46 protein-coding genes and 2 pseudogenes (1 of these 48 cut by a window edge) are annotated in these 51,374 nt (G+C 61.7%); 31 read left to right on the forward strand and 17 right to left on the reverse strand.

The features are described 5' to 3' along the window. Positions 1-141 carry the start of a type VI secretion system protein TssA gene (gene tssA / locus FHX03_RS15185; protein WP_183854363.1) on the reverse strand. Its footprint begins 924 nt before the window's first position, so only the first 141 of its 1,065 coding nucleotides appear in the window; its start codon is at positions 139-141; its stop codon lies beyond the left edge, outside the window. 231 nt (positions 142-372) lie between these two features. Between tssA and tssH the strand changes: the two genes are divergently transcribed. From tssH to FHX03_RS15255, 16 genes and pseudogenes are all read left to right on the forward strand, one after another. Next, a complete protein-coding gene (gene tssH, locus FHX03_RS15190) occupies positions 373-3,135 on the forward strand; it encodes a type VI secretion system ATPase TssH (protein WP_183854365.1) in 2,763 nt (920 codons plus the stop codon). Between the two features lie 41 nt (positions 3,136-3,176). Further along, entirely contained in the window at positions 3,177-3,653 is a 477-nt protein-coding gene (locus FHX03_RS15195) for an Hcp family type VI secretion system effector (RefSeq protein WP_009990920.1), read from the forward strand. A gap of 75 nt (positions 3,654-3,728) precedes the next feature. Then, positions 3,729-4,322, forward strand: coding sequence for a hypothetical protein (locus FHX03_RS15200; protein ID WP_183854366.1), 594 nt, complete (start codon positions 3,729-3,731; stop codon positions 4,320-4,322). Positions 4,323-4,335: 13 nt separating this feature from the next. Then, complete coding sequence (tssI, locus tag FHX03_RS15205) at positions 4,336-6,807, forward strand: type VI secretion system tip protein TssI/VgrG (protein ID WP_183781407.1); 2,472 nt, start codon at positions 4,336-4,338, stop codon at positions 6,805-6,807. A gap of 2 nt (positions 6,808-6,809) precedes the next feature. Beyond that, positions 6,810-7,769, forward strand: coding sequence for a DUF4123 domain-containing protein (locus tag FHX03_RS15210; RefSeq protein ID WP_246699243.1), 960 nt, complete (start codon positions 6,810-6,812; stop codon positions 7,767-7,769). After that, positions 7,766-8,623 carry a polymorphic toxin type 15 domain-containing protein gene (locus tag FHX03_RS15215; protein WP_183854368.1) on the forward strand — a complete coding sequence of 286 codons (858 nt, stop codon included), beginning with the start codon at positions 7,766-7,768 and terminating at the stop codon, positions 8,621-8,623. Before FHX03_RS15210 ends, FHX03_RS15215 begins: the two co-directional genes overlap by 4 nt. A 50-nt stretch (positions 8,624-8,673) precedes the next feature. Beyond that, positions 8,674-9,339, forward strand: coding sequence for a GAD-like domain-containing protein (locus FHX03_RS15220; protein ID WP_183854369.1), 666 nt, complete (start codon positions 8,674-8,676; stop codon positions 9,337-9,339). 101 nt (positions 9,340-9,440) lie between these two features. Then, complete coding sequence (locus FHX03_RS15225) at positions 9,441-9,743, forward strand: PAAR domain-containing protein (RefSeq protein ID WP_183781393.1); 303 nt, start codon at positions 9,441-9,443, stop codon at positions 9,741-9,743. A gap of 176 nt (positions 9,744-9,919) precedes the next feature. Next, complete coding sequence (locus FHX03_RS15230; RefSeq protein ID WP_183781390.1) at positions 9,920-10,594, forward strand: GAD-like domain-containing protein; 675 nt, start codon at positions 9,920-9,922, stop codon at positions 10,592-10,594. A gap of 224 nt (positions 10,595-10,818) precedes the next feature. Continuing rightward, positions 10,819-11,073, forward strand: a complete 255-nt coding sequence (locus FHX03_RS34465) for a hypothetical protein (RefSeq protein ID WP_246699244.1) — start codon at positions 10,819-10,821, stop codon at positions 11,071-11,073. A 12-nt stretch (positions 11,074-11,085) separates the two neighbouring features. Next, the gene (locus FHX03_RS15235) at positions 11,086-11,883 is read left to right on the forward strand and encodes an ABC transporter substrate-binding protein (RefSeq protein WP_246699245.1); all 798 of its coding nucleotides are present in this window, start codon (positions 11,086-11,088) and stop codon (positions 11,881-11,883) included. Beyond that, complete coding sequence (locus FHX03_RS15240; protein ID WP_246699246.1) at positions 11,864-12,988, forward strand: FecCD family ABC transporter permease; 1,125 nt, start codon at positions 11,864-11,866, stop codon at positions 12,986-12,988. Before FHX03_RS15235 ends, FHX03_RS15240 begins: the two co-directional genes overlap by 20 nt. After that, positions 12,960-13,109, forward strand: a pseudogene (locus FHX03_RS34470) (ATP-binding cassette domain-containing protein); the annotation flags it as partial. The gene FHX03_RS15240 and the pseudogene FHX03_RS34470, both read left to right, overlap by 29 nt. Before the next feature lie 265 nt (positions 13,110-13,374). Then, complete coding sequence (locus FHX03_RS34475) at positions 13,375-13,734, forward strand: ABC transporter ATP-binding protein (protein WP_246699247.1); 360 nt, start codon at positions 13,375-13,377, stop codon at positions 13,732-13,734. Further along, positions 13,727-15,025 (forward strand): hypothetical protein, encoded by a 1,299-nt coding sequence (locus FHX03_RS15250; RefSeq protein WP_183854370.1) that lies wholly within the window; start codon positions 13,727-13,729, stop codon positions 15,023-15,025. Before FHX03_RS34475 ends, FHX03_RS15250 begins: the two co-directional genes overlap by 8 nt. A 360-nt stretch (positions 15,026-15,385) precedes the next feature. Further along, positions 15,386-15,871, forward strand: coding sequence for a chemotaxis protein (locus FHX03_RS15255; protein ID WP_210298554.1), 486 nt, complete (start codon positions 15,386-15,388; stop codon positions 15,869-15,871). A 102-nt stretch (positions 15,872-15,973) separates the two neighbouring features. Here FHX03_RS15255 and FHX03_RS15260 read toward each other — a convergent pair whose 3' ends face one another. From FHX03_RS15260 to FHX03_RS15295, 8 genes are all read right to left on the reverse strand, one after another. Then, on the reverse strand, positions 15,974-17,419 hold the full coding sequence (locus FHX03_RS15260) for an aldehyde dehydrogenase (RefSeq protein WP_183854371.1): 1,446 nt from the start codon (positions 17,417-17,419) through the stop codon (positions 15,974-15,976). Positions 17,420-17,439: 20 nt separating this feature from the next. Then, a complete protein-coding gene (locus FHX03_RS15265; RefSeq protein WP_097629925.1) occupies positions 17,440-18,225 on the reverse strand; it encodes a coniferyl-alcohol dehydrogenase in 786 nt (261 codons plus the stop codon). Between the two features lie 38 nt (positions 18,226-18,263). Next, positions 18,264-19,289 (reverse strand): branched-chain amino acid ABC transporter permease, encoded by a 1,026-nt coding sequence (locus FHX03_RS15270; protein ID WP_183854372.1) that lies wholly within the window; start codon positions 19,287-19,289, stop codon positions 18,264-18,266. Beyond that, the gene (locus FHX03_RS15275) at positions 19,286-20,200 is read right to left on the reverse strand and encodes a branched-chain amino acid ABC transporter permease (RefSeq protein ID WP_183854374.1); all 915 of its coding nucleotides are present in this window, start codon (positions 20,198-20,200) and stop codon (positions 19,286-19,288) included. The genes FHX03_RS15270 and FHX03_RS15275 overlap by 4 nt, the downstream gene beginning before the upstream one ends. Further along, positions 20,197-20,925, reverse strand: coding sequence for an ABC transporter ATP-binding protein (locus FHX03_RS15280; protein WP_097629922.1), 729 nt, complete (start codon positions 20,923-20,925; stop codon positions 20,197-20,199). The genes FHX03_RS15275 and FHX03_RS15280 overlap by 4 nt, the downstream gene beginning before the upstream one ends. Further along, positions 20,922-21,674, reverse strand: a complete 753-nt coding sequence (locus FHX03_RS15285; protein WP_097629920.1) for an ABC transporter ATP-binding protein — start codon at positions 21,672-21,674, stop codon at positions 20,922-20,924. Before FHX03_RS15285 ends, FHX03_RS15280 begins: the two co-directional genes overlap by 4 nt. Before the next feature lie 6 nt (positions 21,675-21,680). Then, positions 21,681-22,982, reverse strand: coding sequence for an ABC transporter substrate-binding protein (locus tag FHX03_RS15290; RefSeq protein WP_183854376.1), 1,302 nt, complete (start codon positions 22,980-22,982; stop codon positions 21,681-21,683). 68 nt (positions 22,983-23,050) lie between these two features. Continuing rightward, a complete protein-coding gene (locus FHX03_RS15295) occupies positions 23,051-24,517 on the reverse strand; it encodes an aldehyde dehydrogenase (protein ID WP_183781369.1) in 1,467 nt (488 codons plus the stop codon). Between the two features lie 200 nt (positions 24,518-24,717). Here FHX03_RS15295 and FHX03_RS15300 point away from each other — a divergent pair, with 200 nt between their 5' ends. The 4 genes from FHX03_RS15300 to FHX03_RS15315 all read left to right on the forward strand — a co-directional run bounded on the left by FHX03_RS15300 (position 24,718) and on the right by FHX03_RS15315 (position 28,011). Further along, the gene (locus FHX03_RS15300; RefSeq protein WP_183854413.1) at positions 24,718-25,617 is read left to right on the forward strand and encodes a helix-turn-helix transcriptional regulator; all 900 of its coding nucleotides are present in this window, start codon (positions 24,718-24,720) and stop codon (positions 25,615-25,617) included. A 738-nt stretch (positions 25,618-26,355) separates the two neighbouring features. After that, positions 26,356-26,865, forward strand: a complete 510-nt coding sequence (locus FHX03_RS15305) for a nucleoside kinase (RefSeq protein ID WP_097629916.1) — start codon at positions 26,356-26,358, stop codon at positions 26,863-26,865. A 302-nt stretch (positions 26,866-27,167) separates the two neighbouring features. Next, a complete protein-coding gene (locus tag FHX03_RS15310) occupies positions 27,168-27,515 on the forward strand; it encodes an ArsR/SmtB family transcription factor (protein WP_183781365.1) in 348 nt (115 codons plus the stop codon). Further along, complete coding sequence (locus tag FHX03_RS15315; RefSeq protein WP_097629913.1) at positions 27,508-28,011, forward strand: SRPBCC family protein; 504 nt, start codon at positions 27,508-27,510, stop codon at positions 28,009-28,011. Before FHX03_RS15310 ends, FHX03_RS15315 begins: the two co-directional genes overlap by 8 nt. 175 nt (positions 28,012-28,186) lie before the next feature. Here the strand turns inward: FHX03_RS15315 and FHX03_RS15320 are convergent, their stop codons facing one another. Both FHX03_RS15320 and FHX03_RS15325 read right to left on the reverse strand, forming a co-directional pair. Then, positions 28,187-29,593, reverse strand: coding sequence for an adenylate/guanylate cyclase domain-containing protein (locus FHX03_RS15320; protein ID WP_183854378.1), 1,407 nt, complete (start codon positions 29,591-29,593; stop codon positions 28,187-28,189). Positions 29,594-29,715: 122 nt separating this feature from the next. After that, positions 29,716-30,201 carry a MarR family winged helix-turn-helix transcriptional regulator gene (locus FHX03_RS15325; protein ID WP_097629934.1) on the reverse strand — a complete coding sequence of 162 codons (486 nt, stop codon included), beginning with the start codon at positions 30,199-30,201 and terminating at the stop codon, positions 29,716-29,718. 216 nt (positions 30,202-30,417) lie between these two features. On the opposite strand from FHX03_RS15325, the gene FHX03_RS15330 reads away from it, so the two are divergent. The 7 genes from FHX03_RS15330 (at position 30,418) to FHX03_RS15360 (ending at position 40,373) form a co-directional block, all read left to right on the forward strand. Next, positions 30,418-32,001, forward strand: coding sequence for an AMP-binding protein (locus FHX03_RS15330; RefSeq protein WP_183781357.1), 1,584 nt, complete (start codon positions 30,418-30,420; stop codon positions 31,999-32,001). Positions 32,002-32,045: 44 nt separating this feature from the next. Continuing rightward, positions 32,046-32,870, forward strand: a complete 825-nt coding sequence (locus FHX03_RS15335; protein WP_064844721.1) for a p-hydroxycinnamoyl CoA hydratase/lyase — start codon at positions 32,046-32,048, stop codon at positions 32,868-32,870. A 55-nt stretch (positions 32,871-32,925) separates the two neighbouring features. Further along, a complete protein-coding gene (locus tag FHX03_RS15340) occupies positions 32,926-34,032 on the forward strand; it encodes an NAD(P)-dependent alcohol dehydrogenase (protein ID WP_183854380.1) in 1,107 nt (368 codons plus the stop codon). A 21-nt stretch (positions 34,033-34,053) separates the two neighbouring features. Continuing rightward, positions 34,054-35,493 (forward strand): coniferyl aldehyde dehydrogenase, encoded by a 1,440-nt coding sequence (locus FHX03_RS15345; RefSeq protein WP_097629909.1) that lies wholly within the window; start codon positions 34,054-34,056, stop codon positions 35,491-35,493. 286 nt (positions 35,494-35,779) lie between these two features. Beyond that, the gene (locus FHX03_RS15350) at positions 35,780-37,708 is read left to right on the forward strand and encodes a diguanylate cyclase (protein WP_183854382.1); all 1,929 of its coding nucleotides are present in this window, start codon (positions 35,780-35,782) and stop codon (positions 37,706-37,708) included. Between the two features lie 86 nt (positions 37,709-37,794). Continuing rightward, entirely contained in the window at positions 37,795-40,092 is a 2,298-nt protein-coding gene (locus tag FHX03_RS15355) for an FdhF/YdeP family oxidoreductase (protein WP_183854384.1), read from the forward strand. Then, positions 40,089-40,373 (forward strand): hypothetical protein, encoded by a 285-nt coding sequence (locus tag FHX03_RS15360; RefSeq protein WP_183854386.1) that lies wholly within the window; start codon positions 40,089-40,091, stop codon positions 40,371-40,373. The genes FHX03_RS15355 and FHX03_RS15360 overlap by 4 nt, the downstream gene beginning before the upstream one ends. Positions 40,374-40,475: 102 nt before the next feature. On the opposite strand, the gene FHX03_RS15365 is transcribed toward FHX03_RS15360, so the two are convergent. From FHX03_RS15365 to FHX03_RS15390, 6 genes are all read right to left on the reverse strand, one after another. Then, complete coding sequence (locus FHX03_RS15365) at positions 40,476-41,474, reverse strand: AraC family transcriptional regulator (RefSeq protein WP_183854388.1); 999 nt, start codon at positions 41,472-41,474, stop codon at positions 40,476-40,478. A gap of 1,191 nt (positions 41,475-42,665) precedes the next feature. After that, entirely contained in the window at positions 42,666-43,745 is a 1,080-nt protein-coding gene (locus tag FHX03_RS15370) for a glycine betaine/L-proline ABC transporter ATP-binding protein (protein WP_097629904.1), read from the reverse strand. Then, complete coding sequence (locus FHX03_RS15375) at positions 43,738-44,625, reverse strand: ABC transporter permease (RefSeq protein WP_003592380.1); 888 nt, start codon at positions 44,623-44,625, stop codon at positions 43,738-43,740. The genes FHX03_RS15370 and FHX03_RS15375 overlap by 8 nt, the downstream gene beginning before the upstream one ends. 95 nt (positions 44,626-44,720) lie before the next feature. Then, positions 44,721-45,722, reverse strand: coding sequence for an ABC transporter substrate-binding protein (locus FHX03_RS15380; RefSeq protein ID WP_054183824.1), 1,002 nt, complete (start codon positions 45,720-45,722; stop codon positions 44,721-44,723). Between the two features lie 67 nt (positions 45,723-45,789). Further along, positions 45,790-46,584 carry a pyrroline-5-carboxylate reductase family protein gene (locus FHX03_RS15385; protein WP_183854390.1) on the reverse strand — a complete coding sequence of 265 codons (795 nt, stop codon included), beginning with the start codon at positions 46,582-46,584 and terminating at the stop codon, positions 45,790-45,792. An 11-nt stretch (positions 46,585-46,595) separates the two neighbouring features. Next, on the reverse strand, positions 46,596-47,225 hold the full coding sequence (locus FHX03_RS15390; protein ID WP_097629902.1) for a TetR/AcrR family transcriptional regulator: 630 nt from the start codon (positions 47,223-47,225) through the stop codon (positions 46,596-46,598). Between the two features lie 146 nt (positions 47,226-47,371). On the opposite strand from FHX03_RS15390, the gene FHX03_RS15395 reads away from it, so the two are divergent. The 4 genes and pseudogenes from FHX03_RS15395 to FHX03_RS15410 all read left to right on the forward strand — a co-directional run. Beyond that, positions 47,372-49,408, forward strand: coding sequence for an NADH:flavin oxidoreductase (locus FHX03_RS15395; RefSeq protein WP_097629901.1), 2,037 nt, complete (start codon positions 47,372-47,374; stop codon positions 49,406-49,408). 44 nt (positions 49,409-49,452) lie between these two features. Then, positions 49,453-50,058, forward strand: a complete 606-nt coding sequence (locus tag FHX03_RS15400; RefSeq protein ID WP_097629900.1) for a dimethylsulfoniopropionate lyase — start codon at positions 49,453-49,455, stop codon at positions 50,056-50,058. A 34-nt stretch (positions 50,059-50,092) separates the two neighbouring features. Beyond that, a complete protein-coding gene (locus FHX03_RS15405) occupies positions 50,093-50,842 on the forward strand; it encodes an electron transfer flavoprotein subunit beta/FixA family protein (RefSeq protein ID WP_183854391.1) in 750 nt (249 codons plus the stop codon). A gap of 23 nt (positions 50,843-50,865) precedes the next feature. Beyond that, positions 50,866-51,374 (forward strand): annotated as a pseudogene (locus FHX03_RS15410) (electron transfer flavoprotein subunit alpha/FixB family protein); the annotation flags it as partial.

Raw genomic sequence — 51,374 nt, forward strand, 5'->3', positions numbered from 1 at the left:
AATACTACGTTCGGCTGTACGTGCGGCGTTTCTGGCATCTTTAATTCTATAGTATATTTCACGTGACGCAGTATTAGTCCGCACGTTTTCTCCGCACGGATAATTTTGTTCAAGTGGATCTATGATTTCTCGGACATTCACGCTGTTAAATACCTCAAAAATCTAAAAATACCGCGGCGGATCGGCATTTTGTGCGGCTTGTATTGGGTTGTCAACCATCTCCAGGTGATGACGGATTTATGACAACTTCAAGATATGCTCATTTTGGAAAATAGAGTCGTTTTTCTTCTGGACAAGGGTTTATGAGCGCCCTAGTTGTTGCTTCGCATCAAGAGGACGCACTGAATTTCGTCGAATAAACGGGACTTGCGGATGTCGAATATCGATCTCAATCGTCTGATAAGAACGCTTGAGCCCAATTTACGTGTCGGTCTTGAGACAGCGGCTTCGCTCGCTGTGCGCCATCAGCACGCCGTCGTGGATGTCGCGCATTGGCTTCGCTCCCTTCTTGATATTGCGGCGTTTTCCGCCGTTTTCGAAGAGCTCAAGCTCTCCTCGGAAATGCTGAGAACGGAGCTCGACGCGGCGATCGCCGACATTTCGCGGGAGGCCGGCGCGGCGCTGGCGCTCTCCCCCAACCTGCTCGCCCTTGGCCGGGAATCATTCCTGGTTGCATCGCTGCAGTGCGGCCGTAATGTCGTGCTGCTGGCCGACCTGCTCGCCGCCCTGACCGGCGATTCGGCATTACGGGTGGTTGTGCGCGGCATCGCCCCCTCGATCCGCAATCTCGACCGGGCAATGCTCGACAAATTGCTGGAGAAGGCGGCCCCTGGCCCGTCGGACCAGCTTTCTGTGCCGGCCGCGACATCGGCGGGCAATGAATTTTTGCGGCTCTACACCCACGACATGACGGCCGACGCCCGCGCGGGCCGCATCGATCCCGTCATCGGCCGCGACGGTGAGTTGCGGCAGCTGATCGATATTCTGACGCGCCGTCGGCAGAACAATCCGATCCTCGTCGGCGAGGCGGGTGTCGGCAAGACCGCGGTGGCGGAAGCGCTGGCATTGGAGATCGCCGCCGGCAATGTCCCGGCCCGGCTGAAGGATGTGAAGCTGCTGCTGCTGGACCTCAGCCTGCTGCAGGCCGGTGCCGGCGTCAAAGGCGAGTTCGAACGGCGCCTGCACGGCGTGGTCGACGCGGTAAAGACATCGCCGGAGCCGATCATTCTGTTCATCGACGAGGCGCACGGGCTGATCGGCGCCGGCGGACAGGCAGGGCAAGGCGATGCCGCCAATATCCTGAAGCCGGCTTTGGCGCGGGGAGAACTCAGGACGATCGCGGCAACGACATGGAGCGAATACAAGCGCTTCATCGAGAAGGATGCTGCCCTTACCCGCCGCTTCCAGACCGTGCATGTCCGCGAGCCGGACGAAGAGGCCGCAATCCGGATGCTGCGCGGCGTGGCGCAGAGCCTGAAAATCCATCACAAGGTGCGCATCCGCGACGAGGCGATCGTCGCCGCCGTCCGCCTTTCGGCACGATACCTGCCGGACCGGCAGCTTCCTGACAAGGCGATCAGCCTGATCGACACGGCTGCCGCCGCCGTGGCGCTGGCCCGGCAGACTAGGCCGGAGGCTTTGAAACAGCTTACCGACGAGCGCGATCTCCTGGAAACCGAGGCGAACTGGCTTGCGCGAGAACCCGAGACACCGGAAAAGGCCGCCCGGCTTGGCGAAATCGCCGGCAAGCAGCAAGAGATCGTTGCGCAGATCGAAGCGCTCCGGTCGCAATTCGAGGAAGAAAACCGGCTCGTCCGCGAGGCCGACCGGCTGGAGGAGTTCTTCTCGCCGGACGACGCCATCGTCCCGTTGGCGCCGGCGGACAGTGCCGGCGACGGCACGAATGTCGCGCCTTTCCCGCCGCAGGCCATGACCGCGGAAGCCGCGCGCGCCGCCTTTGCCGTGACGGAACGGACACTCGCGGCAGTGGCCGATCAAACGGCCCTGCTGCCGCGCGTTGTCGACAAGGAAGTCGTTGCCGCCATCGTGGCCCGCTGGACCGGAATTCCTGTCGGCAAGCTGCTGGCGGACCAGATCGAAACCGTCAAGACGCTCGACGCGCGCCTGAAGGAGAAGGTGCTCGGCCAGGACGCGGCGATCGAACGCATTGCTTCGGCCATGCGGGCCTCGCGCGCCGGACTTTCCGATCCGCGCCGGCCGCCGGCCGTCTTTCTGCTCGTCGGCATGTCCGGCACCGGCAAGACCGAAACGGCGCTGTCGCTGGCCGACATGCTCTATGGCGGCAGCCGCTATCTGACGACCATCAATATGTCCGAGTTCAAGGAGGAGCATAAGATTTCCATGCTCCTCGGCTCGCCGCCCGGCTATGTCGGTTATGGCGAAGGCGGTGTGCTGACCGAGGCGGTGCTGCGCAGACCCTACGGCGTGCTGCTGCTCGACGAGATCGACAAGGCCCATCCCGGCGTTCAGGAAATTTTCTATCAGGTGTTCGACAAGGGAACGCTGCGTGACGGCGAAGGCCGCGACATCGATTTCAAGAACACCACGATCGTCATGACCGCCAACACCGGTTCGGAAATGATCGCCGCACTTGCCGCCGATCCCGAGACGATGCCGGAGGCGGAAGCGCTGGAAGCGCTGCTGCTGCCGGAATTGCAGAAGCATTTCAAGCCGGCCTTCCTCGGCCGCACGACGGTGCTGCCCTTCATGCCGCTCGGGCCCGAGACGCTGTCGGGCATCGTCGACATCCAGATCGGCCGCATCCGCGAGCGGGTGGGTACGAGCTACGGCACGGCGCTGTCACTATCGGCGGAGGCACGGCAAGCGCTGATTTCGCGCGCCCGCATGAGCGAGATGGGCGCTCGCGCGATCGAGGTGATGATCGCGCGCGACCTCCTGCCCATTCTATCGACGTTTTTCCTCGATGCCGTTGCGGCCGGGAAAAAGATCCAAGGGATCGCCATCAATTATGACGGCCATCGCTTCGGCCTCGATGCCGAGCAGGCCGCCCCGCAGGAATTCGGCACGCCGGGGGAAAACCGGTTGTCGGATGAAGTAACCCCGAGCCGCAAGCGCACTCGGGGAGCAGCGAGAAGAAAGGCAACTACGCCTTAGACGCAACTAGGCACTCAACCGCCAATAGGAGAGCTTACAGCATGCCGATTTATCTTCAGATCGACGGGATCCAGGGTGATGCGACCCACGAGCAGCATCGCAAGTGGATGGATATCGAAGCCATCCACTGGAACGTTTCCCGCAACATGAACACCTCCGCTGGTTCGGCGGCCAACCGTGAAGCTTCCGAGCCGACCGTTTCGGAAGTGATCCTCACCAAGGTCAGCGATTCGTCGTCGACCAAGCTCTTCCAGGAGGCCTGCTCCGGCCGCACCGGCAAGCGCTCCGTCATCCATCTCGTCACCACGGGCAATCCCGGCGACACCTATATCGAGTATTCGCTCGAGAATACGCTGATCGCCAGCTACTCGATCGATTCCAACGGTGACCGCCCGGTCGAGACGATCAAGCTGAACTTCACCAAGATGGAAGTGAAGTACACGCCTTACGACGACAAGCACTCGCCGCAGTCGCCGATGATCGCTTCTTACGATCTCGCGACCACCAAGGCCGCCTGATATCCGCCTGGAACGGGCGCCGATCGTGGCGCCCGTTCACTCCATCCTCGTCGCGAGCTGAAGGAAGTCTTTCCCATGGGCGGATTGGCCATCGATAATGTGAAACTGACGAACTACCATCTCATCGTCGAGGAAGTATTCGACGAAAGCGTTTTCGGCATGGTCGCGCCCAGCTTCAAGATCAAGGGCGTCAAAGGGATAGGAACCAGCCATCTTCAGGTGATGCGCAGCGTTTATACCCTCGCCATCGGCGAAGACGTTTATTTCAAAGGCCGCAAGCTGCAGGGCTCGCCGGGGGCGCGGGAGTTGCTTTCGGAATTCTTCGAATCCGGAACGCAGCTGACGACCCGTCCAAATGGCCGCACGACGGTCATGCACCGCTATCTTGGCAAGAAGAATATGTTCACCGCCAAGGCGCTTGAGCATCAGAAGGCCTCCGTCACGCTGAATTTCTTTCCCATCTACGGCGAGGATCCGGCGCCGACCCGTCTGCTTTACGGCAATCCGGCGGTCACCTTCATCCAGAAGGCCGACGAGCGGCCGATGGCAGCCGCCTATTTCAACGGCAATAACAACCGCCTGGAACTTCTTCACTATTTCGATCGGCGCACCCTTGTCGACGGCTTTCTGAAACGCTTCTCGGAAGCATCTGCTGCGGCCGCAGGCTGAGAGGTCCCTATCGATGAACGACATGTCGTCCGCCGCGGACTTCATCCAGGCGAGCCGAATCCTCAGGATCGTCTCGCCGCTCGGCGAGGACCAGCTTCTGCCGGAGCGGGTGACGATCGAGGAAGGGATTTCGTCACTGTTCGAGATCAAGCTATCGGCCCGCGCCAAGAAGCCGTCGGTCAAGCCGGAGGAACTGATCGGCCGGCTGATGGATGTTTCGGTCGAGGTCCAGCAGGGCGACGGCGAAGGCGGCGTGCGCCGGCCGTTCAACGGCCTGGTGACCGAACTCAACGAGGGGCCGCCGATCACCCGCGGCCTCAGATCCTATTCCATGGTGCTCAGGCCGCAGATGTGGCTGCTGTCGCGCCGCTCCGACTGCCGCATATGGATGGACAAGACCGCGGTCGATATCGTCGAGACGCTGTTTTCCGAACACGGCATCCCGGCGCCCGATACCTCGGGCGTGATCACACCACCACCGCCGCAGCATTATTCGGTGCAGTGGAACGAAACCGATCTCGCCTATCTCACCCGCCGCTTTGAAGAGGATGGCCTGTTCTACTGGTTCTCGCACGAGGAAGGCAAACACAAGCTGCATGTGGCCGACAGCGCCCAATCCTGGCTCGGCCCGTCGCCTTCGGCGCAGGGCGAGGGGCGGGTCCGCCTTGCGCAGGGCTCGGCCGACCGCAACCACATCACCGAGTGGAGCCGGCGTTATTCCTATGTGCCGGGGCAGCGGGCCGGTGCCGACTGGAACTTCGAGACGCCGCGCATGGTGCCGGGCACGATGACACCATCGCTGGTGCAGATGCCGGAAGCGGCCAAGCGCGAGCTCTACGAATATCCGGCGCGCATTTCCTCCGTCGCCGAGGCGGAGCGGGCGGAAAAACTGAGGATGCAGGCTTCCGAAGCCGATCATGACCGGGTCTTCGGCGGCTCCACATCGCGCATCATCGAGGCGGGACGCCGCTTCACCCCCTACGAGGTCGCCCACCCCGACCACGTCTATGAGGAGCATGTGGTGGTGAAGACGACCCATACCGTCGTCGACCGCTCCTACGAGACCAACAGCAACGAGCCGGAATATACCAACACCTTCGAAGCCGTGCCGTCGCGGGTGCCGATGACGCCGCACCGCGAGACCAAGCGGCCGCGCATCGAAGGCACGCAGGTGGCGATCGTCGCCGGCCCTTCCGGCGAGGAGATCCATCCCGACCAGTACGGCCGCATCAAGCTGTGGTTCCCTTGGGACCGCAAGGCCAAGAAGGACGGCTCCGACACCTGCTGGGTGCGCGTCAGCCAGGTCTGGGGCGGCGGCACCTGGGGCGCGCAGGTCATTCCGCGCATCGGCATGGAAGTGATGGTCGCCTTCGTCGACGGCGACCCCGACCGGCCGCTGGTGACAGGCGTGGTGCCGAATCCGAGCAACACGGTCCCCTACGACCTGCCGGCCAACAAGACGCGCATGGTCATGCGCTCCAACACCCATAAGGGCACCGGCTTCAACGAAATGACCTTCGAAGACGAGGCCGGCCAGGAGAACATGTTCTTCCATGCCCAGAAGGACCAGACCACGCGGGTGCTGAACGACCGCACCAAACGTATCGACCGCCACGAAGTCTCGGCGATCGGCGCCAACCGCACGGTCGAAGTGGGCGGCAACCAGAAACACGAGGTCGGCGGCTCGATGAATACGGTCGTCGGCGGCACGGGGCCGATGGCGATGGCGCTGATGGGAGCGGTCCAGGGAATGTCGGGCCAGACGGCGGGCCTGCTTTCACAGGCCGGTCAGATCGCCGGAGGAGGCGGGCCTGGCCTTGCTGCTTTTGCCGGCACACTTGCTTCCTCGGCGCTGGGCTTCCTGAGTATCGGCGGTCTTGGCAGCCGGCAGGGCGTTGTCTCAGGCCCCAGCCCGCGCTCCGATGCGGGCACGGCCCTTGCCAGCTCTGGTACCGGTGTCGGGGAGGACGCGTCCAGCCTCTTTCCCTTGCCAGGGATCATGAACACGATTGTCGGCTCTTTTCAGTCCACCAGCGTCGGTGTCGCGAAGGCCGAACAGATTGGCGTGAGCAAGGTCACCAATATCGGCCAGACGGAGATGATCAACGTCGGCAAGCAGCAGAACCTGGCGGTCGGAAAGATACAGAGCGTCACGATCGGCGAGGAACAGAATACCAACATCGGAAAATCGCAAGGCACGGTCGTCGGCGAGAAGATCACCGTCAATGTCGGCAAGCTCTATGGCCTTGTGGCGGGTGAAAAATACCGCGGCGAATCAAAAGTCTGGGAAGTCTTCGCGGAGGACAAGATCTTCCTTTCCGCTCCCGGCGGCTACATCGAAATCAACAAGACCGGCATCCGCCTCTATGCACTGAAAATCGATATCGAAGGCAATCAGATCAACTTCAAGAAAGGCGGTCCCGGGCAGCAGCCGTCTTGCCTGCGGCAGATGGCGAAGTCGTCCACGCCCTTTGTAAGGATGTGATGATGGAAGCGACCCCAGTAATCGATCTGCCTGATATCGCCGAGTCTGCTCGCATTCTAAGGCATGCCGTCGATGAGATGAGCGGGCCTGTCGTCGTGGTGCTGGACGGGGGTGCCTTTGATGATCTGCCGGATGCACTTGCGTCCGAAGCAATATCTTGCCGCTCGCTGTTCCTGGAGGGGGTACCTCTCGATTTTCGTCGTGCAGGACCATGGATGGCCGAGGTGTTGTCGGCATCGATGCGATCACATGTCGAATGGCTCGATACGCATCACAACTGCGCGGTCTATTGGTCGTGCCCTGCAGGGTCAGATGCACTCTACCGGCATCTTCGGACGCTGAACGAGGTCATGATTCCACGCGAAGGCGTGGGGGGTGAACAGCAGGGCGGGACGGAAAAGCCGCGCTATGAGCGGGTTCTCTTCCGCCACTGGGATCCCAATGTTCTCGGCGCGGTGCTGCCGATCCTGACAAGATCGCAGTTCGCCCGTTTTCTCGGGCCGGCAGATGGCGTCGTTTTCAATGGGCCGGATTATGGGGGTGTTCGGCGGGCGCGTAAGGCCGACAACATGCCGGATGCGACCATCGGTCCGCTCCGGCTGGAACCGGATCAGATGGAGAGGTTGAAGGCAGCCATGCTTCATTCCTCGCGGCTGCGGATCGCGCGGTTCCTCAAAAAGAACACGCCGCCGCATTTTTCGGGCGTGGACGACGATTTCGTGTGGGGTGCCACGCTGGCCAGCGAGCGAACTGCCGATGAACTGGGGATTCGGACCGAACGCGGGCGTGCGCGTTGGGCTTATGTGATGGTGATGTCCGACGGTAAGGCCGCCGATCTTCCGGAAGTGAGAAGCTTCATCCAGGAGAAAGATGCAACGCCGGATGCCCGGGTCAAGGAATTGATCGGGCATACGGTCGATGCGCTACGTTTTGGTAACGCTCTCAACGGTGCCGCGTCATGACGTCAGTGGCGGCTGGAACCGTAGGCCAGATCGGTGGTCAAATCGCGGGCGGCGCTTTAGGCGGAGCCATCGGAGGTGTCTTTGGTGGGCCGGTTGGAGCGTGGATCGGTCGTGCGATCGGATCGAGGGTCGGGGGCATGGCGGGCCGAGCGGCGGCCGAGGCCATTGCAAGTTATATGGAGGGCGCGAACGAGGCTGCCGAGACCCAAACCAAGGAGCAGGAAGCTGCAGAGCCCTGCGTGGACTGTGGAGAGATCGATTGTTTCAATCCACCGGAAGGATCGACCCCCGATCAGATCGAGGAATTCAAGCGCCAGCTCAAGGAGCAGCAGGACGCCATCAACGAGATCCCACCAGACACGCTCCTTAATAATATGGATACTTACGAGAAAATCGGCCGAGGCGCCAACGATGCTATGGATCGGGCGAACGCCCGGGAAGCCTGGATCAAGAACAGAGCTGCAGAAATCTTGAAGCAGGATCCAAGCACGACGGCGAAAGCTGCAAGGAATGCGGCAACGAAGGATATCAAGACGATGGATGTCATTCACACACCGGATTTGTCCGCCGGTGGTACAGGACGGCTTTCGACGGAAAACGGCGGCATGGGCCCGCGGTCTACGAACCGGTCGATCGGTTCGCAGTGGTCCAAAGTAGGTCCCAATTCCGACAAAACCAGATTGCAACAGCTCAATGATCATGCGCAGAAAGCCAAGGACAAAGGCGAGGCTACCAATGTGGACCTCAAGATCTGCGAGGATGGCAAATCGTCGAAATCGGGCAAGTCGGGATCCAAGGGATCGGGAGGCTCGGGCAAGGGGCAGGGTGGCCCGGGCAATATTCCCATGTCATAGTCCATAGCCGCTGGCTTTTCCGCCTATGTCTATTTTCGATTGGAGGTCGCGTGAACAACTATCAAGCAAGGCTCGATTCTATCGTCCAGGACTTCGGCTCCCCAGAAAATGGGATTGCTGGGCCTGATCTTGGCCACTATCAGGGCAAGGTTCCGGAGGCGATGATCGAGTTCTGGCAACAGAATGGCATAGGTGCCGTTCTCGACGGCTATTTCCAGTTCTGCGATCCTAGCCAATATAACGGCATTCTGAAGCTGGTCTTCAGTGGCGACCCTGATATTCATGCTGAGCAGACACATGTTCTGGGCTTCGGCGCGTTCGGAACGATCATCGCATGGAACGAAGTTCATCAAGACGTAGTTGTCGATCTAGTGAAGGGACAGGTATCATGCCCGGCACTACTCAACGGCAAGAAATACGACCCCAACCTTGCCGTCACGAGCCAGTTGATGATGCTCGACGATCCGACCCTCGACGAATATGACACCAACGCTAAGAAGCTTTTCAAGCCAGCGCGTTCGAAACTCGGCAAGCTCGGCGTAGGACATATCTATGGATTTAAGCCGATCCTTGCGCTGGGCGGAAACAGGGCTCTGGCAAATTTGTCGGTCTATGAAGCGCTGCCGCATATGGCGATTCTGGCCCAGGCGAACGAACTGCAATTAATGGACAATGCTGCTTTCCCGCCGAAAGCAGTACGCATCATTGGACGCTGACGTCGACTTACCTTGTTCTTGAGTAAGCCAGCTACCAAAGCTTGCGTCACGAAGCAGATTTGCCAGCGTGGCATCGCCGTGCAAAGACGAGGAGTTCAAGTATGGTCAGCAGTCCGGTCGCTCTCAAAGGCCATATGCATGTTTGCCCCATGGTCGATCCCGGTCCGCGACCACATATCGGCGGGCCGATTTCTTCGACATCTCAGTCCTTTGTCTGTGTTGAAGGCGTACCAATCGCGACAGTGGATGATAGATGCATATGCACAGGCGTGCCGACCACGGCCGGCATCACCGGCGGATCATCAATCGTCAAGATCAATGGCAAGAAGGTCGCCCGCCTCGGCGATCCCTGCGAGCATGGAGGCCGGCTGGTTCAGGGAGTTCCGTGGCTTACGTTTGAATAGAGGCGGCGTCTTGCTCCACCCACACTTCGTCGCGTAGGACCGTGGATGGCCGAAGTTTCGTCGGCATCGATGCGGTCACATGTCGAATGGCTTGATACGCCTCACAACTGCGCGATTTATTGGTTGTGCTCCGCATTTATCGCATGTGTACGCACCCCTCGACAAAGGCAGAAGCGATGACCGACCTTTTCATCACCTATCAAAATGCTTTGAAGGATTTTGGCGAACCGCAGGGCGGATCTCCGTTGCCGTCCAGCACCCTGGACGCTTACCGTGGTCGTATTCCGGATAGTTTTCTTGACTTCATGAGCCTTCATTCCGTGGGCAAATGGTTGCGAGGATATTTCCAGTTCTGCAATCCGAACGAGTATGAGCCCATCATGGCACTGGTTCTTGGCGGCGATCAGGATTTGAAGCCGGAGCGAACGCATGTTCTCGGTTTTTCGGCTTTCGGGGAATTGGTTGCCTGGAACGAAGATTATAAAGTTGTCGAAATCAATATGCTTTATGGACGCGTCAATTGTCCGGAACTGTTTTCGCCCGAGCCTGATATGGATCCCAAAATCACGTTGGGCATCGCGATCGGCAGTGTGAACGCAGATTCATACGACAATCCGGACGAGGACGGAAAGCCGATGTTCAAGCGCCTCATGCTTGCACATGGCGAATTGGAGGTGGGGCAAATCTACGCGTCCAAACTTCATCCGGCTCTCGGCGGACCAATCACCATCGACAATCTGCGCCCGGCAGGTGCGCTTGCGGCCATGACGATTGCGGCTCAAGCAGCGCCATTCACTCTTTATAACACTACCATACCCAGTGTCCCGGCGGTCCGCGAAGTTGGCGCATAATGATGAGCGACAGATCTCGTTGACCTCAAACCGGGCTCGGTTTCGGATCTCGGTGTTTCGCGAGGTGGGGTGCCGGCCGGCGTCCATTACTCGGCACGCGCTCACCGGCCCCAACTTGTGCTGGACAGCGGGAAATAACATGACTAGAGAACTCATGTTATTTCCCTGCTACCGCCGCCGCTCCTGACATCACGGAGCCGGGGTGCCAGTCAAAGGAGTGGTCCATGTCCCGCCGCAACAAGGCTTCTGCCTTGGCAATGTCCCTGTCGCTTTTCCTGCCGGCAACGCTGCATGCCGAGAGTTCGTTTCTCGATCACCGCGGCAAGGCGATCACCTTCGAAAAGCCGCCGGAGCGGGTGGTGACGATCGTCCGGTCGGCGCCGAGCATCTATCGCGCCATCGACGGCAAGGCGGATCATATCGCCCGCATGAACAAGGATTCGCTGGTGCGTTACTTCACCAAGGGCATCTATGCCTAGATTCTGCCCGAGATGCCGAAGATCAATGCCAGCGCCGCTCAGGACGGTTTCGTGCCGAATGTCGAGGCGATCCTGGCTGAGAAGCCCGATGCGGTAATCCAGTGGACCCATGATCAAAAGCTCATCGAGCCGCTGGAGCGCGTCGGCCTGACCGTCGTCGGCTGGCAGTGCTGCACGGAGCAGGATCGCCTCGATTATATCTCGCTGACCGGCTACATGACCGGCCGCAACGACCGCGCTCAGGCGATCCTGAAGGCGCAGGCCGAGACGTTGAAGGCGCTCGGCGGCAAGGTCGCCAAGCTCGACAAGGCAGCACTTCCCTCCGTCCTGCACATCGACAAGGTGGCCGACCAGATCCAGGTCATCGCCAACGGTTCGCAGGACCTCTCGCTCAGCGGCGTCACCAACCCGGCCGCCGACAAGAGCGGCGAATGGTGGCGCACCGTCGATTTCGAACAGCTGCTGGTCTGGAACCCCGATATCATCGTCATTCCGGCCTATGCGAGCGATCTCAATCCCCAGGATTTCTTCGGCAATCCGCTGCTTGCCAATCTCAAGGCGGTCAAGGAACGGCGCGTCTACAAGCAGCCGGTCTTTGCCCGCACGCCGGATGCGCCTGAGATTTTCCTGACTTCGGAATGGCTGGCGGCCGTTGCCCATGGCGCCGACTTCGCGCCGGATTTCAGAAAGCAGATCCGCGACGCTTACAAGCTGATCTACGGCGCCGAGCTGACCGACGACCAACTGAAGGCGATCCTCGAATCCGACAGCAACGCGCCGGCGGACAAATATGTCCACCTCTTCGGTTAACCCACGCGCAGGCGAAGCCGCGCGTCGGGCAGGCGAAGCTGCGCGGCCGCCAAACGCAACTGCACCCGGCTCGGCGGGGCGGAAACTGCTTTCGGTTTCCGTCCTGCCCGCCCTGATCGTCCTTCTCGTCGCCGCCATCCTCTATTCGGTGACGATCGGCCGCTACGATCTGTCGGTGCGGGATGTCGCCTATATCCTGATCGATAACGTCCACCCGCTGGTCACGCCCTATTGGGATCCGGTGCAGGAGGTCGTTGTCGAGCAGGTTCGCCTGCCGCGCATCATGGCGGCGGTTGTCGTCGGCTTCGGCCTGGCGATCTCGGGGGCGGCGCTGCAGGGGCTCTTCCGCAATCCGCTGGTCGATCCCGGCATCATCGGCGTGACCTCAGGCGCCGGCTTCGGCGGGACGCTGGCGATCCTCATCGGATTGCAGGGCTACATTCTCCTGGCCATGGCCTTCCTCTTCGGCATCGGCAGCATTTTCCTCGTCAAACTGCTGTCGACGGTCAGGGGCCGCACCAGCATGCTGACGCTGGTTCTGGCGGGCGTGGTCATCTCGGCCTTCTTTTCGGCGGCGATATCCGTTGCCAAACTATTGGCCGATCCCTTCCAGAAACTGCCGGCCATCACTTATTGGCTGATGGGCAGCATCGCATCCAGCATCTATTGGGATGTTCTGCTGACGGCGGTGGCGGTGGTGCCGTCCGCCATCGCGATCTATCTCCTGCGCTTCCAGATCAACATCATGTCGCTCGGCGAGGAAAAGGCGAGGGCGCTCGGCACCAAGGTCGTGCTGGTGCAGTGGATCATCCTGCTGGCTTCGGCGCTGATTTCGGCGGGCGTGGTCGGGACCTCCGGCATCATCGGCTGGGTCGGCCTCGTCATTCCGCATGTCGCCCGCGCCCTCGTCGGTGCCGATCATCAGCGGCTGCTGCCGGTCTCCGGCGTCATCGGCGCGATCTATCTGCTGATGGTCGACGATCTCGCGCGGACGGTGAGCACCGCCGAGATCCCGCTCGGCATCATCACCGCGCTGATCGGTGTTCCGGTTTTTGCGGTGATCCTGCGCCGCCTGCATGCGAGGGGAGGCTGGTCCGGTGATTGAGGCAAGCGATCTCACCGTCGAGCGCGGCGGCAAAACCATCCTGAAGAATTACAGCCTCCGCCTGGAGCGGGGGCGGATACTGGCCGTGCTCGGCGCCAATGGCGTCGGCAAGACGACCCTCATCAATACGCTGATCGGCGTCATCAAGCCGAAGTCGGGGCGGCTTTCTGTCAGTGGGCAGGTGGGTTTCGTGCCTCAGCTTTTCGAAGTGCCCTTTTCCTATTCCGCCCTCGATATCGTTCTGATGGGAAGGGCGCGCCACCTCGGCCTGTTTGGCGCGCCGGGCCGGAAGGATTATGAGATCGCGCGGCATTATTTCCATATGCTCGATATCGAACATCTCGAACAGCAGGCCTTCGCTGAGCGGCGGCCAGCGCCAGCTGGTGATGATCGCCCAGGCGCTGGCATCGGAATGCGAACTCCTGGTTCTCGACGAACCCTGCGCCGCGCTCGACTACAAAAACCAGGACAAGGTCCTGCGCCTGCTCGAGCATTTGCGGGATCGGCACGCCATGACGATCGCCTTTTCCACTCATATGCCGCAACACGCGGTGGAGATTGCGAGCGACGTTCTGCTGATGACCAGCGGCAGCCGCTATGTCCTGGGGCCGACGGCGGATGCGCTGAGCGCCGAAAACCTGACCGATCTCTACGACCTGCCGATCGCGCGCGCGGATTTCGACGGATTGGCCAAGCACACCTACGCGCCCGTCTTTCGTCATGAAGGAGCCCGCTCCGATGGCTGACGCCGCCATGCCGGGAAAAGGCATCGCCTATATCCATTGGGGCAACAGCTGGCAGCTGCGAAGCTTCCAGGATTTCCGTCACTATATCGACGAGCTCATCTATATCCACGACCTGCCGAAGTTGGATCTGTCGCGCTACGCCGCCGTCGTCATGCCGGATGCGATGGATGCGGGCGCAGCGCTTCCGCACGCGCCCCAGCTCAACGCCTATCTCAAAGGCGGCGGTATTCTCGTCGTCTGCCTGCAGGGCCATGCCGATTGGCTCGACATTCCGGGACTTCGCTGGACGCCCGGAAACTGCCGTGACTGGCTGTGGTGGACGAAGGGCGAAAAGCTGGAGGTCAGGCTCTCCGAGCCGCACCACCCGATCACCGAAAGCCTGCCGCTTTCGCATATGAGCTGGCATTGGGGTGGGTCCTACAATATTCCTGAAGGCGCGCGCTCCATTCTCGAGATCGACGATGGAGGCGGCAGTCTGTTTCTCGATTTCCCGTCGCTGCCGGGCGGCGGACGCCTGCTGCTCGCGACGCTGGACCCGCATTCGCACAACGGCCAGCGCTTCATGCCGGCGACCACGCGTTTCCTCCGATCCTTCTATCCCTGGCTGAACCGCGAACTCGGGATCGAGCGGCCGGCCAGAAACCGGTTCACCTATCTGCAATGCTCGCATGTTCCGTCGGAGTGGCATCCGGACGGGTTGGAAGACAGCCTCGGACACGCCGGCTTCGAAACATCTTTCGCTCCGCTTTACCAGCTCGGCTCCGAAATGCTCGGAAAGACCGACACGCTCTACATCCCAAGCAGCCATGACGAGTTTTTTCTCAAGAGCCGGGCCGAGGATCTAATCCGGTTTCTCGCCCGGGGCGGAAACCTGATCATCGCCGCGGAGCCATGCCAGCCATGGCTGCCCTTCATGGCGCCGTTTCACGCCGTTCCCCCGCGTCCTTTCACCAATATCAGGGTTCGCATCCGCGACGACCGCTTCGGGATCTTTTCCGATCTCGGCGAGGGTTTCGATGGCTGGAAAGGCGTTTTCGGCCAGTATGTGCGCGGATGGACCGACCCGCCTCCGGGCGCGATCTGGCTGACCGATATCGGCCCCGAGCACGATCCGAAGCCGGCGGACTGGATCTGGCAATATCCAACCCCCACGGGCCGCGGCGGATACGTCTTCATGCACAATGGCGACAACATGACCCGCTATCCCGATCGTGGCCCGAGAAAGGAAGCGCTGCTTGCCAATATCGCTGTCGCGCTGAGAAAGCTCTCCACCGGCGAATTGCTGTTTTAGCCCTCTCCAAGCCCTCGGGTCACCAGCGCGCCTGCGCCATGTCGAGCTGCCGCCTTCAGTAAACGCGCGGCAGGCCGGACGGCAGTCATCAAAATGCGTCGATACTATCCGTTTTGCGCGCAAAACATCCGAGCGGGGCGGCGCCGAAGCACTTTCTTAAACGTTGCCGCCTTGGATGGGATCGCGCTTGTCACTGTGTGACGTGCAGCGGCACGAGGTTGGTAGGGTACGGGGAATACGACATGGTCCATGGCAGTTGTGCACTTATGAACTACCGCTGGTCTTGCGGCTGCGGTGCCTTGCGCTAAGGCTCGGTGTGCATGGTCGAGACAACGAACGGCCCGGGGTTGGAATGCGGCGGTGGATCGCGTTCCTGATGATCCCGACAGCATTGAAGCGCCAACCGATCGAAACGATCAGAAAGCCAGATTCTCCGGTGAGATCGCGGCATTGGCGACGGCTGTCCTGGGCGGGGATCTGACGCGGCGGATGAAAGCCGACTATGCCGATCCGGATCTCTCCCGTTCGGCCACTAGCCTCAATGAACTGATCGTGTCGATTGGCGACAATTTCTCCGATTTCAACGACGCGATGGCCGCTCTGGCCCACGGTGATCTCCATGGAGGTATGCGGGACAAACATCGCGGCGCCTTCGGACAATTGCAGAAGAACTTCAATCTCGCCCTGGTGACGATCCGCACGGTCCTGGGGGAGCGAGGTTCGGACCAGTTCGCGGATAAGGCGGCGAAATTTCGCCGGATGCTGGCCGGCTTCAGATCGAACGGTACCGCCTTCGGATCCGCGTCTCCGATGAAGAATCGCGGCCAATTCCTTGCCTCCCCATGATCTCTGGCTGAAGCTTGCCGATGCGCTGGATGGCTTCTCGGCCTGAATATCGACCGCGCCACAACCGCAATGGCCGTTGTGGCGCGGTGATGCGTCTCCCTATCAGAACGGATAATGCTGGGCGGAATCCTCGACCGTGATCCAGCGCAGGTCGGTGAATTCGGCGATCGCCGCTTTGCCGCCGAAGCGGCCGTAGCCGCTGCCCTTGACGCCGCCGAAGGGCATTTGCGCCTCGTCGTGCACGGTCGGGCCGTTGATGTGGCAGATGCCGGATTCGATCTGCGCCGCAACCGCCATTGCCCGCTGGATGTTGCGGCTGAAGACCGCGGCGGACAGACCGTATTCGGTGTCGTTGGCGATGCGGATCGCTTCCTCCTCGCCCGAGACGCGGATGATCGGCTTGACCGGGCCGAAGGATTCTTCCGCATAGACGCGCATGTCCGATGTGACGTGGTCGAGCAGTGTGGCCTCGACCACGGTGCCGGTGCGTTTGCCGCCGGCCACGAGTTTCGCGCCCTTGGCCGTCGCATCGGCGATCAGCTCTTCCATCTTCTTGGCGGCATCGAGGCTGATCAGCGAGCCGAGAACGACATGGCCGCGCGGGTCGCCGGCCGGGAGCTGGCTGGCGCGGGCTGCCAGTCTGGCGACGAACTGATCGGCGATCGAGCTATCGACGATGATCCGCTCTGTCGACATGCAGATCTGTCCCTGATGCATGAAAGCGCCGAAAATGGCGGCATTGACGGCGCCGTCGATATCGGCGTCGTCAAGGATAACAAGCGGGGCCTTGCCACCGAGTTCGAGAAGGGCGGGTTTGAGATATTTGCCGCAAGTCTCGGCGATGATCTTGCCGACTTTTGTTGAGCCGGTGAAGTTGACGCGCCTGACGGCGGAATGGGCGATGAGCGCGGTGACGATCTCCGGCGCATCCTCCGGCGCATTAGTAATGACGTTGATGACGCCGGCGGGCAGGCCTGCTTCCGTCAGCACCGTCGCGATCAGCCGGTGCGTGCCCGGGCATTGTTCGGATGCCTTGAGAATGACGCTGTTGCCGCAGGCGATCGGCATGGCGATGGCGCGGGTGGCAAGGATGACTGGCGCGTTCCAGGGCGCGATGGCAAGGCACACGCCGGCCGCCTGGCGAACGCCCATGGCAAGCGTGCCGGGTTTGTCGGAAGGGATGATTTCGCCTGATATCTGCGTCGTCATCGCGCCGGCCTCGCGCAGGATGTTGGCGGCGAGCATGACGTTGAAGCCGGCCCAGGGCGCGGTGGCGCCGGTTTCCTCAATCATCAGCCGGGTAAATTCGCCCGCTTTCGAATCCATGATATCGGCAGCCTTCATCAGGCTCGCGCGGCGCTGGCCGGGGCCGGTCTTCGACCAGGTGCTGAAGGCGGCGGAGGCGGCATCGACGGCGGCGGCGACATCGTCCAGATTTGCCGCGGCGGCGCGGCTTGCGAGTTTCTCGGTGAAGGGATCGATGCGGTCATAGGTCCGGCCGCCGGAAGCCGCGCGGTCCGCGCCATTGATAAGCAGGGAAATATTCATCGTAGGTCTCCTCAAGAAAACTAGAAGCCGAGGACGTCGGCGTTGATGGACGCTTCGAGGCCGCCGTCGGCGGCAAGATTGGCGCCGTTGATCCAGCGTCCGCCATCCGAGCAGAGGAAGAGCACGGCGGGCGCGATATCGGCGGCAGTGCCGGCACGGCCGACGCGGGTGATGTCGCTGTCGACCCTGGCATCGCCGAGCACGGCGCGGAATTGTTTGAGGATCGGCGTTTCCACCGGCCCGGGGCTGACAGCATTGACGCGGATGCCGCGCTGTTTGAACAGCGGCTGGTGGGCTGCGCGCATCGTCCAGAGCAGCAGAAGCTCTTTGGAGAGCGGATAGGCTTGCTCGTCCTTGAGACCGTGTTCGGCAACGATCGCCGCCACATCGGGGAAGCCCTCGACTGATGTCAGCGACTTCGCCCGCTCGAGATTGGCCCGCCAGCCGTAACCGGCGATCGAGGCGACGTTGACGATGGCACCGCCTTCGCGCAGTCGCGGCGCCACGGCTTCCGACAGGGCGCGCAGACCGTAGAAATTGACCGCGAGCGTCGAGACGACGCCGGTGCTGCCGGAAAGGCCGGCGACATTGGCGAGCGCATCGAGACGCGCCGGGAGCCGTGCAACGATCTCGGCTACGCCCGATGGCGTGGACAGATCGCCCTTGATGAAAACGGCACTTCCATTTGCCGGTTCGCGGACATCGACGCCGATGACCTCGGCCCCCATCTGGCCGGCCAGTTCCGCAGTGCGGGCACCAATGCCGGAGGCCACGCCGGTCACCAGGATTGTTTTACCAAAAAGCATGAACGTCACCTTTCACAACAACTCCGGAGCAAGCCGGCTCATTCTTTCCAATTGATTTTGATCGGACCGGGAAGTTTCAGCCGGTAGCCGACGGGCAGAAGCTGGAAGTCGAAGCGACGCTCCACTTCGCCCCAGAGCCCGCGTGGGAGGTAGAGGGAGAAAATCAGGGCGGTGGCGCCGAGGCCGATCAGATACCAGACGCCGGCTCCGCCGAAGAAGGTCTCGATGAGGAAGAACAGGATGGCGCCGAGGATAGCGCCTTCGAACTTGCCGATCCCGCCGACCAGCACCATGAAGATCATGTAGGCCGTCCATTGGACGCTGAAATAGGTCTTCGGCTGGAAGGTGGTGGCGGTCGCCAGCCACAGGCCGCCGGCGACCGCAATGCCGAAAGCGGCGAGCACGAAGAGCAGACGCTTGGTCGCGCTCACCCGCACGCCGACCGAGGTCGCCGCCTCTTCATTGTCGCGGATTGCCTGCATCGCTGCCCCTGCGCGGCTGCGCATCAGCATGAAGAGAGCGCCGAGCAGGGCCGCCATGGACGCCAGCGCAAGCCAGTAGATCGTTGCCCGCCGCATGCCGCTGTCATAGAGGTTGAGCGAGATCAGCGACGTCCCGGTTTCCCCCTGAATCAGCCGGTCGAGATTGACGAGCAGATGGGCGAGCTCGGCCACGACCCACATGCCGATCGCGAATTCGCCGCCCTTCAGCCGCAGCATGAAGAGCGAGAGTGGGATCGACAGCGCGCCGGTCACGATCGCGGCGGCAAAGACCGAGACGAAGGGGTCGAGCCCGGCATCGGCGAGCCGAATGGTGAAATAGGCGCCGAGGCCGAAGAACACCTGCTGGCCGACCGAGACCAACCCGCCGAAACCGGCGAGCGCATTCCACATGGCGGCAAGGATCACGTAGATGAAGAGGGCCGTCAGCCTGTCGATCGCGCCGGCGCCGAGCACGGCGGGAGCGAGCGCCAGCAGGGCAAGCACTGCGGCCATCGAGCCAAGCGCCAGCCGCGAAGCTCTCGTCCAGCGCTCTATCGATATTCCGTTAGAGACGAATGTCATGTCGGGCTCCGAAGACGGGCGCGAAAATTCAAGAATGCGCCGAGCTTGTCGAGTTGAGGCATGCCGAAGCGGGACAGCCTGACGAAAAGGACCAGCAGAAACACGGCATGGCCGCCGATCAGAAAGCCTTGCGGATGCAGCTGCGCGCCGAGCGATTGGGCGAGGCCGAGAATGATGCCGCCGGCAAGCGTGCCCCAGAGCGATCCCGCTCCGCCAATCACGGCCGCCTCGAAGGCGAAGAGCAGCTGCGGCCCGCCGGCATAGGGGCTGAAGGTCGCCCGCATGCCGAGAAAGGCGCCGGCGATCCCGATCGTCACCATGGTGATCGCGGTGGCGACGGCATTCACCCGGCGCGCATCGATGCCGACCAGCCCCGCCGTATCGGGATCTTCGGCCGTGGCGCGGATGGCGCGGCCGAGCGCAAAGCGGCTAAGGAAGAATTGCAGCGCGCCGAGAAGGAGGATTGCCGTCACCATCATCATCACGGCAAGCTTGCCGACGAAGATGTTGCCCGGCAACTGCCAGGACGCATAGGACAGGTTGCCGATGAAGGGTGCGAGCGACCGTGTATCGGCGCCGAACTGCTCGAACAGCAGATTGTCGATGACGATCGACAGGCCGAAGGTGGTGAGGATCGGCAGCAGCGTGCCGCCGAGGGCGCTGCGTTCGAGGATGAAGCGCTGCAGCAACCAGCCGATCACCGCCATGACGGGCAGCACGATCAGCAGGCCGGCGAAAGGCGGGATGCCGGCCTTGGCGGCAAGCAGCCACAGCCCGTAGGCGGCAGCGACCGCCAGGCTGCCATGGGCGAGATTGATGATTCGCATGACCGAAAACATGAAGGACAAGCCGCAGGCGATGGCGGCGTAATAGCCGCCGAGCAGGATGCCCTGGATGAGGGAGTTGATCATGATGGGCTCCTTTCGCCGGCTGCCCGGTGGAGCCCGAAATAGGCCTGGGTGACGTGCTCGCGGGTGACGGCCGCAGCCGGCCGGTCGAGCACGATGCGTCCTTCCAGCATGCAGATGACACGGCTTGCGACGCTCATGGCGCGCGCAAGATCCTGCTCGACGAGCACGATTGTTGTTCCTGAGGTCAGCAATGCCTGCAACTGAGCGTAGACGCGGTCCACGACCAGCGGCGAAAGCCCGAGCGAGACTTCGTCAAGCAGCAGAATGTCAGGGTTGCTCATCAGCGCCCGGCCGATCGCGGTCGCCTGCTGTTCGCCGCCCGACAGGTGCCCCGTCTTGGCGTGGCGGCGGGGTTTGAGGTTCGGGAAGGCGTCGAGGACGCGATCGATGCTCCACTCGCCCGTCCGGCCGCAACTCTTTCCGAGAAGCAGGTTCTCTTCCACGGTCATCTGCGAAAACAGCCGGCGGCCCTCCGGCACGAGGGCAATGCCCTTGGCGATCCGTTTGTGGGAAGGCACGGAGGCCAGGTCTTCATCGTTGAGAAGAACGCGCCCGGCAGACGGAAGGTGGGCGCCGGCGATCGATCGGAGCAACGTCGTCTTGCCCGCGCCGTTGGCGCCGACCAGCGCCAGCACCTCGCCCTTGGCGATATCGAAACTGACCCCGCGCACCGCCTGGAGCAGGCCGTGGCGGACGTCGAGGTCGCGGATGGAAAGGAGGCTCATGCCGGCGTCCCTCCGAGATAGGCTTTGACCACCTCGGCATTGCTCATGACCGCTTTCGGCTCGCCATCGGCAATGATCCTGCCGGCGTCCATGCAGATCAGCCGTTCCGCCACCTGCAGCAAGATATGAACGATATGCTCGATCCAGACGATGCCGATGCCGCGGCGGCGCAATTCGAGGATGGTTTCCACGAGCTCGCTCGCTTCGCCATCGGTCAGGCCGCCGCCGATCTCGTCGAGCAGCAGCAGCCGCGGCTGCGTGGCGAGCGCACGCGCAAGCTCCAGGCGTTTGCGATCGAGAAGGCCGAGCGTGTCGGCCGGACGGTTGGCGACGCCAAGCATGCCGCAGAGCGAAAGCGAATCCACCACACGCTGATAGGCTTCGTCGCGGCTTGCGGCATGGCCGTGCGATGCGGCGACGAAGACATTTTCGAAGGTCGTCATGCCGCTGAAGGGTTTGGGCACCTGATGGGTCCGCACCAGCCCGGACCGGCAGCGCTCCGCCGCCGTCCGGCCCGTGACGTCGGCGCCGTCGAAGGTGATGGTTCCAGCACTTGGCGGGAAGGCGCCGGCGAGCACGGAGAGCAGCGTCGTCTTGCCGGCGCCGTTCGGCCCGACGATGCCGACCGCATCGCCATCGCCCATGGAAAAGTCCAGGTTCTCCAGGACGACGAGGGCGCCGAACTGCTTGTGGATGCCTTTGGCCGAAAGAAAGGCTCCTCCCGGCCGATTTTGAGCTAGCTGCTGCACCGTGCGTTACCCGTTATAAGCGATGAGCTTGGCGCCGACCGGGACGTTGGGATCGGTGGCGTTTTCGGTGACGACATAGTCGAGCGCGAATTTCGAGCCTTCCGGCGCCTTCACCCATTGCGTGCCGATGATTGGCCCGGGCGAGACATTGGCGACCGGGCCGCTGGTGAAATCGACCTTGCCGGCGATCGTGGTGGTTTTCAGCGTGGCAATCGCCTTGGCGACGGCTTCCTTGCTCTTGACGTCGCTGCTCGCTTTCAGCGCATCGAAGCCGGCATCGAGAAGCGCCAGGCTGGCGCCGAGCTGCTGCGTCCACTGTTTGCCGCTCGCCGTTTCGTAGCCGTCTGCGAGTTCGGCTCCCGACACGCTGGTCAGCGTGGATTTGTAAGGGAAGGCCTTGTGCCAGTAGGCGGCGCTGCCGATGTTCATGCCGAGATCGCCGAGCGCCTCGATGTCGGAGGGAAACAGGCCCGTCTTGGCGACCTGGCAGATCTTGATCTGCTGGGTGAGGCCCTGCTGGGCGGCCTGGCGCCAGAAGGCGGCGAAATCGGGCGGGATCGGGAAGGAGTTGAAGATCTCCACGCCCTCCTGCCGGAAGAGAGCGATCTGCGCGGTAAAATCGGTCGTTCCGGTTTCATAGGCGCCGGGATCGACGATGGTGAAGCCGGCCTTGGCAAGGGCGGGCGCCAGATGGGCGCGGATCGCGTTGCCATCGGCGTCGTTCGGATACATGACACCGACCTTCTTGTTGGTCTCGATCAGGTTCCACTGCGAAACATAGGCTTTGTGGAATTCTTCGACGCCGAAGCCGAAATGATAGGTCCATTTGAACGGGGAGGGCGCCCCCGGCTTGGCGCCACGGCCGAAATACCAGGCTTCCCAGGGCATGACCGTGGAGAGGCAGGGAACGCCGGCCGCCTCGCAGGCGTCGGCCACCGGGTTGATGGTTTCAGGCGTCGAGACGGCGAGCATCAGGTCGATCGCCTGGTTATTGATCAGCTCCTTCGCGAGCTGGCCGGCGCGCGACGGATCGGACTGGGTGTCCTGGTCGAGAATCTCCACCTTCCAGGTCTTGCCGCCGGCTTGCAGGCCGTTCGCCAACGCCTTGCGTGCGAGGTCCAGCACATAGCCGTCCGTCTCGCCGAAGCCGCCGAGCGGGCCGGTGCGCGGGCTGATGAAGCCGACCTTCAGCGTATCGCCGTCAGCGAAAGCCGTGCGGCCGGACAGCGCCAGTGCCGCGCTGCCTGCCGCGGCCGATGCGATGAAAGAGCGGCGGGTCAGTGTCGCCGCGTTGAGTTTTCCGTTCATGAAATCATTCCTCCCTCTCGATGCGGGCCTCCCGCCCGTTTCGCTGTTCATTCCGGCCGACCTGTGGTTCAGATCGGGTATTGCCGTTTTCCCGATGCCATGGTGACCCATCTGAGCTCGGTGAATTCGTCGATCGCCGCCTTGCCGCCGAAGCGGCCGTAGCCGCTCGATTTGACGCCGCCGAACGGCATTTGCGGCTCGTCGGAAACCGTGGCTTCGTTGATGTGGCAGATGCCGGATTCGAGCCGCATGGCGACGGCGAGCGCCGCATTGACATCGGCGCTGAAAACCGCCGCCGAAAGCCCATATTCGTTGTCGTTGGCAACCGTCACGGCCTCGTCGACGCTACCGACCCGGATGATCGCCGCGACCGGCCCGAAGCTCTCCTCGCGGTAGATGCGCATGGCCGGCGTCACGTGATCGATGACGGTCGCATCCATCAGCGTGCCGTGCGCCTCGCCGCCGCAGACGAGGACCGCGCCCTTCTGCAGGGCATCGTCGATCAGCGACCTGACGCGGCGCACGGCCTCTGCATTGATCAGCGTGCCGAGCGGCGTATTGCCTTCCCCGGGGTGGCCTGCGACGAGGGTGGCAGCTTTCATCCCGAACTTGCCGACGAAATGGTCGGCGATCTCATCCAGCAGGATGATGCGCTCCGTCGACATGCAGATCTGGCCCTGGTTCATGAAGGCGCCGAAGGCGGCGGCACTGACCGCCTCGTCGATATCGGCGTCGGCAAGCACGATGAACGGCGCCTTGCCGCCGAGTTCGAGCAGGCAGTGCTTCAGATGCCTTGCCGAGGATTCGGCGATGATCCTGCCGACACGGGTGGAGCCGGTGAAATTGATGCGGCGCACGGCCGGATGGGCGATCAAGGCATCGACGACGACGGCGGCATCGCCTGGCGCATTTGAGACGACATTGACGACGCCGCGCGGAAAACCGGCATCGCGCAGGATGTCGCCGATCAGGCCATGGGTCTTCGGGCAGAGTTCGGAGGCCTTGAGCACGACGGTGTTGCCGCAGGCCAGCGGCATGGCGACGGCGCGGGTGCCGAGAATAATCGGCGCATTCCAGGGGGCGATGCCGACGCAGACACCGGCCGGCTGGCGCACGGCCATGGCGAGGCTGCCAGGAATGCCCGACGGAATGAGTTCGCCCGAGATTTGCGTGGTCATCGCTGCCGCCTCGCGAAGAATTTCGGCGCCGAGCCCGCAATTGATCGCCGCCCATTGCGTGGTGGCGCCGGTTTCGCCGGTCATGGCGGCAATAAGCTCCGGCGTGCGGGCCTCCAGGAGATCGGCTGCGGCATTCAGCAGCCGGCGCCGTTCGCCGGGGCCTGTCTGCGACCAATCGGGAAAGGCGGCAGCGGCCGCATTGGCGGCCCGCGTCATGTCGGCGACGGATCCCGCCGAGGCGACCGTTGCGACATCGCCGGTCAGCGGATCGATGCGTTCGAAGGTCGCCCCTTGGGAAGCCTCCATCGCCTCGTTGTTGATCATCAGCTTTGCCGAAAACACCGTTTCACCCCGCATTGTTGCCAAGGGGAGAAGACGCGCGGACGCATCAGCCCGAAGGCTGTCTCAGCGTTGCCGCGTCTATCGGAATGCCTCCTCCCAAAGGCTGATGACGGTGAGGTTACGCCGATCATTTACGGATGGAATGCGATTTATTGGGTTAATATTGTAACTATCCGGCGATTGCGGCAATGTTTGAGACGAGCGGAGGAGAAGCATTGGCGACGGACGGCGGCATTCATCACTATGCCAGGGGCGAATGGCATGCACCGTCGCTGTCGCATCGGCGCCTCCGTCTTCAAAAGGGACTCTATGCCGATTTCTATCATTTCCTGCTGCTTAGTGAGGGGCGAGCCGAGCTTCATTTCGACAGTGGCGAAGATCGGATATTGCAGGGGCCGCTGCTTGCCTTCTTGCCGCCGCAGGCGCGTTGCGACCTGTCGATTTCTGCTGGAACCGCCGCCCATCTCGTCGGAGCCTCGGCGCAGGTCATGGTCGATGCGATCGGCGACAAGGTGGAATCCTATTCGCTGCGCATCTTCACCGAACAGCGCAAGCTGGTCGCGGCGACGGACCCCTTGCTGGTGGCCGAAATCAGTCCATTAATTTCGGGCTTCGTGCGGGAACTCGCCGATCCCTCCCGCTCTTCCTGGATGGTGGCTTCGGCCTATATGCGCCTGATCCTGATGACGCTATGGCGCGGTTCCGGCGGCGAGAGAAGCGAGCCGCGCGGGCAGGGCGAAACCGGATCGATCCTGCAGCGATATCGGCAACTGGTCGAGGCCGGTTTCCGCCGGCATCGGCCGATCAGCGATTATGCCGCAGAACTGGGCGTCACCGCCGACCGGCTTCATGCGATCTGCCAGAGGGCACTCGGCCGCTCGCCGATTCAGCTTCTGCATGAGCGGGTGGTGCAGGAGGCGAAACTCAGATTGGAGCGCTCGGCCCGCAATATCCAGGAAATCTCCGACAGCCTCGGCTTTCGCGACCCGACCTATTTCAGTCATTTCTTCAAGCGCAAGACCGGCCTTTCCCCTGCCGGCTACCGCGACATCGCCCGCGCTTCCGCCGGCGCGGAAAACAGCATGCTGTCCTCGGGTTATGCGGATTGGCCTTAGGCTCGGGCTCGTTGGTCAAAGCCCGAATTTGCCGGTCTTGGATCTCAAATCACATTGATAGGGAAGCCCCAACAGACGTAGGACTGCAATGCGCCAAGAATAACCGTCACAACGGATCGGGTGAACGACCGCTTTGGGGCCGGTGGCCGACCGTCCGCTGCTGCAACACCCAAAACGAAAAAGCGGGCATCGGAGTTCTTGCCGCCGAGGTCTGAGATCGGCCCTTTGCTGCCGTTCAAGGTCGATCCGAGGACGCGCGGTATATGCTAGAATGCGGCCGAAGTCAGAACGCGACAGGCGCAATGCGAGGGCGGTGTGATCGAACCAGAGTTCGCGCGACCGTGTGCCGACGTTGTGCTCTTGGAAGGGAGACGAGGACGATGCCGACACCAGAGCGGCCCAGCCTAATAGTTCGACAGAAATCCCCTGAAAATATCGAGTTTCCGTTTGCGTCGCTCTCCGATCGGGTGATCCCAACCGAGCTGTTCTTCGTGCGAAACCAATTCCCGCCGCCGGACCTCGATGCGCGAGACTGGAGATTGCGCGTTGGCGGGGCGGTGGAGCGGCCGATCGGACTTGACCTCGACAGCACCAAGGCGATGCGGAGCACGACTTTCCCCGCCGTCCGCCTAATCCAAGTGTGCCGAATGCTAAACTTGATCAAGTATGCTCGTTGGCTGGGCACGCCCCAGGTAGAGCGTCTTCTCACCGCATAGAAGGCCGTGATAAAGAGGCCTCATGGGCATTAGGAACTATCTGATCGAAGGCGGCTCGGGGACTGGAAAGACGTCTGTCGCTACCGAACTGGAGCGGCGGGGCTACCATGTTGTCCATGGTGACCGTGTATTGGCCTATGTCGGCGACCCCGAGACAGGCCGGGCGCTCGCAGGGCCACCCGAAGGGGTAGACCGTATCGCCTGGGGATACGCTCACTGGATCTGGCCTGTCGATAAGGTCCGAGCCATTGCTGCCGACACCACCCATACTGCCACGTTCTTTTGTGGCGGTTCGCGCAATTTCCACAAATTTCTGGACCTGTTCAATAAGATTTTCGTGCTCGACATCGATGTTGAGACGTTGAACCGACGGCTGGATGGGCGCCCGAACGAGCCGGGCTTCGAGCCGGCCGAGCGGGCCCTGGTGCTCCGCTACCATCGTAGCCGGGAGCATCTTCCGGCTGGCAATAATATTGACACGGCGAATGCCATCCGAAGTGTCGTCGACGATATCCTCGCTCAACTTACCTGAAGCCCGGCAGGTTTGTGATCGGGAGGGAAGCAACTGACTATTGCGAGAAAGACGCTGGCTGCCGTGCGGCTCACTGGCGGCGTTGTCGGTTTCATAGCCGACCGGCCGTCCTGAGAACGACAAACCGGGCGTCCTGACGGCCGTCTTGAGGGCGCGAAGCTGCCGAGGCACTTCTGCAGCTGTCGGCCTGCGCCAGACGATTTTTGTCGCCGCCGCGGTGCATGCCCTCGGATCACCGGTCTACCGACTGAATATTAGAGAAGCTTGCGCTTCTTGCGCGAGCAGGTTATACACTGAACTATATGGTTCAGTATTTAGGTTCTCCCCTCGATCTCTCGTTTGCGGCGTTGTCCGATGCGACCCGCCGCGGGATCATCGATCAGCTGGGGCGAGGGGACGCGTCGATCACCAGTCTGGCGGATCAGTTCCAGATGACGCTGACCGGCATGAAGAAGCACGTCCAGGTTCTCGAGCGAGCGGGGCTCGTCGTCACGCAGAAGGTCGGACGGGTGAGAACCTGCAAGCTTGGGAAACGCGGCCTCAACGCGGAAGCCGAGTGGATCGAGGCGCATCGCAAGCTCTTCGAGGCCCGCTTCGAAGCATTGGACGAAATCATCAGCGAAATGAAACAGGAGGGAAGCGATGACTGAGCAAGTTAACAGTGCAGATAGTGCGCAGAACCGCACGTCAGTCGAGCGCAGAGGAGATCGCGAACTCTTGGTAACGCGAATATTCAATGCGCCGCCGAGCACGGTTTACAAGGCGTGGAGCCGGCCCGAGCTGTTCCAGCGCTGGTGGGTGCCAAAATCGGTATCCGGTGTTTCGCTCGTGTCGTGTGATATGGACGTCCGTACCGGCGGCAAATATCGGCTGGAATTCGGCGCCGACGGTTCGGACACCATGGCCTTCTACGGCAAGTATCTCGAGGTCGTGCCGAACGAACGCATCGTCTGGACCAACGACGAGGGCGAAGAAGGTGCGATCACGACCGTGACCTTCGATGACCAAGGTGGGAGGACACTATTGAAATTCCACGAAATTTATCCGTCCAAAGAGGCGCTTGAGGAAGCACTGCAGGGCTCGGCGGCCGCATTGTCGGAGCAGTTGGAGCAGCTCGACGAATTGCTTTCCAGCATAGGCGAGTAGCGCGGGTCGGGAAACTCGCCTCAAGGGACGTCTGCTCTCGGGAAGCGGCTCCACCGGCCTTTCTCACCGTCTTGAGGGCCCGAAGCAGCCGTTGAACTAACTGATATTTGATGATTGCTTCCGGCCGTTAGCGGAAACTGCTGAAGTTGACTTGACCTCGAAGAGCAGGCCAACCTCACGACAGGGCGAAGATTTTGACCTCCCGCCCGATGCCCTGAAGTTCCGCCATTCGCGAGGCGGAGCTTATGCTGCTGTCGCGCAGGATCTCCGAAACCTTGATATCGCCGACGATCGCCTCCGTCGTCATGATCACATTGGGATCGGCAAGGCCCTGGACGCGAGAGGCGATATTAACGGTCTGGCCGAAATAATCCTGCCGGTCGTTCAGGTTGACTGCGAGGCATGGCCCCTCATGGATGCCGATCTTCAGGAGAAGATCGTCGCTGCCGTGTTCGGCATTCAACCGAAGCATCGCCTCCCGCATGCGGAGCGCGGCCGCAACGGCGCGGTCCGGGCTCGGGAAGGTCGCCATCACGGCGTCGCCGATGGTCTTGACGACAGCTCCCGCCTCGGTGGCTACGATCTCGTGAAGAACGCGGAAATGCGCCCGCACCAGATCGAAAGCGGCAAGATCTCCGACGCGCTCGTAAAGTGCTGTCGAGCCCCGCAAGTCGGTGAAGAGGAAAGTCAGGCTGGTGATCTTCAGGCGCTGGTCGACGTCTAGCGTGTCGGTCCTGTAGATGTCGCGGAAGCTCTGGTTGGTCAGCAGGCGCTTGGCCGTCAAAAAAGGCCGCCGGCGGCCCAGAAGATCATGCAGCTCATCTCCCGCTATGCAGACATTCGGCACCACGCGGCGATCGGTGTGGTTCTCGAGGGCGAGCCGCAGCAAGCCCGGGCGCAGCGTTACGGTTTCGTTCAGCGCATGCCCCCGGCTGATGACCATGGAGAGGTTTTGGCGCTCACCGGTGGGCTCGCCCTGCACATCGATGAACTGCGCCGAGTGCGTGACCGCATCGAAGATGATGACGAATTGCGAAGGCAGCTGCAGCGAGACGAAAGCCTTCTCGCCCGGCGCCAGCTCTATCATCTCCAGCAGGATGCGTTGAAACTTCGCTTCCAGATCCTCCGGCAGGTCGACGCCGGAGGAGAAGAAGATCTGGCGGTAATATTCGAGCGGAGGCAATCGGTCGGGATCATGGGCAGCGATCCTGCGCACACGCGGACTGACGGTGAACGTTACCTCGACCATCTCGTCGAGGGTCGGTTCGTAACCGGCGGCGCACAGCGCGCAATGATAAGTGTCCTGGACGACGCCTTTCAGGGTTGCGCCGCTGTCGAGAACGCCGCCGCATCCCGGGCAAAGCACATTCCAGGTCATTTCGAACGCGCCTATGCGGGCAGCATGGAGCAGCGCTGCGATCGTTCTCTCTTCATCGAGATGATGTTTTTCGGCGAAGGCCAGCGCATTGATGCGATTGAGATCGCGATCCGAGCCATGCTTGACGACGTTTTCGATGCACTCGACCGTCTGCGGGTCAGCCGCCTGCCGCAGGGTGGCAAAAAGCACGTCCATTTCACTCATGAGACAAGTCTCCGTGTGCAGAACCCACGGCGGACGACGCCTGGACAGGGATCATAACACGGGACTTTCCCAATAGAAATCTATAGGCTTGGATGCCGCGTGCTTCCGAAGCGGAAGCGGGGTCAGTGCCCCTTATAGATCCGCTTCAGCGCCGCCAGCAGCCCATCCAATTCATCAGGCGAAAACAGGTCGATGAAACGCTGTTCATGCGTGTCGATCAGCTTGCGCGCCCGCGCGAGCATCGCACGTCCGGCCTTCGTCAGATGCAGTTCCTGGCGCCGGCGGTCGGCCGCGGAAGGATGGCGCTCGATGAAATCGCGGGCTGCCAGCCGGTTGACGAGGGCCATCATCGTTGCGCGGTCGGTGCCGAGCGTATTGGCAAGGTCGATTTGCGATGCGCCCGGATTGCCCGCGGTGAGTTCCATCACCGCGAGTTGCTTCTGCGTCAGCCCAAGCTCCTCCATGGTTTCGGCGAAGTCGCGATAGATCGCCACATGCGCCATGCGCAGGTGAAAACCTAAGAGATCGCCGAGCCGGCCGACGTCGAGCGGCGGCGTTGCGGAAGCCTCCTCGGCCTCAATTTCGTCCTGCGGTGGTTTTGCGGCCATCATTCGTCTCGCTTCGTTCAGGCGCCATAACCATCAAAATCAGCGGGTTAGTCAATATCTCCGTGTTTGCGGCATCAGGGAAATTTCCCGCGCCGCCTTCGGGGGCCGGATTTGTCAAAACCAGCCTCTTGCATCTGGCCGGAAAAAGATATTAGTATGTGTTGCATACAAATTTGATGCCTGTGGCGGAGGAGCGGCGGGCATGGGGAGGAGAAAATGGCGCATTCCTTTTCCGGGATGGCATCGTCGGCGGATTGCGGGCTGGTGACGGATGATCCGATCCTGTACCGCGCCCGCGTCGCGGGAGATGCTCAGGCTCTGTCCGAGATCGCCACCGGCCGGCAGCTGACCTATGCCGAACTCGATGCGCGCATCGCCCGTTGCGCCGGCCTTTTGAGCGCGATGCTCGGGGTAGGGCGGGATGGAGCGCGTGTCGCCATGCTGGCGCGCAACTCGATCGACTCGATCGTGCTTGCCTTTGCCTGCCAGCGCGCCGGCGCCATCTACGTCCCGCTCAACTGGCGCCTCAGCGCCGCCGAGCTTCGGCCGATTCTTGCCGATTGCGCGCCGGCACTTCTGGTCCATGACGAAGAGTTTTCGGCGGCGGTGGAAAGCCTTGCCGAGGTCGATCCCGAGATGATGGTGATCTGGACGGGAAGTGACCCGGGCGGGCTTGCCGCCCGGATCGAGGCGAGCCTCGCGGTGAAGCCCGTGCCCGTCGATGCGGATCAGCCTTGCGTCCTTCTCTATACGTCAGGCACGACGGGACATCCGAAGGGCGTCGTCATTACCCGCCGCAACGCCTTCTTCGCCGCCATCAATTTTTCCTTCGTTGGCGAGATCGGGCCAGGATCCGTCGCGCTCTGCGACCTGCCGTTCTTCCATACGATCGGCTTGATCGCCGTGGCGCGCACCACATTGATGCTGGGCGGTACGCTCGTCATCTCGGACAGGTTCACGCCGGCGCGCACACTAGCAGCCCTTGCCGACCGGCAGCGCGCCATCACCCATTATTTCGCCGTGCCACAGATCGCGCTCGCCTTGCGTGGCGATCCCGCCTATAGCGCCGCGGCTCTTTCCGGCCTGCATGCGCTCTTTGTCGGCGGCGCGCCGCTGACGCAGGCCTTGATCGAGAGCTATCTCGGCGACGGCGTGGCGCTGGTCAACGGCTACGGCATGAGTGAGGCCGGAACGGTGCTGCACGTGCCGATCGACCGGCGCGCAGTACGGGACAATCCCGGCAGCGTCGGTCTGCCGGCACCGCTGCTCGACATCCGCATCGTCGGTGAGGATGGCCGCGACGTCGGGGAAGGTGAGATTGGCGAACTCTGGCTGCGCGGCCCCGCGGTGACGCCCGGTTACTGGAACAAGCCCGAGGAAACCGCTGCCGCCTTCGCCGACGGCTGGTACCGCACCGGCGATCTCGGCCGGCGCGAGGTAAACGGCTTCTATCGCATCGTCGACCGGCTGAAGGACATGTATATCAGCGGCGGCGAAAATGTTTACCCCGCCGAGGTCGAGGCCGCGCTCGCAGGCCATCCCGATATTCTCGACGTGGCGGTCCTCGGCATTCCCGACATCAAATGGGGCGAATGCGGCATTGCCTATATCGTGTTGCGGCCCGGTGCTGCGGTAACGGGTGAGGCGATTGCCGGCCATTGCGCCGCAAGGCTCGCCGCCTTCAAGCGTCCGGCGCGCATCCTCTTCGTCGAGACCATTCCTCGCACCGCCTCCGGCAAGGTGCAGAAGCATGTTCTGCGCCAGCTGCATTCCGACGAAACCCTTCAACGACAGGCCTGATTAAGCGGCCCCGGCATTCATGCCGAAACCAATGGAGTAGACCCATGACTGATATGAAATCGCCGGTTCTGGTCGAATTCGACAATGGCATTGCTTTCGTGACCCTCAACCGTCCTGAAAAGCGCAATGCGATGAACCCGGCTCTGAACGCCCGGATGATGGACGTGCTCGATGAACTCGAGGGCGACGAGCGCTGCGGGGTCCTCGTCCTGCGCGGCGCCGGCGAGTCCTGGTCCGCCGGCATGGATCTGAAGGAATATTTCCGCGACAATGACGACAAACCGCGGGATGCGACGCTGAAGGCGCGGCGCCAATCCGGCGGCTGGTGGGGCCGGTTGATGTATTTCGAAAAGCCGACGATCGCCATGGTCAACGGCTGGTGCTTCGGCGGCGCCTTTACACCGCTGGTTTCCTGCGATCTCGCCATTGCCGCCGAGGAGGCGAATTTCGGCCTTTCCGAAATCAATTGGGGCATCCTGCCGGGTGGCAACGTCACCCGCGCGGTTGCCGAGGTGATGCGCCATCGCGACGCGCTCTACTACATCATGACCGGCGAGTTGTTCGGTGGACGCAAGGCCGCCGAAATGGGCCTCGTCAACGAGGCCGTGCCGCTCGCCGAGCTTGAAACCCGGGTCCGCAAGATCTGCGCCAGCCTGCTCGAAAAGAACCCGGTGACGCTGAAGGCGGCCAAGGACACTTATAAGCGCGTGCGCAACCTGCCCTGGGATCTCGCCGACGACTACATCTACGCCAAGCTGGAGCAGATGCTGTTTCTCGACAAGACCAAGGGACGCGACGAGGGGCTGAAACAGTTCCTTGACGACAAGACCTATCAGCCGGGGCTCGGCGCCTATAAGCGCGGCCGCTGACGGAGGCGAGGCGTACCGGGCCGTTTCGTGGGGCAATCATCGGGAAGAGGATACCATGAAGATTCATGCCGCAGTGGCGCGTGCGCCGCATAAGCCGTTTTCGCTGGAAAGCCTCGATCTGGAGGAGCCGCGCGAGGGGGAAATCCTGGTTCGCGTCGTCGCGACCGGGGTTTGCCACACCGATATCGTCATGCGCGACCAGCACCTGCCGGTGCCGCAGCCGGTCGTGCTCGGTCATGAAGGTGCTGGAATCGTCGAGCGTGTCGGGCCGGGCGTTGCCAAGGTGGTCCCAGGCGATCATGTCGTCATGACCTTCAATTCCTGCGGCCATTGCCCGAGCTGCAACGATCACGAAGAGACCTATTGCCACGAATTCTTCCCGCGCAATTTCTTCGGTTCGCGCGCCGATGGTTCGAGCGGGCTCTCCTGCAGGGGGGAGCGGGTGAACGGCAATATTTTCGGGCAATCCTCTTTCGCCAGCCACGCGCTCTGCCATGAGCGCAATATCGTCAAAGTGCCTGAAGATGCGGATCTGGCGCTGCTCGGGCCGCTCGCCTGCGGCATCCAGACCGGCGCCGGCGCGGTCATGAATGCGCTGAAAGTTGAACCCGGAAAAGTGCTCGCGGTTTTCGGCCTGGGTTCGGTCGGCCTAGCCGCCGTGATGGCGGCGCGGATCGTCGGCGCTTCCAGGATCATCGCCGTCGACGTCAACGAGGCGAGGCTGGCGCTTGCCGCCGAGCTCGGCGCGACCGATATCGTCAACGGCAAGGCGAACGATGCCGTTGCCGCGATCATGGCGCTGACTGGCGCCGGTGTCGATTATGCGATCGATGCTTCCGGCGTGCCTGCCGTCATCGATCAATGCGTGCGGGTGCTGGCGCCGCGCGGCACCTGCGGCATCGTCGGCGCCTCGCCGCACGGCGCGACGCTGACACTCGACCTCACCCATATCCTCTCCGGTGGACGCCGGGTGCGCGGCATCGTCGAGGGTGATTCCAATCCAGACGTGCTGATCCCTCTGCTGATCGAGCTCCACAGGCAGGGCCGCTTCCCCTTCGACAGGCTGGTCACCTTCTATGATTTCGCCGACCTCAACCGGGCGGTGGAGGATGCGGAAAAGGGCATCGTGCTGAAACCGGTCGTGCGTCAGCCGGCCGTCTGACATCGTTCAAGGGAGGAAAGAATGAACACCGTCGCCCCAATCGCTACCGATACCAGTCCCGACGCCATGAAGGCGCTGCTTGCCCGGCAAAGGGCATCCTTCCTGAAAGAAGGGCCGCCTGATATCGACACCCGCATCGATCGCATCGACCGCGTCGTCGCCCTTCTTGTCGACAACAAGGACGCGATTGCCGCGGCTCTCTCGGATGATTTCGGCAGCCGCAGTGTCGAGGCAAGCCTGCTGCTCGACGTTTTTACCTGCGTCGGTTCGCTCAAATATGCCAAGGCACATCTGGCCGAATGGCTGAAGCCGGAAGAGCACGAGGCATTGTTCCCGGATGCCGTCGCCAAAGTGGTCTATCAGCCGAAGGGCGTGGTCGGGATCCTCAGCCCCTGGAATTTTCCCTATCAGCTCGCCCTCGCGCCGCTTGCCGGCATTCTCGCCGCCGGCAATCGCGCCATGATCAAACCGTCGGAGGTGACGCCGGCTTCGTCAGCGCTGATGGCGGAACTCGTCGCCCGCGCTTTCGACGACTCGGAAATCGCCGTCGTTCAGGGTGGACCGGCGACCGGTACCGCCTTTACATCACTTGCCTTCGACCATCTGATCTTCACCGGCGGCACCGCAATCGCCCATCACGTCATGCGTGCGGCGGCGGAAAACCTGACGCCGCTCACACTTGAACTCGGCGGCAAATCGCCGGTGGTCGTTGGGCGCTCGGCCGATCTGGCGGATGCGGCCCGCCGCGTCATGACCGTCAAGACGCTGAATGCCGGCCAGATCTGCCTGGCGCCGGACCATGTCTATGTGCCGGAGGAAAGCGTCGAAGCCTTTGCCGAGCACGCGATGGCGGCGGTCGCCGCAATGTATTCGACGCTGAAGGAAAATCCGGATTACACTTCTATGGTCAATGCCCGCCATCACGCCCGCGTCCAGGGCCTGGTCGACGACGCCAGAGCCAAGGGCGCCCGTATCGTCGAGATCAACCCGGCGGCGGAGAATTTCTCGCAGCAACCGGCACACCGCATACCGCCGACACTCATTCTGGATCCGAGCGAGGATATGCGCGTGCTGCAAGAGGAAATCTTCGGGCCGGTGCTGCCGGTTCTTCCCTATCGCGATATCGCCGACGTCATCGATCGGATCAACGCCCGGCCGCGCCCGCTCGCTCTCTATTATTTCAGCCAGGATGGTGAAGAGGAGGCCCGCGTTCTCGACAATACGACGTCCGGCGGCGTGACGGTCAACGACTGCATGAGCCACGTCACGGCCGAAGGCCTGCCCTTCGGCGGTGTCGGCCATTCCGGCATGGGCGCCTATCACGGCAAATTCGGCTTCCTCGCCTTCTCGCATCCACGCGCCGTCTATCACCAGAGCAAAATGGTGGAAGCGGAATATATGATGCGGCCGCCCTTTGGCGAGGCGATGCGCGGCTTTCTGGCCGGGGCGATCTGCAAGTAACGGAGGACAAGCCCGGCGGCCTACGCCGGGCTTCCTCGTCCGGACGCAGACGGCCGGGAATTTCCACTGCAACTCCAGGAACATGCGCGCCTTTTGATCGCGTAATAATAGTCCGATTGCGCGGGCTTATCCGAATTACGCAGTATTGTGCCATCACCAGGCATGTCCAGCCGAAGCGAACGGCATTTGTTAAACATGCCTTATAACAGGCGTGCCAGCCTTGCCTGGTCGATACTCCATGCCGCTCCATAAGATCGGTTTAACCAAGCTCAAACCAGTTTCGCCTATGATGAGTTCGTTACATGTCGTGGAAGGTGGATACAGCGCGGTGAATGGCAATTGGACGCAATTCGGTGGCAACCTTTCCTTCGTGTGCCTGGCAATTTCGCTCTGGGCGCTTTTTTCGATTGAGTTTCAGCGCCGGTCCTTCAGGCAGGAAAAAGTCGCCTTCGGGATCATAGCCGGCGGCGCCTCCATCGGATCCATATTGCTGGCCGTTGAATTCCACCCCGGCATCTATATCGACCTGCGTTTTTCGCCGCTTGCATTGGCCGGCATGTTCGGGGGGCCGATCGCGGCGGCCTTTGCCGCGGCGTTGGCGATGGCCTTTCGTTTTGTCGTCGGCGGCACAGCGATGGTCGACGGGATTATCACCATGGCCATCGCCACCGGCATTGGCTTGGCCGGTCATTTCTGGACCCGCAAGAGATCGCCGGAGCTTAAGGACGTTGCGTTGCTAAGCCTTGCCCTTGGCGTTGCATTGGTCCTGTCGATGGCCCTGCTTCCCACCTTGGTGAATGCCCATGTGCTCGCCGGCGTCGGTTTCCCCCTGACGGCATTGAATTGTCTCGCGACTGTTCTGGGTGGTTTCGTTCTGCTGAAGACACAGCAATGGGAGCTGGAGCGAAGCATATTGGTGACCGCATTTTCGCAGTCGCCCGATTATCTCTATGTGAAGGATCGAAACAGCAGGTTCATCACCGTCAATGAAAACATGACCCGCCTCTTCCGCTTCCGGACCACGGCGGAGATGATCGGATTGTCGGATTTCAATCTGATGTCGCGGCCGCTCGCCGAGGAATTATATTATCTCGAGCAGCAGGTCATAGACACCGGGGTGCCGCTGATCGATTCTACCGAGCATATCGAAGGCAGATTCCTGCTCGCCTCCAAAGTGCCGCTGCGGGACAAGCAGGGGCGGGTGATCGGCCTTGCGGGCGTCACGCGCGATGTTACCGAGCGCACCGCCCTGGAGCGGGAATTGCGCGAAAGCAAGAACCTGCTCTCGCATGCGATGGCCGGTATGTCCGATGGCATCGCCATGTATGACAGCAAGGGCTTTATCCTTTTTTGCAACGAGCAGTATCGCAATGCGTTCCCGCTCTCCGGAGAGGCCCGCGTGGTCGGCGCTCATATCAGTGACATCCTGCGTCGTGTCGTCGAAACCGGCGAGCGGCCTGGTATTCCCGATGATGTGGACGGGTGGATCAAGGCTGCCACCGCCTCGCTGCACAGCAACAAGGATGAAGAGGTTCAGCTTCATAACGGCGACTGGCGCAGCATCCGGACAAGGCTTGCGGAAGACGGCACGGCGATGGCGGTCGTCTCCGACATTACGGCGACGAAACAGGCGGAAATCGCACTCAGGCTGTCGGCGGAGCAGCTGAAGAGCCTTGCTGAAACCGACGGCCTCACTGGCATGGTCAACCGCCGCGCCTTCGACGAAGCTTTCGCTCGCGAGACTGCGGGTAGCGCCAGGAGAAACACGCCGTTCAGCCTGCTGATGGTCGATATCGACCGCTTCAAGGCCTATAATGACACCTATGGTCATCCTGCCGGAGACCAATGCCTGCGGGTCGTCAGCAAGTGTCTGCGCCAATCCGTCAGTCGGCCGGCAGACATTGTCGCCCGTTACGGCGGCGAGGAGTTCGTAGTGTTCCTGCCCGACACCAGCGCCAAAGGCGCAATGATCGTCGCCGAGCAATTCGCGCGGCGCCTGGCCCAGGAGAATATCGCCCATTCCGGCAGCGAATTCGCCCGGGTGACGGCAAGCATCGGCATCTCCTGTGCGACCGGAGCCGTTCTGCGGACCAACCCGAACCGCCTGCTGACCGAGGCCGACGCGGCGCTCTATGACGCCAAGACCCAAGGCCGCAATCGCATTCTGGCCCATTCGCCCAACGGCGAACGGCATGCGATGAAGGAAGCCGGTTAAGTCGAGATCTTTCTTCGATAGGTTTTTTCTATCAAGCCATCGCGCCTGCCGCCTTGATGTTTTTCGCGCTTCGACAATAAGGGCGCATGGACTCAAAATTCATTGGTAAGAAATCGGCGGCCGCCGGCGGCTGGGGCGCTTTGAAGAGCTGCGGCAAGCAATTGCTGCAAAGCGGCATGCCCATCTCGGGTGCGCGCACCATGCTGAAGGCGAACCAGCCTGATGGTTTCGATTGCCCGGGCTGCGCCTGGGGCGATCCGGAACACGGATCGTCGTTCGAGTTCTGCGAAAACGGCGTGAAGGCGGTGGCCTGGGAGGCGACGGAGAAGCGGGCAACGCCCGCCTTCTTCGCCAAGAATACGGTGTCTGAGCTTCGTCGGCTGACGGATTATGAACTTGAACTCAACGGCCGCCTGACGCATCCGATGCGCTACGATGCGGCGAGCGACCGTTATCTGCCAGTTTCGTGGCAGGATGCCTTTACCGAGATCGGCGGCATCCTGAAGGGTCTCGATACCCCCAACCGGGCGGAGTTTTACACTTCGGGTCGGGCGAGCAACGAAGCCGCCTTCCTGTATCAGCTGTTCGTGCGCGTCTACGGCACCAACAATTTTCCCGATTGCTCCAACATGTGCCACGAAGCAAGCGGTATCGCCATGCGCCAGGCCGTCGGCGTCGGCAAGGGCACGGTGCTTCTGGAGGATTTCGAAGAGGCCGACGCGATCTTCGTGATCGGGCAGAACCCTGGCACCAACCATCCGAGAATGCTCGGAGACTTGCGTCGTGCGGCGATCCGCGGCGCGCGCGTCGTCGTCTTCAACCCGATCCGCGAGCGCGGCCTGGAGCGCTTCTCCGATCCGCAGGACAAGATCGAGATGCTGCGCGGCGGTTCGACCGATATCGCCAGCCTTTATCTGCAGCCGCAGCTCGGCGGCGACATGGCTGCGGTGCGCGGAATGGCCAAGGCCGTGCTGGCTAGAGAAGACAGAGCGGCCGCCGCTGGCCAACCCGCCGTTCTCGATCACGCATTTCTCACGGAACACTGCGCGGATTTTCAGGCGTATCGGACAGCGGTCGAGGCGACGAGCTGGGCTGAGATCGAGGACCAGTCGGGACTGAGCCGGGAGGAGATCGAGCGGGCGGCCGATGTCTATATCAACGCCGAGCGGGTCATCTGCACTTGGGCGATGGGCGTGACGCAGCATCTGCATTCCGTTGCGACGATCCGCGAGATCGCCAATTTCATGTTCCTGCGCGGCAATATCGGCCGGCCGGGTGCCGGCCTTTGCCCGGTTCGCGGCCATTCCAACGTGCAGGGTGACCGCACCGTCGGCATCAACGAAAAGCCACCGGAGGATTTCCTCGATGCGCTGGAAAAACACTTCCGCTTCACCGTTCCTCGCGAACATGGCCACAATGTCCTTGCGGCGATCGGCGCGATGCTCGACGGCTCTGCCGAAGCCTTCATCGGACTTGGCGGCAATTTCGCCCGCGCCACGCCTGACAGTGCACTCGTTGAAAGGGCGCTGCGGCGGCTGAAGCTGACGGTGCACATCGCAACCAAACCCAATCATTCGCATCTCATGCCTGGCGAGACGGCCTTCATCCTGCCGTGCCTCGGGCGCACCGAGATGGATCTGAACGCGGCGGGCAACTCCCAACTCGTGAGCGTCGAGGATTCGATGAGCATGGTGCATGGTTCTGCCGGTATCAATCGCCCGGCCTCGCCGCATCTCCTCTCGGAAGTGGCCATCATCGCTGGCATTGCACAGGCGACGGTCGGCTCCGCCGTGGTTGACTGGGCAGAGCTCGCCGACGACCACGACCGCATCCGCGATCACATCGAGGCGACCATTCCCGGTTTCGAAAACTACAATAAGCGCCTGCGCAAGCCCCGCGGTTTCCACCTGCGCAACGCAGCAAGCCATCGGGAGTGGGACACATCGGCAGGCAAAGCGTCGTTCTCGTCGGAGGGGCTTCCCGCGGAGACGGTCCATCAGAGGGCGCGAAAGGGCGAGGGACGTCGTTTCGCCCTGCAGACATTCCGGTCGCACGATCAATACAATACGACGGTCTATGGTCTGGATGACCGATATCGCGGCGTCTACGGAGAGCGGCAGGTCATTTTTATTCATCCGGCCGACCTGAAGGCGATGAATGCCGAGGCCGGTGACCGCATCGACGTGGTCGGCGAGCATCATGACGGCATCGAGCGCATTGCCGGGAATTTTCGCCTGGTGCCCTATGACATTCCGAGGGGCAGCATCGCCGGTTATTATCCCGAGCTGAACGTGCTGGTGCCGCTTGGCAGCGCCGGCAAGGAAAGCGATACGCCCACCTCGAAATCGATCATGGTGTCCTTGCGCGGGCGAAACGCCGCGTGAACAATGAGCTATCCGACGCCTATCGATTTTTCGCCCTTGTCGCTGCGGCGCAAGCCGGGGACATCCGCCTGACATCCATACAGGCGGGCCTCCTCGTCGCCGCCGAACTCGGGATCGCGCGCGACAGCCGCGCCTTTGCACGCAAGCTCGGGATTGCCCATTCCCTCGTTCTGCGGGAACTGAACGATCTGGCGGCGAGGGAGGGGGTCCTTGAGATCGTCAAGCGGGATCCGAGGACGATGAGAGTGCACTACACATTGCCGCCGGCTTCCGCGTCCTAAAGCGCGTCGCGATCTTTCAGATTCGCTTGGTCTTTGTTTTTCCGCATGTCTTTACCGCAAAACCGCAGCACATTTTTGCGGGACATGCTTTAACCCCGGCGGCTACAAACGGCAGACGCGCTTCCGGGTGTCGGAAGGGTATTCGCCGTAGGTCGATTTGTAGACTGCGGAAAACCGGCCGAAATGAAAGAAGCCCCATTTGAGACAGATCCCTTTCATGCTCTCCTTGCTCTCGGGGTCGAGCAGCTCCTGCCGCGCCGCGCGCAAGCGAAGCGTCAACAGATAGACGGCGGGAGAGGTGCCCCTGAAGGCGCGGAAGCCGGTTTCGAGCGCCCGGCTGGAGACGCCGGCCGCCTCGGCGACCTTCGGCATGGTGATCGGCTGATCGATATTGGCCTGCATGTATTCGATCGCCTTGCGCACGTGCCGGGGAGCGATGAGCGCAGGCCCCTTGTCGAGGAAATGCGACAGCCGGTTCGGAACCATGCGCACGACAAGATCGGCCAGCGCCTGCGTCATATGCGCCATGGCGATCGGTGACTGCAGCAAGGGGCCGTTGTCGCGCATGCCGATGGCGATCGTCTCCGTCAGGTTGCCGATCGTCCGGCCGACCGGCGTCGACAGATCCAGTTCGGGCAATAGATCGAGAGAGCCGCTGAACGGCATTTCGAACGTCTGGCCGATCGTCTGCAGGATCACCGACCAGTTGATCAGCAATTCGTCGATGACATTCGACTGGCCGTACATGAGGACACTATCTGGTTCGAAATTGTTATAGAGAAGCAGTTTTCCTTCCCCCGCCTCGGCGACGCGGGACCCGTAAGCCACTCCCATGCCGCCGCTGCGCGGTACGACAATCGACAGATATTCCGCCGTATCGACTGTCGGCTCGATGTTGAACTGAAACTCCGCAGCGTGATAGCCGGTTAGAAGGACAGCGCTGTCATTTGCGGAGAAATCCAACCCCCAGTGGAAGTCCTGGGCGCGGCCGACAGGCTCGGCATCGAAGGCGCCGAAGGCCCCGCCGAGCGTTTCGACCATGTTGTCGAAGGACGAACCCCGAAACCGGAACGAGAATGGCGCAGGGCTATTGTCGGACATGCTGCTCCCATTGTTCAGTGTGGCTGCGTTGACCTGCCCTTCCCAACTGCTTGCGGATCCCGGCGCGACGCGCGATCCCTGCTGACGGATGAATGTGCGTACCTCTATCCGTCATGCCGGTCGTCATCGATCGCCGCGGATTGGGCGAGGCTTGCCTATATTCTAGCTTATCGGGGGTTGGAGCGCAGCAGGCCTTGGCCGAGCAGGTGGATCTCCGCACGGTATCGGCAGCGAGATCAGCGCCTTGCACAAGCCGATACCGGCCGAACTCGGACGTGGCAGACGTCAAACAATCCAACCTGTTGAACGCATTATCGACAGTTCCCATCCACTTGGTTTTTGCAGCTTAAGGGCCGGAACTGGCAGACATGGGAACAATAGGCAAGCCGTCACGCCGCCGGCTATCGGTGGTGAAACGATTACGCAGCGGGGTAATTTTATGGAGTGTATCCGTGAGGCCACGAAAGGCTCAACGCGGCGATCTTGCCGAGACACGCATCATGACTGAAGCTGTGGAGAATATCCCACTCAGGGATCTGCGCAGTCGCCTGCCGAAGGTTCTATAGTGGACCGCTTAATAGCCTTCGGCAGGCAGACAGGCATGCTGGCATACGCACGGGATGGGGTGCGTATGTATGATCCCTTCCATCCGTTTTGGGGGTGATGGATGAACGGGCTTGGCTTGAGGACCGCTGACCATCATGGCCTTGGTCGACAAACATCTTATTGCTCCGTGGCCATCGAGCAATTGTCGGCCGCCGATAAAGTCGGCCAAGCGGCTTTTCGCGACGCAGTCTGGACTGCTTTTGCGCAAAATGTATAAGAAAGCGCTGGCTGGAGGCGTGTTCGCGCCGCGGCTTGCGCAAGGTGGATAGAGATCTTGAAGGTCTCGTTTGGCACACAGGAGAGCTTGCTTAAGCAGCAAGCGGGAAGACTCCGGCGTCACAGCTCCAATGCAGCCCGCCTACACTCATAGAAGGCATGGGGCGCTTGGCGCGGGGCGGCGCAGTCTCGGGTTTCGATGACATCGGTACCCCGCGAGCGCAATTCCTCGCCCAGCCGGTGTTGTGATCGATCAGGCATCAAGAAGCCATTTCAAGCCTCTTCAAGGTCCTGCGACGGCCGGCTTTCCGGAGATGGCGACGTGCTTGGTGTCGCCAGCGAAACGGAAAGACGGCCGCATTGGCAGTTTCAGAGGGCGACCGACAGGGCGCTGTCGCGCTGGGGAGCCATCTCTTGTGAGTTCACCATCGCGCTTGCGAGCTGGCGGAAAGTGACGAGCCCTAAGGTTTCTCCGGAAGGCGAAACTACCCTGGCGTCGCCCTCTGGCGCCGATGACAGGATCCGGACGGCTTCTTCGACGGTCGTTCCCGCCACAATCGCCAGTCCAACCGGCGCCGCACCGGAGTGCAGCGGCGTCATGACGGCTTCGACGTGGATGACCCTGCCGCGATTGACCTCCTTGACGAAGTTGGCGATGTAGTCGTCTGCCGGGCGCAGGACGATGTCCTGGCTGGTGCCCTGCTGGATGACTTCGCCGTCGCGCAGGATGGCGATCTGGTCGCCGAGACGCAGTGCCTCGTCGAGATCGTGGGTGATGAAGACGATGGTCTTCTTTATCTCCTTCTGGATATCGAGAAGCACTGTCTGCATGTCGGTGCGAATCAACGGATCGAGCGCCGAATAGGCTTCGTCCATCAGAAGCACCGGGGCGTCGTTGGAGAGCGCTCTGGCCAGGCCGACGCGCTGCTGCATGCCGCCGGAGAGCTGGTTGGGATAGCGCTGCTCGAAGCCCTTCAGCCCGACCCGTTCGAGCCAGCGCATGGCGATGTCGACGGCTTTTGCCCGCTCCATGCCCTGCACTTCGAGGCCGAAGATGGTGTTGTCGAGCACATTGCGGTGCGGCAGAAGCGCGAACTTCTGAAACACCATCGCCGTCTGGTGGCGGCGAAACGCCCGCAATTCGGTCTCGTTCATCTTCACGACATCGACGCCGTCGACCAGCACTTCGCCGGCGGTCGGGTCGATCAGCCGGTTGATGTGGCGGATCAGCGTCGATTTGCCCGAACCCGACAGACCCATGACGACCTGGATGCGGCCAGAGGGGATCTCGACATTGATGTCCCTGAGGCCGAGCACATGACCGTGCTTTTCGTTGAGCTCGGTCTTCGACAGTCCCTTCTGCACCGCATCGACATGCGCGGCGGGGTTGGGGCCGAAGATCTTGTAGAGATGGCGGATCTTAATGCCGCCGAAACGATGCTCAGCCATGGACGGTCTCCCGATGCTTCTGGAGCCTTTTGCCATATGCCTGGCTGACTCGGTCGAAGATGATGGCGATGCCCACGATGGCAAGACCATTGAAGATACCCAGCGTGAAATACTGGTTGGCGATCGCCTTGAGCACCGGCTGGCCGAGGCCCTGAACGCCGATCATGGAGGCGATGACCACCATGGCGAGCGCCATCATGATCGTCTGGTTGATGCCGGCCATGATGGTGGGCAGCGCCAGCGGCAGCTGCACCTTGAACAGCTTCTGCGATCGCGATGTGCCGAAGGCGTCGGCGGCTTCGAGCACGTCCTTGTCGACGAGGCGGATGCCGAGATCGGTCAGGCGGATCATCGGCGGGATGGCGTAGATGACGACGGCGATCAGGCCGGGCACCTTGCCGATGCCGAGCAGCATGACGACCGGGATGAGGTAGACGAAGCTCGGCATCGTCTGCATGACGTCGAGGATCGGATTGATGACGCGCTGCAGCCGGTCGGAGCGGGCCATCAGGATGCCCATCGGAATGCCGATGGCGATGGATAGAATGGTGCAGACGAAGATCATCGAGACCGTCCGCATCGTATCGTCCCACATGTCGAAATAGCCGATCAGCATCAGCGTCACCAGACAGCCGAAGACGATCTTCAGGCTGCGGCTGGCAAACCAGGCGATGGCAAGGACGATCAGGGTGATGATCGGCCACGGCGTCTGCGTCATGAACCGCTCGGCGGCAATCAGGAAATGCTGCAGTGGCACGAACAGGGTTTCGATGCCGTCGCCATAGGCGCGGGTGAATCCGCGAAAGCCGTCATCGATCGCCTTCTTCAGATTGCGAAGCGCGTCGTCGTCCATATGCGGGAATTTGTAAAACCATTCCATTCGGTTCCCCTTTTCTTCAAAGAGCCGCGGCCGTCTTTTTGTTTTTATCGGCGAGTGAGAAGCGGTGCGCTTTCGGCGCACCGCGATAGTCAGTGTTAAAGGGCAGCTTCGATCTTCGTGGCTGCCTCCGGCGAAACCCACTTGGACCAGATGTCCTTGTTTTCCTTCAGGAAGTGCTTGGCGCCGTCTTCGCCGGTCGCCTGGTTGTCGGTCATCCACGACATCAGCTTGTTGACCGTGTCGTTGCTCCAGGAGCGCTTCGCCAGATAGTCCATGACTTCAGGCCCGACCTTTTCCGAGAAGGGCTTGGCAACCAGGGTGACGACGTGATCGACCGGCCACGAAGCGGGCTTCGGGTCGGGGCAGTCGGCGACGGTGATGCAGCGCTTCCATTCGGCGGAATCCTCCGGCACGCCGGCTTCGAGCTTGACCATCTGATACTTGCCGAGCAGCGCGGTCGGTGCCCAGTAATAGCCGGCCCAGCCTTCCTTGCGTTCGTAGGCCTTGGCGATCGAACCGTCGAGGCCGGCGGCAGAGCCGGTGTCGACGAGGGTGAAGCCGGCCTTCTCAGCCTCAAAGCCCTTGTAGAGCTGTGAGGTGACGACCGTGCCGCCCCAGCCCTGCGGACCGTTGAAGATGGCGCCCTTCTTCGGATCCTCGGGATCGGGGAAGAGTTCCGGATGCTTCAGCACGTCGCCGATCGTCTTGATATCGGGATGAGCATCGGCGACATATTTGGGGATCCACCAGCCCTGCACGCCGCCATCCGGCAGCGGCGAGCCGACCTGGACGATGCGGCCTTCTTCCGTGCCCTTCTTGACGACGTCGGGCAGCAGATCAATCCAGGCTTCGGGCGCGATGTCCGGCTGGCCCTTTTCGGCCATGGAAGTGATCGTCGGGACCGTGTCGCCGACGGTGATGTCAGCACTGCAGCCATAGCCTTCGTTCAGAATGAACTTGTCCAGGTTGGAGAGAACTTCGGCGCTCTGCCAGTTCATGCTGGCGATGGTGACGCTGCCGCATTCGGCGGCGCTGGCGAATGACGCGCCGCCGATCAGGCCGAACGTCAAACACGTCGATGCAAGTAATTTTTTCATTCTCGTTCCCTCTGTTTAGCGGCTTGTCTCGTCGAGCGGGGTGCCGCAGTGCCCGCCCCAACGGTCGTCAGGAAACCTTTCCCATACTCACCGATTTCTGAAATGCTGCCGACAATCCCGTGGCAACCGAAGCGTCGAATCCCGCAGCGCGCATGCTGTCGATGGCCGCCGCAGTCGTGCCGCGATAGTCAAGAAAGGTTTGAACGACGTCATCCGGGCTCTCGTCGCGGCGCTCCAAAAGGCGGCCGGCGCCCGATATCACCGTATTGACGGCGCGGCGCGCAATCTCGGCCGGCAGACCGTGTGCGACGGCATCGCTCATCATGGCGGCCGCAAGCAGCGCCGGGAACGCCGGTCCGGAACCGGAAAGGCCTGTGAGGTAATCGATGTCGCTTTCGCGTGCGACCTCGTCTTGTGAGCCGCAGGCGTCGAAAATGGCGCGGACGACGGCGCGGTCGCCTTCCGTAATGTCGCCCGCAGCAATCCACGGCGTATAGGACTTGGCCACTTCGGCACCGGCATTCGGCAAGGCGCGGACAACACGACCGGTCTTGTGGCGTTGCGAAAGGGCGGCAAGGCCGATGCCCGCCATGACCGAAATGATGAGCTTGCCGCCGGCATCGACGTCAAGGGTCCGCCAGTCATCGGGCCGGACGGAGAGAAGGATCACGTCCGAGCGGTCGGCAAGCGCCTGATTGTCGGAGGTCCAGAAAGAATTCGAGAAGCGATCCGGCTGCTGACTGCGATAGGAGAGCGAGAGATTTCCAGGCTCGATCAGGCCGGCATCGACAATCGAGCCGGCGATTGCTCCGCCCAGCCAGCCGCCGCCGCCAATTATGCCGATCCTCAAGGAAACGCTCATCCGGGCCTCCTTTAACCGGGCCTGTAGGCATGCCGGGAGAAGAAGCGATCAAGCTCCCTCTGCTGCGGCACTTCGCCCGTGTAGATCGCAATATATTCCGGAATCCGTTTCATGCGGACGGCGAGTTCCTCCCTTGATTGCATGGAAATATATCCGATCTGGACAAGGTACGTTGTGCGCGCTCTGACATCCGATGTCGTTTCTGGTAACCCGAACCGCATGAACATGCGTTTCAGCGCCTCCAGCCGGAGCTGATCAGCCTGCTGGACCTCGGCGAGAAGCTCGTCGGATTGCAGCGCCCAGCTGCGCACGGCAAATTCGAACTTCGCGTCGAACAGATCGTTGTCGAGCCAGCAATCGAAGACGTTGAGCATCGCCTCGGCCAGCGATTCCGCATAGGCTTCGGACCGCTTGACGATGTTGCCGGTGTTTTTGTCGCGCCATAGCGCTACGAGCGCGCTCAACAGCTCCTCCCGATCCTTGAAGAACCAGTAGAAGCTCGTGCGCGAGAGATTGAGTTTTTTCGCCAGCGGCAGAATCTTCACCGAATCCACGCCGGATTCCAACAGGGAGTGGTAAGCTGCATCCAGCCATCCCTCCTGCGATCCGCGCCAGCCAGTGTCGTTCATAGCCTGATCCATGCTTTATCCCCTATCAAATTATGAAGTCGTGCACAAGAAAAATGTACATGAGTGTCTAAAATAGCGACCTGACTGTTTTCATCGTTGACACATATGTACATTGCGCTTAGCGTCTCCTTCGATGTTTTAATCCGGAACCACGACCCATGTCGAATGATCCTCTTCTACAGCCCTATCAGCTCAAACATTTGAAGTTGCGCAACCGTATCATTGTGACATCCCACGAGCCGGCCTATCCGGAAGACGGCATGCCGAAGGAGAAGTATCGCGCCTATACGGTGGAGCGGGCAAAGGGCGGGGTGGCTTTGACGATGACGGCGGGCTCGGCGGCCGTCTCCAAGGATAGTCCGCCGGTCTTCAACAACCTGCTTGCCTATAAGGACGAGATCGTTCCCTGGATCAGGGAGATGACCGACGCCGTGCACGAAGAGGGTGCGGCGATTATGATCCAGCTGACCCATCTCGGCCGGCGCACGCGCTGGGATAAGGGTGACTGGCTGCCGGTTCTCGCGCCCTCACATCATCGCGAGGCTTCGCACCGCGCCTTCCCGAAGAAAATGGAAGATTGGGATATCGAGCGCGTCATCAAGGATTTCGCCGACGCGGCCGAACGCATGAAGGCGGGCGGCATGGACGGTGTCGAACTTGAGGCTTACGGTCACCTGATCGACCAGTTCGTGTCTCCGCTCACCAACGAGCTCGATGGCCCCTATGGCGGCTCGCTGGATAATCGCCTGCGCTTCTGTTTCGACGTGTTCAAGGCGATCCGGAAAAGGGTGGGCGACGATTTCATTCTCGGCCTGCGCTATACCGCCGACGAATGTCTTCCCGGCGGCACCGGCAAGGCAGAAGGCATCGAAATCTCCAAGCGTCTGAAGGCAAGTGGCCTCATCGATTATCTGAACGTGATCCGCGGCCACATCGATACCGATGCGGGTCTCACCGACGTCATCCCGATCCAGGGCATGGCGAATTCGCCGCATCTCGACTTCGCCGGCGAGATCCGGGCCGCGACCGACTTCCCGACCTTCCATGCGGCGAAGATTCCCGACGTCGCCACCGCCCGCCACGCAATCGCGGCCGGCAAGGTCGATATGGTCGGCATGACCCGCGCCCATATGACCGACCCGCATATCGTCCGCAAGATCATCGAAAAGCGGGAAGACGATATCCGTCCCTGCGTCGGCGCCAATTACTGTCTCGATCGCATCTACCAGGGCGGGGCCGCCTACTGCATCCACAACGCCGCGACCGGCCGCGAACTGACCATGCCGCATATCGTAGCGAAGGCCGACGCCAGGAAAAAGGTCGTCATCGTCGGCGCCGGCCCGGCCGGTCTGGAAGCGGCGCGCGTCGCCGGAGAGCGCGGCCATAAGGTGGTCGTCTTCGAAGCGGCGAACAATGCCGGCGGCCAGATCCGGCTCACCGCCCAAAGCGAGCGCCGCAGGGAAATGATCAGCATCATCGACTGGCGCATGAGCCAGTGCGAGAAATACGACGTCACCTTCCACTTCAATAGCTGGGCGGAAGCCGACACGATTGAAGCCGAGAACCCCGACGTCGTCATCATCGCGACCGGCGGCTTGCCGCATACCGAGGTTCTCTCGCGCGGCAACGAGCTAGTGGTCTCTTCCTGGGACATCATCTCCGGCGATGTGAAGCCAGGCACCAATGTACTGATCTTCGACGATGCCGGCGACCATGCCGGCCTTCAGGCGGCGGAGTTTCTCGCCAAGGCCGGCGCCAAGGTCGAGATCATGACGCCGGACCGGTCCTTCGCGCCCGAAGTCATGGCCATGAACCTAGTGCCCTATATGCGCTCGCTTCAGAAGCATGACGTCACCTTCACCGTGACCTATCGCCTGGAGGCCGTCGAGAAGAGCGGCAACCAACTCGTCGCCCATGTCGGCAGCGATTACGGCGGGATTGCCAAGCAGAGCAGCTTCGACCAGATCGTCGTCAATCACGGCACGATCCCGCTCGACGAACTCTATTTCGAGCTGAAGCCCAGCTCCAGCAATCTCGGCGAGATGTCGCACGACCAGCTTCTTTCCGGGGAACCGCAATCCGTCATGCGCAATCCCGAGGGCAAGTTCCAGTTGTTCCGGATCGGCGATGCTGTCGCTGCGCGCAATACGCATGCCGCCATTTATGACGGCCTGCGCATCGCCAAGGATATATGATCGCAGGAGCGGCCGCTCGTCGGCCGCTCATTTCGGGGGGCGATATGAGTTTACGCGAGGAAAGTCTCCAGCGTTTCGTGGATGCCGCGTCTCTGGCTTTCGATCGGTTCGCGAAGGCCCCGGAGTCCCGGCGCTCGATCCGTCAATTTTTTGCGGCGTTGGAGCAGCCCGGGAGCGGGCGTGCGGGGGAGGGAAGTCGCTTGCCCGTCTGCGCTCAGCTTGATGTGGCGCTTGCGGTTGATCCCTCTTATGATACTTCGCTGTCGCGATTGATCGAGGCGTTCAAAGGCATCGAGCCGATGCTTGAATGGCGTCGGCGCACCAAGTATGACCACACCGCCGGCGACAATTTCGTCGATGGGCATGCCAATGCCATGATCGTCGGCCCGGGAGGATTGGAGGAGCGGAGCGACCTGTGGCTGGGTGTGACATTGCTGGCACCGCACGTGCGCTATCCCGATCACGACCACCCGCCGGAGGAAGTTTATCTCGTGCTTTCCGAGGGAGAATTTCAGCAAGGGGAAGGGGACTGGTTTTCGCCTGGTATCGGCGGATCGTTCTACAATATCCCCGGGATCAAACATGCCATGAGGTCGGTGGATACACCGCTCTTCGCCTTCTGGGCGCTGCTTGCCGAACGGCCGCACTGATGGCCGGCAGTCTAGAAATAAAGGGGTTTTGCAAATGAAGATTCTCGTGCCCGTCAAGCGCGTCGTCGATTACAACGTGAAGATCCGAGTGAAGCCGGATGGTTCCGGTGTCGAGCTTGCCAATGTGAAGATGTCGATGAACCCGTTCGACGAGATCTCGGTGGAAGAGGCGCTGCGGCTGAAAGAAGCCGGCAAGGCCGAGGAAGTGGTGGTGGTGTCGATCGGCCCTGCCAAGGCCGAGGAGACGCTGCGCACGGCACTCGCCATGGGTGCCGACCGGGCGATCCTGGTCGAGACCGATGATGCCGTCGAACCACTGGCGGTCGCCAAGATCCTCAAGGGTGTCGCCGATGCCGAACAGCCGGGTCTGATCATCGTCGGCAAGCAGGCGATCGACGATGACAGCAACCAGACCGGCCAGATGCTGGCCGCACTTCTGGGGTCTGCCCAGGCGACCTTCGCCTCGAAGATCGAGATCGGCGACGGCAAGGCTGAGGTCACCCGCGAGGTCGATGGCGGCCTGCAGACCATCGAGGTCAAGCTGCCGGCGGTAATCACATCGGATCTGCGTCTCAACGAACCGCGTTATGCCTCGCTGCCGAACATCATGAAGGCGAAGAAGAAGCCGCTCGACAAGAAGTCGCCTGATGATTTCGGCGTCTCCACCACGCCGCGGCTGAAGGTGCTGAAGACCGAGGAACCCAGTGGCCGCAAGGCCGGCGTCAAGGTCAAGTCGGTCGCCGAACTGGTCGACAGACTGAAGAACGAAGCCGGCGTGCTTTAAGGCAGGAAAGAGAGAACACCATCATGACCATTCTTCTTCTGGCCGACCACGACAATGTCAACCTTTCCGACCAGACCGCCAAGGCGCTGACGGCAGCAAGCCAGATCGGCTCCGATATCCACATCCTCGTTGCCGGCAAGGGCGCCAAGACTGCGGCCGACGCCGCTGCCAAGCTCGCCGGCGTCTCCAAGGTGCTGCTGGCCGAAAGCGACGCGCTTGCCAACAATCTGGCCGAACCGCTTGCCGACCTGATCGTCTCGCTGGCCGGCTCTTATGACACCATCGTCTCTGCCGCCACCTCGGTCGGCAAGAATGTGCTGCCGCGCGTCGCTGCCCTGCTCGATGTCGCCCAGGTCTCGGAGATCATCGAGGTTGTCAGCCCCGACACCTTCAAGCGGCCGATCTATGCCGGCAATGCCATCCAGACGGTGCAGGCAAGCGATACCAGGAAGGTGATCACCGTGCGCACCGCCTCGTTTGCCTCGGCTGCCGAAGGCGGCTCTGCAACGGTGGAGGCGATCGCGGCGGTCTC

Origin of the sequence: Rhizobium sp. BK456, assembly GCF_014194045.1 — a bacterium.
GTDB classification, from domain to species: domain Bacteria; phylum Pseudomonadota; class Alphaproteobacteria; order Rhizobiales; family Rhizobiaceae; genus Rhizobium; species Rhizobium redzepovicii.

What these genes read in the sequence shown, in the direction of transcription:
- tssH (WP_183854365.1), top strand. Translation starts at nt 373, where the DNA reads ATGTCGAATATCGATCTCAATCGTCTGATAAGAACGCTTGAGCCCAAT.
- FHX03_RS15195 (WP_009990920.1), top strand. Translation starts at nt 3,177, where the DNA reads ATGCCGATTTATCTTCAGATCGACGGGATCCAGGGTGATGCGACCCAC.
- FHX03_RS15200 (WP_183854366.1), top strand. Translation starts at nt 3,729, where the DNA reads ATGGGCGGATTGGCCATCGATAATGTGAAACTGACGAACTACCATCTC.
- tssI (WP_183781407.1), top strand. Translation starts at nt 4,336, where the DNA reads ATGAACGACATGTCGTCCGCCGCGGACTTCATCCAGGCGAGCCGAATC.
- FHX03_RS15210 (WP_246699243.1), top strand. Translation starts at nt 6,810, where the DNA reads ATGGAAGCGACCCCAGTAATCGATCTGCCTGATATCGCCGAGTCTGCT.
- FHX03_RS15215 (WP_183854368.1), top strand. Translation starts at nt 7,766, where the DNA reads ATGACGTCAGTGGCGGCTGGAACCGTAGGCCAGATCGGTGGTCAAATC.
- FHX03_RS15225 (WP_183781393.1), top strand. Translation starts at nt 9,441, where the DNA reads ATGGTCAGCAGTCCGGTCGCTCTCAAAGGCCATATGCATGTTTGCCCC.
- FHX03_RS15230 (WP_183781390.1), top strand. Translation starts at nt 9,920, where the DNA reads ATGACCGACCTTTTCATCACCTATCAAAATGCTTTGAAGGATTTTGGC.
- FHX03_RS34465 (WP_246699244.1), top strand. Translation starts at nt 10,819, where the DNA reads ATGTCCCGCCGCAACAAGGCTTCTGCCTTGGCAATGTCCCTGTCGCTT.
- FHX03_RS15235 (WP_246699245.1), top strand. Translation starts at nt 11,086, where the DNA reads ATGCCGAAGATCAATGCCAGCGCCGCTCAGGACGGTTTCGTGCCGAAT.
- FHX03_RS15240 (WP_246699246.1), top strand. Translation starts at nt 11,864, where the DNA reads ATGTCCACCTCTTCGGTTAACCCACGCGCAGGCGAAGCCGCGCGTCGG.
- FHX03_RS34475 (WP_246699247.1), top strand. Translation starts at nt 13,375, where the DNA reads ATGATCGCCCAGGCGCTGGCATCGGAATGCGAACTCCTGGTTCTCGAC.
- FHX03_RS15250 (WP_183854370.1), top strand. Translation starts at nt 13,727, where the DNA reads ATGGCTGACGCCGCCATGCCGGGAAAAGGCATCGCCTATATCCATTGG.
- FHX03_RS15260 (WP_183854371.1), bottom strand. Translation starts at nt 17,419, where the DNA reads ATGAATATTTCCCTGCTTATCAATGGCGCGGACCGCGCGGCTTCCGGC.
- FHX03_RS15265 (WP_097629925.1), bottom strand. Translation starts at nt 18,225, where the DNA reads ATGCTTTTTGGTAAAACAATCCTGGTGACCGGCGTGGCCTCCGGCATT.
- FHX03_RS15270 (WP_183854372.1), bottom strand. Translation starts at nt 19,289, where the DNA reads ATGACATTCGTCTCTAACGGAATATCGATAGAGCGCTGGACGAGAGCT.
- FHX03_RS15275 (WP_183854374.1), bottom strand. Translation starts at nt 20,200, where the DNA reads ATGATCAACTCCCTCATCCAGGGCATCCTGCTCGGCGGCTATTACGCC.
- FHX03_RS15280 (WP_097629922.1), bottom strand. Translation starts at nt 20,925, where the DNA reads ATGAGCCTCCTTTCCATCCGCGACCTCGACGTCCGCCACGGCCTGCTC.
- FHX03_RS15290 (WP_183854376.1), bottom strand. Translation starts at nt 22,982, where the DNA reads ATGAACGGAAAACTCAACGCGGCGACACTGACCCGCCGCTCTTTCATC.
- FHX03_RS15295 (WP_183781369.1), bottom strand. Translation starts at nt 24,517, where the DNA reads ATGCGGGGTGAAACGGTGTTTTCGGCAAAGCTGATGATCAACAACGAG.
- FHX03_RS15305 (WP_097629916.1), top strand. Translation starts at nt 26,356, where the DNA reads ATGGGCATTAGGAACTATCTGATCGAAGGCGGCTCGGGGACTGGAAAG.
- FHX03_RS15310 (WP_183781365.1), top strand. Translation starts at nt 27,168, where the DNA reads ATGGTTCAGTATTTAGGTTCTCCCCTCGATCTCTCGTTTGCGGCGTTG.
- FHX03_RS15315 (WP_097629913.1), top strand. Translation starts at nt 27,508, where the DNA reads ATGACTGAGCAAGTTAACAGTGCAGATAGTGCGCAGAACCGCACGTCA.
- FHX03_RS15320 (WP_183854378.1), bottom strand. Translation starts at nt 29,593, where the DNA reads ATGAGTGAAATGGACGTGCTTTTTGCCACCCTGCGGCAGGCGGCTGAC.
- FHX03_RS15325 (WP_097629934.1), bottom strand. Translation starts at nt 30,201, where the DNA reads ATGGCCGCAAAACCACCGCAGGACGAAATTGAGGCCGAGGAGGCTTCC.
- FHX03_RS15330 (WP_183781357.1), top strand. Translation starts at nt 30,418, where the DNA reads ATGGCGCATTCCTTTTCCGGGATGGCATCGTCGGCGGATTGCGGGCTG.
- FHX03_RS15335 (WP_064844721.1), top strand. Translation starts at nt 32,046, where the DNA reads ATGACTGATATGAAATCGCCGGTTCTGGTCGAATTCGACAATGGCATT.
- FHX03_RS15340 (WP_183854380.1), top strand. Translation starts at nt 32,926, where the DNA reads ATGAAGATTCATGCCGCAGTGGCGCGTGCGCCGCATAAGCCGTTTTCG.
- FHX03_RS15345 (WP_097629909.1), top strand. Translation starts at nt 34,054, where the DNA reads ATGAACACCGTCGCCCCAATCGCTACCGATACCAGTCCCGACGCCATG.
- FHX03_RS15350 (WP_183854382.1), top strand. Translation starts at nt 35,780, where the DNA reads ATGATGAGTTCGTTACATGTCGTGGAAGGTGGATACAGCGCGGTGAAT.
- FHX03_RS15355 (WP_183854384.1), top strand. Translation starts at nt 37,795, where the DNA reads ATGGACTCAAAATTCATTGGTAAGAAATCGGCGGCCGCCGGCGGCTGG.
- FHX03_RS15365 (WP_183854388.1), bottom strand. Translation starts at nt 41,474, where the DNA reads ATGTCCGACAATAGCCCTGCGCCATTCTCGTTCCGGTTTCGGGGTTCG.
- FHX03_RS15370 (WP_097629904.1), bottom strand. Translation starts at nt 43,745, where the DNA reads ATGGCTGAGCATCGTTTCGGCGGCATTAAGATCCGCCATCTCTACAAG.
- FHX03_RS15375 (WP_003592380.1), bottom strand. Translation starts at nt 44,625, where the DNA reads ATGGAATGGTTTTACAAATTCCCGCATATGGACGACGACGCGCTTCGC.
- FHX03_RS15380 (WP_054183824.1), bottom strand. Translation starts at nt 45,722, where the DNA reads ATGAAAAAATTACTTGCATCGACGTGTTTGACGTTCGGCCTGATCGGC.
- FHX03_RS15385 (WP_183854390.1), bottom strand. Translation starts at nt 46,584, where the DNA reads ATGAGCGTTTCCTTGAGGATCGGCATAATTGGCGGCGGCGGCTGGCTG.
- FHX03_RS15390 (WP_097629902.1), bottom strand. Translation starts at nt 47,225, where the DNA reads ATGGATCAGGCTATGAACGACACTGGCTGGCGCGGATCGCAGGAGGGA.
- FHX03_RS15395 (WP_097629901.1), top strand. Translation starts at nt 47,372, where the DNA reads ATGTCGAATGATCCTCTTCTACAGCCCTATCAGCTCAAACATTTGAAG.
- FHX03_RS15400 (WP_097629900.1), top strand. Translation starts at nt 49,453, where the DNA reads ATGAGTTTACGCGAGGAAAGTCTCCAGCGTTTCGTGGATGCCGCGTCT.
- FHX03_RS15405 (WP_183854391.1), top strand. Translation starts at nt 50,093, where the DNA reads ATGAAGATTCTCGTGCCCGTCAAGCGCGTCGTCGATTACAACGTGAAG.